The 54,474-nt window shown below is 62.0% G+C and carries 59 protein-coding genes and 1 tRNA gene (1 of these 60 only partly in view); 23 read left to right on the top strand and 37 right to left on the bottom strand.

Annotated elements, in window-relative coordinates:
- Positions 1–27: 27 nt before the first annotated feature.
- Positions 28–534: a Holliday junction resolvase RuvX gene (gene ruvX, locus AC1DVW_RS16135; RefSeq protein WP_477324278.1), complete on the top strand. Its 507-nt coding sequence runs from the start codon at positions 28–30 to the stop codon at positions 532–534.
- Here the strand turns inward: ruvX and AC1DVW_RS16130 are convergent.
- From AC1DVW_RS16130 to AC1DVW_RS16120, 3 genes are all read right to left on the bottom strand, one after another.
- Positions 452–793, bottom strand: coding sequence for a DUF6105 family protein (locus tag AC1DVW_RS16130; protein ID WP_477269601.1), 342 nt, complete (start codon positions 791–793; stop codon positions 452–454). The two genes, ruvX and AC1DVW_RS16130, sit on opposite strands and share 83 nt — an antisense overlap.
- Entirely contained in the window at positions 793–1,353 is a 561-nt protein-coding gene (locus AC1DVW_RS16125; RefSeq protein WP_477269599.1) for a hypothetical protein, read from the bottom strand. The genes AC1DVW_RS16130 and AC1DVW_RS16125 overlap by 1 nt, the downstream gene beginning before the upstream one ends.
- A gap of 134 nt (positions 1,354–1,487) precedes the next feature.
- On the bottom strand, positions 1,488–3,116 hold the full coding sequence (locus AC1DVW_RS16120) for a DNA alkylation response protein (protein ID WP_477324276.1): 1,629 nt from the start codon (positions 3,114–3,116) through the stop codon (positions 1,488–1,490).
- Between the two features lie 178 nt (positions 3,117–3,294).
- On the opposite strand from AC1DVW_RS16120, the gene AC1DVW_RS16115 reads away from it, so the two are divergent.
- The 4 genes from AC1DVW_RS16115 to dprA are packed head-to-tail and all read left to right on the top strand — an operon-like array spanning position 3,295 to position 7,301.
- On the top strand, positions 3,295–4,260 hold the full coding sequence (locus AC1DVW_RS16115; RefSeq protein WP_477247172.1) for an aspartate carbamoyltransferase catalytic subunit: 966 nt from the start codon (positions 3,295–3,297) through the stop codon (positions 4,258–4,260).
- Positions 4,257–5,543 (top strand): dihydroorotase, encoded by a 1,287-nt coding sequence (locus tag AC1DVW_RS16110; RefSeq protein ID WP_477324274.1) that lies wholly within the window; start codon positions 4,257–4,259, stop codon positions 5,541–5,543. Before AC1DVW_RS16115 ends, AC1DVW_RS16110 begins: the two co-directional genes overlap by 4 nt.
- A 46-nt stretch (positions 5,544–5,589) precedes the next feature.
- Entirely contained in the window at positions 5,590–6,171 is a 582-nt protein-coding gene (gene plsY / locus AC1DVW_RS16105; protein WP_477247175.1) for a glycerol-3-phosphate 1-O-acyltransferase PlsY, read from the top strand.
- Positions 6,168–7,301, top strand: a complete 1,134-nt coding sequence (gene dprA / locus AC1DVW_RS16100; protein ID WP_477324272.1) for a DNA-processing protein DprA — start codon at positions 6,168–6,170, stop codon at positions 7,299–7,301. Before plsY ends, dprA begins: the two co-directional genes overlap by 4 nt.
- Positions 7,302–7,328: 27 nt before the next feature.
- Here dprA and AC1DVW_RS16095 read toward each other — a convergent pair whose 3' ends face one another.
- The 3 genes from AC1DVW_RS16095 to AC1DVW_RS16085 form a co-directional block, all read right to left on the bottom strand.
- Positions 7,329–8,471, bottom strand: a complete 1,143-nt coding sequence (locus AC1DVW_RS16095) for a hypothetical protein (RefSeq protein ID WP_477324270.1) — start codon at positions 8,469–8,471, stop codon at positions 7,329–7,331.
- Positions 8,472–8,627: 156 nt separating this feature from the next.
- Positions 8,628–9,167, bottom strand: coding sequence for a DnaJ domain-containing protein (locus AC1DVW_RS16090; RefSeq protein WP_477247180.1), 540 nt, complete (start codon positions 9,165–9,167; stop codon positions 8,628–8,630).
- Positions 9,168–9,594: 427 nt separating this feature from the next.
- Positions 9,595–10,458 carry a LysR family transcriptional regulator gene (locus AC1DVW_RS16085; protein WP_477247182.1) on the bottom strand — a complete coding sequence of 288 codons (864 nt, stop codon included), beginning with the start codon at positions 10,456–10,458 and terminating at the stop codon, positions 9,595–9,597.
- A 108-nt stretch (positions 10,459–10,566) separates the two neighbouring features.
- Between AC1DVW_RS16085 and AC1DVW_RS16080 the strand changes: the two genes are divergently transcribed.
- Together AC1DVW_RS16080 and AC1DVW_RS16075 are read left to right on the top strand one after the other, a co-directional pair.
- Positions 10,567–10,794, top strand: a complete 228-nt coding sequence (locus tag AC1DVW_RS16080) for a hypothetical protein (protein WP_477247184.1) — start codon at positions 10,567–10,569, stop codon at positions 10,792–10,794.
- A gap of 94 nt (positions 10,795–10,888) precedes the next feature.
- Entirely contained in the window at positions 10,889–11,302 is a 414-nt protein-coding gene (locus AC1DVW_RS16075) for a hypothetical protein (RefSeq protein ID WP_477247186.1), read from the top strand.
- 1,059 nt (positions 11,303–12,361) lie between these two features.
- On the opposite strand, the gene AC1DVW_RS16070 is transcribed toward AC1DVW_RS16075, so the two are convergent.
- Positions 12,362–12,667: a hypothetical protein gene (locus AC1DVW_RS16070; RefSeq protein WP_477243080.1), complete on the bottom strand. Its 306-nt coding sequence runs from the start codon at positions 12,665–12,667 to the stop codon at positions 12,362–12,364.
- A 511-nt stretch (positions 12,668–13,178) separates the two neighbouring features.
- On the opposite strand from AC1DVW_RS16070, the gene AC1DVW_RS16065 reads away from it, so the two are divergent.
- Positions 13,179–13,895 (top strand): pentapeptide repeat-containing protein, encoded by a 717-nt coding sequence (locus tag AC1DVW_RS16065; RefSeq protein ID WP_477243078.1) that lies wholly within the window; start codon positions 13,179–13,181, stop codon positions 13,893–13,895.
- A 450-nt stretch (positions 13,896–14,345) separates the two neighbouring features.
- On the opposite strand, the gene AC1DVW_RS16060 is transcribed toward AC1DVW_RS16065, so the two are convergent.
- Positions 14,346–14,618 (bottom strand): hypothetical protein, encoded by a 273-nt coding sequence (locus AC1DVW_RS16060; protein ID WP_477324268.1) that lies wholly within the window; start codon positions 14,616–14,618, stop codon positions 14,346–14,348.
- A gap of 110 nt (positions 14,619–14,728) precedes the next feature.
- Positions 14,729–14,804: transfer RNA gene (locus tag AC1DVW_RS16055), tRNA-Lys, on the bottom strand.
- Between the two features lie 300 nt (positions 14,805–15,104).
- Here AC1DVW_RS16055 and AC1DVW_RS16050 point away from each other — a divergent pair.
- Positions 15,105–15,566, top strand: a complete 462-nt coding sequence (locus AC1DVW_RS16050) for a BA14K family protein (protein ID WP_477243126.1) — start codon at positions 15,105–15,107, stop codon at positions 15,564–15,566.
- A gap of 109 nt (positions 15,567–15,675) precedes the next feature.
- Here the strand turns inward: AC1DVW_RS16050 and AC1DVW_RS16045 are convergent, their stop codons facing one another.
- From AC1DVW_RS16045 to AC1DVW_RS15965, 17 genes are all read right to left on the bottom strand, one after another.
- Positions 15,676–16,152, bottom strand: a complete 477-nt coding sequence (locus AC1DVW_RS16045) for a DUF6882 domain-containing protein (protein ID WP_477324266.1) — start codon at positions 16,150–16,152, stop codon at positions 15,676–15,678.
- A gap of 43 nt (positions 16,153–16,195) precedes the next feature.
- Positions 16,196–17,689 (bottom strand): glycerol kinase GlpK, encoded by a 1,494-nt coding sequence (glpK, locus tag AC1DVW_RS16040; RefSeq protein ID WP_477324264.1) that lies wholly within the window; start codon positions 17,687–17,689, stop codon positions 16,196–16,198.
- Between the two features lie 203 nt (positions 17,690–17,892).
- On the bottom strand, positions 17,893–19,620 hold the full coding sequence (locus AC1DVW_RS16035; RefSeq protein ID WP_477269568.1) for an ABC transporter substrate-binding protein: 1,728 nt from the start codon (positions 19,618–19,620) through the stop codon (positions 17,893–17,895).
- 79 nt (positions 19,621–19,699) lie between these two features.
- On the bottom strand, positions 19,700–19,987 hold the full coding sequence (locus AC1DVW_RS16030; protein WP_477243072.1) for a DUF2160 domain-containing protein: 288 nt from the start codon (positions 19,985–19,987) through the stop codon (positions 19,700–19,702).
- Positions 19,988–19,989: 2 nt separating this feature from the next.
- Positions 19,990–20,913: a carbohydrate ABC transporter permease gene (locus tag AC1DVW_RS16025; protein WP_477243071.1), complete on the bottom strand. Its 924-nt coding sequence runs from the start codon at positions 20,911–20,913 to the stop codon at positions 19,990–19,992.
- A 1-nt stretch (position 20,914) separates the two neighbouring features.
- A complete protein-coding gene (locus AC1DVW_RS16020; protein WP_477243070.1) occupies positions 20,915–21,781 on the bottom strand; it encodes a carbohydrate ABC transporter permease in 867 nt (288 codons plus the stop codon).
- The gene (locus AC1DVW_RS16015; RefSeq protein ID WP_477243069.1) at positions 21,782–22,864 is read right to left on the bottom strand and encodes an ABC transporter ATP-binding protein; all 1,083 of its coding nucleotides are present in this window, start codon (positions 22,862–22,864) and stop codon (positions 21,782–21,784) included. It lies immediately after the preceding gene.
- 9 nt (positions 22,865–22,873) lie between these two features.
- Positions 22,874–23,953, bottom strand: a complete 1,080-nt coding sequence (locus AC1DVW_RS16010) for an ABC transporter ATP-binding protein (protein WP_477324262.1) — start codon at positions 23,951–23,953, stop codon at positions 22,874–22,876.
- Positions 23,954–23,989: 36 nt separating this feature from the next.
- Positions 23,990–25,516: a glycerol-3-phosphate dehydrogenase gene (gene glpD / locus AC1DVW_RS16005; RefSeq protein ID WP_477324260.1), complete on the bottom strand. Its 1,527-nt coding sequence runs from the start codon at positions 25,514–25,516 to the stop codon at positions 23,990–23,992.
- Between the two features lie 127 nt (positions 25,517–25,643).
- Positions 25,644–26,411, bottom strand: coding sequence for a DeoR/GlpR family DNA-binding transcription regulator (locus AC1DVW_RS16000; RefSeq protein ID WP_477243066.1), 768 nt, complete (start codon positions 26,409–26,411; stop codon positions 25,644–25,646).
- Between the two features lie 128 nt (positions 26,412–26,539).
- The gene (locus tag AC1DVW_RS15995) at positions 26,540–27,952 is read right to left on the bottom strand and encodes a pyridoxal phosphate-dependent decarboxylase family protein (RefSeq protein ID WP_477243065.1); all 1,413 of its coding nucleotides are present in this window, start codon (positions 27,950–27,952) and stop codon (positions 26,540–26,542) included.
- Between the two features lie 111 nt (positions 27,953–28,063).
- Positions 28,064–28,795 carry a proteasome-type protease gene (locus tag AC1DVW_RS15990; protein WP_477243064.1) on the bottom strand — a complete coding sequence of 244 codons (732 nt, stop codon included), beginning with the start codon at positions 28,793–28,795 and terminating at the stop codon, positions 28,064–28,066.
- Positions 28,796–28,827: 32 nt separating this feature from the next.
- Positions 28,828–29,622 (bottom strand): transglutaminase family protein, encoded by a 795-nt coding sequence (locus AC1DVW_RS15985; protein ID WP_477243063.1) that lies wholly within the window; start codon positions 29,620–29,622, stop codon positions 28,828–28,830.
- 64 nt (positions 29,623–29,686) lie between these two features.
- Positions 29,687–30,628, bottom strand: a complete 942-nt coding sequence (locus AC1DVW_RS15980; protein WP_477243062.1) for an alpha-E domain-containing protein — start codon at positions 30,626–30,628, stop codon at positions 29,687–29,689.
- Between the two features lie 21 nt (positions 30,629–30,649).
- Positions 30,650–32,062, bottom strand: coding sequence for a circularly permuted type 2 ATP-grasp protein (locus AC1DVW_RS15975; RefSeq protein WP_477243061.1), 1,413 nt, complete (start codon positions 32,060–32,062; stop codon positions 30,650–30,652).
- 172 nt (positions 32,063–32,234) lie between these two features.
- Positions 32,235–32,471 carry an Lrp/AsnC ligand binding domain-containing protein gene (locus AC1DVW_RS15970; protein WP_023674883.1) on the bottom strand — a complete coding sequence of 79 codons (237 nt, stop codon included), beginning with the start codon at positions 32,469–32,471 and terminating at the stop codon, positions 32,235–32,237.
- 102 nt (positions 32,472–32,573) lie between these two features.
- Complete coding sequence (locus tag AC1DVW_RS15965; protein WP_477243060.1) at positions 32,574–33,185, bottom strand: DsbA family protein; 612 nt, start codon at positions 33,183–33,185, stop codon at positions 32,574–32,576.
- 209 nt (positions 33,186–33,394) lie between these two features.
- Between AC1DVW_RS15965 and AC1DVW_RS15960 the strand changes: the two genes are divergently transcribed.
- Positions 33,395–33,829 carry a DUF4864 domain-containing protein gene (locus AC1DVW_RS15960; RefSeq protein ID WP_477243059.1) on the top strand — a complete coding sequence of 145 codons (435 nt, stop codon included), beginning with the start codon at positions 33,395–33,397 and terminating at the stop codon, positions 33,827–33,829.
- A gap of 3 nt (positions 33,830–33,832) precedes the next feature.
- Here AC1DVW_RS15960 and tgt read toward each other — a convergent pair whose 3' ends face one another.
- From tgt to coaD, 7 genes are all read right to left on the bottom strand, one after another.
- Entirely contained in the window at positions 33,833–34,963 is a 1,131-nt protein-coding gene (tgt, locus tag AC1DVW_RS15955; protein ID WP_477324258.1) for a tRNA guanosine(34) transglycosylase Tgt, read from the bottom strand.
- Positions 34,956–35,225: a hypothetical protein gene (locus AC1DVW_RS15950; RefSeq protein ID WP_477269552.1), complete on the bottom strand. Its 270-nt coding sequence runs from the start codon at positions 35,223–35,225 to the stop codon at positions 34,956–34,958. The genes tgt and AC1DVW_RS15950 overlap by 8 nt, the downstream gene beginning before the upstream one ends.
- Positions 35,215–36,300: a tRNA preQ1(34) S-adenosylmethionine ribosyltransferase-isomerase QueA gene (queA, locus tag AC1DVW_RS15945; RefSeq protein ID WP_477324256.1), complete on the bottom strand. Its 1,086-nt coding sequence runs from the start codon at positions 36,298–36,300 to the stop codon at positions 35,215–35,217. Before queA ends, AC1DVW_RS15950 begins: the two co-directional genes overlap by 11 nt.
- Positions 36,300–36,749: a DMT family transporter gene (locus AC1DVW_RS15940; protein WP_477243055.1), complete on the bottom strand. Its 450-nt coding sequence runs from the start codon at positions 36,747–36,749 to the stop codon at positions 36,300–36,302. Before AC1DVW_RS15940 ends, queA begins: the two co-directional genes overlap by 1 nt.
- 12 nt (positions 36,750–36,761) lie before the next feature.
- The gene (locus AC1DVW_RS15935) at positions 36,762–37,274 is read right to left on the bottom strand and encodes a peptidylprolyl isomerase (protein ID WP_477243054.1); all 513 of its coding nucleotides are present in this window, start codon (positions 37,272–37,274) and stop codon (positions 36,762–36,764) included.
- A 27-nt stretch (positions 37,275–37,301) separates the two neighbouring features.
- Positions 37,302–37,796, bottom strand: a complete 495-nt coding sequence (locus tag AC1DVW_RS15930) for a peptidylprolyl isomerase (RefSeq protein WP_477243124.1) — start codon at positions 37,794–37,796, stop codon at positions 37,302–37,304.
- Positions 37,797–37,905: 109 nt separating this feature from the next.
- Complete coding sequence (gene coaD, locus AC1DVW_RS15925) at positions 37,906–38,406, bottom strand: pantetheine-phosphate adenylyltransferase (protein WP_477243053.1); 501 nt, start codon at positions 38,404–38,406, stop codon at positions 37,906–37,908.
- 180 nt (positions 38,407–38,586) lie between these two features.
- Here coaD and AC1DVW_RS15920 point away from each other — a divergent pair, with 180 nt between their 5' ends.
- Entirely contained in the window at positions 38,587–38,733 is a 147-nt protein-coding gene (locus AC1DVW_RS15920) for a hypothetical protein (RefSeq protein WP_477243052.1), read from the top strand.
- Positions 38,734–38,790: 57 nt separating this feature from the next.
- On the opposite strand, the gene gyrA is transcribed toward AC1DVW_RS15920, so the two are convergent.
- Complete coding sequence (gene gyrA, locus AC1DVW_RS15915) at positions 38,791–41,595, bottom strand: DNA gyrase subunit A (protein WP_477243051.1); 2,805 nt, start codon at positions 41,593–41,595, stop codon at positions 38,791–38,793.
- Between the two features lie 212 nt (positions 41,596–41,807).
- Here gyrA and AC1DVW_RS15910 point away from each other — a divergent pair, with 212 nt between their 5' ends.
- Positions 41,808–43,487 carry a SulP family inorganic anion transporter gene (locus AC1DVW_RS15910; RefSeq protein WP_477243050.1) on the top strand — a complete coding sequence of 560 codons (1,680 nt, stop codon included), beginning with the start codon at positions 41,808–41,810 and terminating at the stop codon, positions 43,485–43,487.
- A 21-nt stretch (positions 43,488–43,508) separates the two neighbouring features.
- On the opposite strand, the gene AC1DVW_RS15905 is transcribed toward AC1DVW_RS15910, so the two are convergent.
- A complete protein-coding gene (locus AC1DVW_RS15905) occupies positions 43,509–44,336 on the bottom strand; it encodes a helix-turn-helix transcriptional regulator (protein ID WP_477243049.1) in 828 nt (275 codons plus the stop codon).
- Between the two features lie 87 nt (positions 44,337–44,423).
- On the opposite strand from AC1DVW_RS15905, the gene AC1DVW_RS15900 reads away from it, so the two are divergent.
- The 3 genes from AC1DVW_RS15900 to AC1DVW_RS15890 all read left to right on the top strand — a co-directional run bounded on the left by AC1DVW_RS15900 (position 44,424) and on the right by AC1DVW_RS15890 (position 46,094).
- Positions 44,424–44,954, top strand: a complete 531-nt coding sequence (locus AC1DVW_RS15900; RefSeq protein ID WP_477243048.1) for a hypothetical protein — start codon at positions 44,424–44,426, stop codon at positions 44,952–44,954.
- A gap of 38 nt (positions 44,955–44,992) precedes the next feature.
- Positions 44,993–45,370 carry a VOC family protein gene (locus AC1DVW_RS15895; protein WP_477243047.1) on the top strand — a complete coding sequence of 126 codons (378 nt, stop codon included), beginning with the start codon at positions 44,993–44,995 and terminating at the stop codon, positions 45,368–45,370.
- A gap of 94 nt (positions 45,371–45,464) precedes the next feature.
- Positions 45,465–46,094, top strand: coding sequence for a MarC family protein (locus AC1DVW_RS15890; protein WP_477269532.1), 630 nt, complete (start codon positions 45,465–45,467; stop codon positions 46,092–46,094).
- 25 nt (positions 46,095–46,119) lie between these two features.
- Here the strand turns inward: AC1DVW_RS15890 and AC1DVW_RS15885 are convergent, their stop codons facing one another.
- Entirely contained in the window at positions 46,120–46,545 is a 426-nt protein-coding gene (locus AC1DVW_RS15885; RefSeq protein WP_477324254.1) for an OsmC family protein, read from the bottom strand.
- Positions 46,546–46,688: 143 nt separating this feature from the next.
- A complete protein-coding gene (locus tag AC1DVW_RS15880) occupies positions 46,689–47,213 on the bottom strand; it encodes a single-stranded DNA-binding protein (protein ID WP_477324252.1) in 525 nt (174 codons plus the stop codon).
- A 267-nt stretch (positions 47,214–47,480) separates the two neighbouring features.
- Between AC1DVW_RS15880 and AC1DVW_RS15875 the strand changes: the two genes are divergently transcribed.
- The 8 genes from AC1DVW_RS15875 to AC1DVW_RS15840 all read left to right on the top strand — a co-directional run.
- Positions 47,481–47,807 carry a cupin domain-containing protein gene (locus tag AC1DVW_RS15875; protein ID WP_477324250.1) on the top strand — a complete coding sequence of 109 codons (327 nt, stop codon included), beginning with the start codon at positions 47,481–47,483 and terminating at the stop codon, positions 47,805–47,807.
- Positions 47,808–47,852: 45 nt separating this feature from the next.
- Complete coding sequence (locus tag AC1DVW_RS15870; protein ID WP_477324248.1) at positions 47,853–48,167, top strand: ArsR/SmtB family transcription factor; 315 nt, start codon at positions 47,853–47,855, stop codon at positions 48,165–48,167.
- Complete coding sequence (locus AC1DVW_RS15865) at positions 48,164–48,649, top strand: SRPBCC family protein (protein ID WP_477324246.1); 486 nt, start codon at positions 48,164–48,166, stop codon at positions 48,647–48,649. Before AC1DVW_RS15870 ends, AC1DVW_RS15865 begins: the two co-directional genes overlap by 4 nt.
- Before the next feature lie 28 nt (positions 48,650–48,677).
- A complete protein-coding gene (locus tag AC1DVW_RS15860) occupies positions 48,678–49,283 on the top strand; it encodes an ATP-dependent Clp protease proteolytic subunit (RefSeq protein WP_477243040.1) in 606 nt (201 codons plus the stop codon).
- A gap of 102 nt (positions 49,284–49,385) precedes the next feature.
- Complete coding sequence (locus tag AC1DVW_RS15855; RefSeq protein ID WP_477269520.1) at positions 49,386–49,667, top strand: hypothetical protein; 282 nt, start codon at positions 49,386–49,388, stop codon at positions 49,665–49,667.
- A gap of 790 nt (positions 49,668–50,457) precedes the next feature.
- The gene (gene uvrA, locus AC1DVW_RS15850; protein ID WP_477324244.1) at positions 50,458–53,379 is read left to right on the top strand and encodes an excinuclease ABC subunit UvrA; all 2,922 of its coding nucleotides are present in this window, start codon (positions 50,458–50,460) and stop codon (positions 53,377–53,379) included.
- 34 nt (positions 53,380–53,413) lie between these two features.
- Positions 53,414–53,872 (top strand): GNAT family N-acetyltransferase, encoded by a 459-nt coding sequence (locus AC1DVW_RS15845; RefSeq protein WP_477324242.1) that lies wholly within the window; start codon positions 53,414–53,416, stop codon positions 53,870–53,872.
- Between the two features lie 27 nt (positions 53,873–53,899).
- A protein-coding gene (locus tag AC1DVW_RS15840; RefSeq protein WP_477324240.1) for a DUF72 domain-containing protein crosses the window boundary here: on the top strand, positions 53,900–54,474 show its 5' portion. 229 nt of this gene lie beyond the right edge of the window; the window shows 575 of its 804 coding nt (coding positions 1–575); its start codon is at positions 53,900–53,902; its stop codon lies beyond the right edge, outside the window.

Genomic DNA, 54,474 nt, shown 5'->3' with positions numbered 1-54,474 from the left:
GTGGTGGTGAAGGGCGAAGGAAGACCGTTGGGCATCATCAGCATCGAGGAATTGCCAACCCGGCTCGCTGGCGGCAAGACGCTGGCCGGGCTCGACCTCGGCGACAAGACGATCGGCGTCGCCGTTTCCGACCGCGGCTTTTCCTTCGCTCACCCGCGCCCGGTCATCATGCGCAAGAAGTTCTCGCTGGATGCAGCGGCGCTGCTTGCCCTGCTGCAGAAGGACAATGTCGGCGCTTTCGTGCTCGGCCTGCCGGTCAACATGGATGGGTCGGAAGGTCCGCGGGCGCAGAAATCGCGCGCCTTCGTGCGCAACATGGCAGGCATAACCGACTTGCCCTTCGTGCTTTGGGACGAGAGGCTGTCGACGGTCGCGGCCGAGCGGACGCTGATCGAAATGGATTTCTCGCGCAAGAAGCGCGCCGGCAAGATCGATTCGGCGGCAGCCGCCTTTATTCTGCAGGGAGTCCTTGACCGTCTTCAGTCGCTCGCGGCAAGCGCTCGGACGCAACCGGATCCATCCACTGGGTCCTGATCCAGGCGGCAATATTGCGGCGGCGGCGGAACGCCCACAGGGCCATCAGCAAGAACCCGTCGAAAACACAAGCTCTTGCGACCATGCCGGGAATGATTGCCGGATCGATGCCCAGCATCTGACCATAGAGCTGAAACACGAGGTCATGCAGTTGCCGGCTGAGCATGACATAACCGAAATTGATGTCATTGAGCGAAAGGTAGAACCAGCCCCAGAACAAAGCCATGGGGGCCGCCCAGAGCGCGAACAAAGTGCGCATCAGCGGCCATCCTCCAAGTTGGTGTTCGATCGACTGGAAATGCGCGACAGCAACGAGCCGTGCGCCGCGCCCCTGGCCATGACATGTGCCGCGGCACGGATTTCGCCGTCGGCAGCAACCGCGGTCGCAAATGCCGCGCGCCGCTCGGCAAGCATGGCGACATAGGACGCCAGAAGGGCTGCCAATTGCACGGCGACAACCATGAACAGCCCTTTGATGCCTTGCGCGGCGCCGCCGATCAGGATCAGCGACAGCACGCCTGAGGCGGAAATGAAGGCGATGCGCACCACGCTGTCGGCGGCATCTGGATTGGCCGCGACGTTAACCAAGGTCTCGACAAAGGCCCAGCAGAACAGCACCGCCACGACCAGCAGCGCGACGGCCAGCGGCGCCACGACGGCAGCGTTTTCGAGATCAGCGAAACGTGTGTCCTGGACGGCGACGCCCAGCACGCCGAGAGCAGCCGCAACACCGCGGTTTCCATCGATGCAGATGAACGCCAGCAGGGCGAAAACGGCTGCCCAGTGCAATGCCAGAAAGGAGGTCAGAATATGCCGCATGGAGTCCCTGCCTTGGTAGCAAAGACAGTGGGCTTTGCCGCTCGCCGCCGCAATGGAAACCATTTGTTAAGGTTAACGGCCGTCCACAGGTGCGCGAACTTTTTTGGCGTCTTCGTGCGCCCCTTGGGTCCTGCCTAGTTCACCGGCGGATAGAGCGTGTCGATGATCATGCGCGCATCGTGGCGTGAATCGAGCATGCCGTAGGTGTTGCGCCACTGGCCTGCGAGCCGCGTTTCGACGAAGGCATCGGCGATCCGCCCTGCCCCCAGCCTGCGAAGCTCAGCAGCCGCAGCCGACAGCGCCAGTTGCTCGGTCAAAAGACGGGCCGAACCTTCATCGGTCGCGGCGACCTGGATTGCCGCCTTGAGCACGCTGATTGTGCCGCGTCCACCGGCGCCGAGATCGCGGTCGATGCCGGCCAGCACGTCCTCGAACAGGCCCGGCGCGCGGCCAAGCACGCGCAGCACGTCAAGCGCCATGACATTGCCGGAGCCTTCCCAGATGGCGTTGACCGGGGCTTCGCGATAGTAGCGGGCGAGTGGCGCTTCCTCGACGTAGCCATTGCCGCCGAGGCATTCCATCGCCTCGTAGAGCAGCGGCGGCGCGATCTTGCAGACCCAGTATTTGACGACCGGCGTCATGGCGCGGGCAAACGCCGCCTCGCCGCGATCGCTGGCCGCCTCGTCGAAAGAGCGCGCCAGCCGGAACGACAGCGCCGTGGCGGCGGCGACATCGAGCGCCATGTCGGCCAGCACGCGCTGCATCAGCGGCTGCTCGATCAGCGGCGAACCGAACACCTGGCGATGACGGGCGTGATGGACAGCCTCGGCCAGCCCTGCCCGCATGATCGCCGACGAGGCGACGGCGCAGTCGAGCCTGGTCAGTGTGACCATGTCCATGATCGTCTTCACGCCGGCGCCGGGCTCGCCGACCATCTCGCCGATGGCGTTGACGAATTCCACTTCCGAAGAGGCGTTGGAGCGGTTGCCGAGCTTGTCCTTCAGTCGCTGCAAGCGAAAACCGTTGCCCGATCCGTCGCCCAGTATGCGCGGGACGAGAAAACACGAAAGACCTTCCGGCGCTTGCCCAAGCACGAGGAACGCGTCCGACATCGGCGCCGACATGAACCATTTGTGGCCGGTCAGGCGATAAAAGCCGCTGCCGGCGCGCTCAGCCCTGGTGATGTTGGCGCGCACATCGGTGCCGCCTTGCTTTTCGGTCATGCCCATGCCGAGCGTCAGCCCGGTCTTTTCCACCGGCGGCTTCTGGCTCTGGTCGTATTTGCGCGTCGTCACGCGCGGCGCCCATTCGCGAAACAGCTTTGGGCTGGCCATCAATGCGGCGAGCGAAGCGCTGGTCATTGTGATCGGGCACAGATGCCCGGTCTCGAGCCCGGCGGTCAGGTAGAAGCGGGCGGCGCGCACCTGATGGCGGCGGCCGATCTCGGCGTCGCCATTTTCCCAGATCGAGGAATGCAGGCCGTTGGCGACCGAGCGGCGCATCAGCGCATGATAGGCGGGATGGAACTCGACCTGGTCGATCCGGCGGCCCTGGCGGTCATGGGTCCTGAGCTTCGGCGTCTCGGCGTTGGCGAGGCGGGCGAGCTCCTGCGCCTCATGCGTCAGCACGAAACGGCCGAGGCCGTCGAGATCCTTGCGTACCGGATCGGAAAAGCGCTCGGCGAGCTGGATCAGCAACGGATCGCCGCGCCAGGCGTTGCCGCCTGCCAGCGGCGGCGGCTGGTTGGTCACGTCGTCGGTCACGCCCAATCCTTCTATCGGCAGAAAGGCCCTTATCGTCAGAAGGCCACGAATCCGAAGCCATCTGCTAGATATAGCCGAAGCCAGGCGGCGCGCGCGACGAAAATACCGGGGAGAAAGGCTTCAATCCAAAGCTGGTGCTTGCAGCCGGGAAATCTCCACCCTATAGCAGCGCCTTGAGATGACCGACGCTTCGTCCCTGCCACTCTATCCCCACCGCCATCTTCTGGGCATCCGCGATCTTTCCCCCGCCGACATCGAGCTGTTGCTCGACCGCGCAGACCGGGCGGTCGCGATCTCTCGGCAGTCCGAGAAGAAGACCTCGACGCTGCGCGGGCGCACGCAGATCAACCTCTTCTATGAAGCCTCGACCCGCACGCAGTCGTCGTTCGAGTTGGCAGGAAAGCGGCTCGGCGCCGATGTCATGAACATGTCGGTGGCGAGCTCTTCGGTGAAGAAGGGCGAGACGCTGATCGACACGGCGATGACGCTGAACGCCATGCGCCCCGACATATTGATCATCCGCCACCAGTCGGCGGGTGCTGCCGCCCTGCTGGCGCAAAAGGTCGGCTGTTCGGTGGTCAATGCCGGCGACGGCGCGCATGAACACCCGACACAGGCGCTACTCGACGCGCTGACCATCCGCCGCGCCAAAGGACCGCTGTCGAAGCTAATCGTGGCGATCTGCGGCGACATCCTGCATTCGCGCGTGGCGCGCTCCAACATCATGCTGCTCAACGCGCTTGGCGCACAAGTGCGTGTCGTCGCGCCTTCGACGCTGCTGCCCACCGGCATCGAAAAAATGGGCGTCATCGTCACCCGCTCGATGGCCGAAGGCCTCAAGGGCGCCGATGTGGTGATGATGCTGCGCCTGCAGCGCGAGCGCATGGAAGGCGCCTTCGTGCCATCGGTGCGGGAGTATTTCCGCTATTTCGGCCTCGATGCCGAGAAACTGAAGGCGGCCAAGGATGGCGCGCTGGTCATGCATCCCGGCCCGATGAACCGCGGCGTCGAGATCGCCTCGGAAATCGCCGACGGCCCGCAGAGCGTCATCCAGGAACAGGTCGAGATGGGCGTTGCCGTGCGCATGGCGGTGATGGAGGCGCTGCTCGATCCGCGCCGCAACCATGAGGGCCGCGGCGCATGAGCACAACGGTCTTCAGCCGCGCCCGCATCATCGACCCGTCGCGCGGCGTCGACGAGACAGGCACGGTCATTGTCGACGGGAAAAAAATCCTTGCCGCCGGCAAGGCCGCCCTGAACCAGGGCGCACCGGAAGGCGCAATCGTCATCGACTGTACGGGCAAGGCAATCATTCCCGGCCTGATCGACGCTCGCGTCTTCATCGGCGAACCCGGCGGCGAGCACCGCGAGACCATCGCTTCGGCCAGCGTCGCGGCCGCCGCCGGCGGCGTCACCTCGATCGTCATGATGCCCGACACCGATCCGGTGATCGACAATGTCGCCCTGGTCGAATTCGTGCTGCGCACCGCCAAGGACACGGCCATCGTCAACATTTTTCCGGCGGCGGCGATCACCAAGGGTCTCGCCGGCCGCGAGATGACCGAGTTCGGCCTGTTGCGCGAGGCCGGTGCCGTCGCTTTCACCGACGGACGCCACACCATATCCAGCGCGCTGGTGATGCGCCGGGCGCTGACCTATGCGCGCGATTTCGGCGGCGTGATCGCGCATGAGACCCAGGACGCCGATCTCGCCTCATCAGGGGTGATGAACGAAGGTCTCTATGCCAGCTGGCTCGGCCTTGCCGGCATTCCCCGTGAGGCCGAATCGATCCCGCTGGAGCGCGATCTGGCGCTGGCGCGGTTGACACGCGGCGCTTACCACGCGGCCAAGATTTCGACGGCGATGGCGGCGCAAGCGGTGACGCGGGCGAAAGCCGACGGCGCCACTGTCACGTCGGGGGTGGCCATTCACAATCTGTCGCTCAACGAGAACGACGTCGGGGAATACCGCACCTTCTTCCGGCTGACACCGCCGCTGCGCGCCGAAGAGGACCGGCTGGCGATGATCGAAGCGGTCAGGGACGGCACGATCGACATCATCGTCTCCTCGCATGATCCACAGGACGTCGACACCAAGCGCCTGCCCTTCGCCGACGCGGCAGCCGGCGCCATCGGTCTGGAAACGCTGCTGGGGGCGGCGCTGCGGCTCTATCACAATGACGACGTAACGCTGCTCAGGCTGATCGAGACCCTGTCCACTGCGCCGGCAAAACTGTTTGGCCTGCCCGGCGGCACGCTGAAGCCGGGGGCGGCCGCGGATCTGGCGCTTGTCGATCTCGACGAGCCGTGGATCGTTAGCGAAAGCGGCATTCGCTCGCGCTCGAAAAACACCTGTTTCGAAGGCGCGCGCCTGCAAGGCAAGGTCTTGCAAACGCTGGTTGCGGGACGCACAGTGTTTTCGGCATAGGTCGGCTGCGCCGATCCGCAGGACCACGAAATACGGGGGGGAAACAATGGGTTACGTCCTGGCGCTGGTGTTCGGCTATCTGCTCGGCTCGATCCCGTTCGGGCTGTTGATCACCCGTGCTGCCGGCCTCGGCGATGTGCGCAAGATCGGCTCCGGCAATATCGGCGCCACTAACGTGCTGAGAACGGGCAGCAAGGGGCTGGCCGCCGCGACGCTGCTGCTCGATGCGCTGAAAGGCACGGCGGCCGTGCTGATCGCAGGTCATTTTGCGCCTGAGCTTGGGCTCTGGGCCGGTCTCGGCGCCTTTTTCGGCCATCTCTTTCCGGTCTGGCTCGGCTTCAAGGGCGGCAAGGGCGTGGCCACCTATCTCGGCGTGCTGATCGGCCTTGCCTGGCAGGTGGCGCTGATCTTCGCCGTCGTCTGGCTGGCGATGGCCTTCCTGCTCCGCTACTCGTCGCTGGCAGCGCTGACGGCGGCGGTCGTCGTGCCCATCGCGCTTTACTTCCTGAGCACGCCGCAGACTGCAGGGCTGTTCCTGGTGATGAGCCTGATCGTCATCTTCAAACACCGGGAAAACATCTCACGGCTTCTGGCTGGCAGCGAGGGCAAGATCGGAGCCAAGGGGTGAGCAAGCCTGCCGGGCCGCGCCTCAGCGACCGGCAGCGGCTGAGCTGGCTGCGGCTGATCCGCACGCAAAATGTCGGCCCGGCCTCCTTTCGCGGCCTGATCAACCGTTTTGGCTCGGCTGAGGCGGCACTGGAGATGCTGCCCGAGCTGATGATTTCCGGCGGCGCCAAAAAGATCGTTCGCATTCCTTCCCTTGCCGAGGCCGAGGCGGAGCTGGAGGCGGCCGGCCAGGCCGGCGCCCGCTTCGTCGGCATCGGCGAGGCCGACTATCCGCCGCTCTTGAAAAACATGGACAATCCGCCGCCGCTGCTGGCGGTCAAGGGCGAAGGCGCGGTGTTCCGGCTGCCGGCGATCGCCATTGTCGGCGCCCGCAACGCCTCGCTGGCCGGCATCAAGATGGCGCGGATGCTGGCGGCCGATCTCGGCCGCGACGGCTACAGCATCGTCTCGGGCCTCGCACGCGGCATCGACACGGCTGCCCATCAAGGCAGTCTTTCGACCGGCACCGTCGGCGTGCTGGCCGGCGGCCTCGATCTCCCCTACCCGCCCGAGAACATCGGACTGTGCCATGAGATCGCCGAGCGCGGCGGCGCCATCGTTTCCGAAATGCCGTTCGGCTGGCAGCCGCGGGCGCAGGATTTCCCGCGGCGCAACCGCCTCGTCGCAGGCATGGCACTGGGGCTGGTCGTGGTCGAGGCGGCACAGCGCTCCGGCTCGCTGATCAGCGCCAGGCTGGCCGGCGAGATGGGCCGGCTGGTCTTTGCCGTCCCCGGCTCGCCGCTCGATCCACGCTGCGCCGGCACCAATGGCCTGCTCAAGGACGGCGCCACGCTGGTCACCGAGGCATCCGATGTTTCCGGCGCCATCGCGCCACTGGCCGGTTCGCGGGCGCCAAGGACAGCGCCGCTGGAAGAGCCGCCCGACTTCTCGGCAACGCCACCGCCGGGCGAGGACGAGCGAACCGGTGTGCTCGAAGTGCTCGGGCCGACGCCGGTGGCGGTGGACGAGATCATCCGCCATACCGGCCTCCACGCCGCCCAGGTTTCCATGGTGCTTCTGGAACTCGACCTTGCCGGCCGACTCGAGCGCCACGCCGGCGGGAATGTCTCGCTGGTTTTCCAAGGCTCTTGATATCCGTCAGCCGATCGCCAGGCAGCCTTAGCGGAACAGATACTTCGACACTTCCGGATTGCCACGACGCCACATGACGTTGTCGAGGAAGTAGTGGTGCACATTGATGAATATCAACACGATGAAGAAGAACAGCGATGAGCCGAGGACTTGCCTGTCGTAGGGGACCAGATTGGTCAGCGTCAGCGGGATCAACCAGAAACCGAGATATCCAAGTGCTGCGCCCGCGACGATGAATCCCAGGACCCGAAACCTGTAGAGAGGGCCAAGGAAGGACAGGATTTTCAGCGGCGGATCTGCGACAGCGTCCGGACCATCGCGCTCAAAATTGGTCTGGTAGCGCCAGACCACCGCCAGGTACTGCAGCGAGTGGAGCGCGGGCACCACAAGCAGCCAGAGCGGGTTTATTCTCACGATCAGGATCCACAGGTAGAGCGACGCGACATAGGCCACGACGCCGTTGTACGGCAGCTTGCCGCCGTTCTTCCGCCAGCGATTGGCCAGCATCAAAACCGTAACCGCCGTGGACGCTATGGCCGCCAGCAGGGCAATGTTGGAGATCCAGGAAGGGGCAGCGAATGTGTAGTAGTCCAGGTCGTAGTATTTCCCCTGGGTGACGGCCGTGTTCGTCTGGAGCCATGCGAAAATCCATACGGCATAGCTGTTGAAGAGCAGCACCTTCTTGTCCCGGTCGTCGAAGAATTTGCGCTTCAGGACGGCATCCACCATCAGCATGCCGTAGCCTTGCTTGACGTAGTGCCAGCCGACAAAAAAGAACATCGCGTTGGCTGCATATCCGAGCAGGCGCGTGTTCGCCGCCGCAGCGCTGTAGGCGAAGAAACCGGCCATGATCAGGGGAACAAGGATGCCCGCGAATATGTAGCGGATCTGCAGGCTCCTGTCGTAGCCGTCGCCGCTCACCTTGCGCCCGAAATTGCGGTAGAAAAGTTGGTAGGAGTGGGCGAAGTGAGGGTAGTTCACGAGATAGGCCACAAACACCATCGTTGCGGCCAAGGCACCTTCGTACTCGAGCGGCACCAGAAACAGAACCGGCAGAATGAGAAACGCGCTGCCGCCAAGCATGAGGAAATCGGCGACCGGACCGAAGAGATATTTGTCGGGTGCCGCCGCCGTAGGAGCAACAGCATCCGCCGAAAGCTGAAGTGCCATGTTCGAACCCTCCCCTGGGAAGGTTGAGTTTAGCCAGCGACCAGTCTGGCGACAAGGTGAGGATTGGCGCTGTGCACCCAATGCAGGCCGTCTTCAAGCGCCGGCCAGACGGCTGGTTCGTGGGGCGCGGGCAAGCCAAAGCGGGCTAGCCCTTCACTAGTGAGGATGGTCCAGCAGCCTGGTAACGGTGACATCACGCCGATATTCGGAGTTCGCGCGATCTATGCCTTCAATAGTGATCGCAATGGTTCCGTTTTCGATCCTCGAAATCCAACCTTTTGCCTTCATATACCAGATATGAAACTCCAGATGTTCACGAGGGCAGCCTGACAATCGTTCGATCTCCACGTCGCCAATGCCCGGATCGTTGACATCCTTTCGACGTTTTACATAAAGCAACGTGAGAACTTTAGCCTGAATGACGCTATCTCGTTCGATGCCTTTAGTGTCGGTGGCTTCCTGGGTCAGCTCGCGATGTATATTCATCTGCTCATTGTAGTGAATGTCGTATTGCGCGCGCTTGACGGGATCTTTGAGCGTATCATGCGCCTCCACGATTTCGCTGAAGCGCGCTTCGTCCCCGGTATTCTGGTTGTCGGGGTGATAGCGCATGGCAAAATAGCGAAACACGCGTTCTATCGTTTCTGAGTTAGCGTTTCGGCTGACTTCCAAAAGCTCGTAGTAGTCAACGAACATAATCGGCTCCCTCTCGGCGCAATTGTATATGCGAATTCGCTGAAAAAGGAACGGGCAATGGATACCTATGGTCGTGAGGTGCTACGCCCCCAGTTGCCTGGTGGGGCGCTGCTCAAGACGGTGAAGGGATCACCGGCAAGGATGCACCTTTCATCAGGTGGAACGGGACGGGGACGGTGCATGCCCAATGCTTGAAGGCAGGGAGAAGACGGCCGGCGCCGCAGGGCGTGTTGGGGTGCCTATGGGGAAGGCGCCGGCCAGGCGGGAAATGGGGTCCGCCGCCGACATAAGCTAGCAGACGGGCCGCAGTTGCATATGGTGTGATCGCGGTAGCAATCGCACTCGCAGCTAAGCCGAGAAACATCTGGCAAAATTTGTCGAGCCGAGCCGTTGATCCCGACCCTAGTGCGCGGCGCAGTCCCATCGGTTAGGCAATCGCCGACCGCGCAAACGCATTGCGAATTGCTCGCGCCATGGACTCGACGGCCTCTCCACCCGAACGCATGTTTTGGTGCATCACCACCCTTGCGGCATCGGTATCGCCGAAGCCGTCCGCCAGGGTGAGTTCCCGGCAGCCGATGGGAATGTTGCTGCGCGAGAACGGCGCGATTGCCAGCCCGGACTGGACGGCGACCCCGAGGTTTCCGATGGTGGAGCACCGAACCGCCACCCGGTAAGGCAGGCCCCGGACGTCGAGCAGCCGCATGGCGAAATCGGAACATTCCGGGTCGTCGGAGATAGCAATCGGGATAGGTCTTTGTTCGTGCAGGGCATGAGCATCGGACGTGATCCAGACCGTGGGATCGGTCATCAGAACCTCGCAGTCAGTGAACTCCTGCCACTCGAAGACGACCGCTAGGTCGAGCTCGTCAGCCGCCAAGGCCTGCTTGTTTTGCTTGGATCTGCCGTAGCGTAACGAGACCTCGACCTCGGGATGGACCTTTGCGAACGCTTCAAGCGCGGGGGGCAACACGGAAACACCATACTCCTCCGGAATCCCGAGGCGAACCCGGCCGATGAGCGGCGGTGCGCCCATAGATGCGGTCGTCTCGTCGATGAGCGAGACGATGCGCCGGGCATTCGAAAGCAACTGATCGCCTTTCAGCGTCAGCGCGACGCCACGCGGACCACGCACGAAGAGCGGCGCGCCGATCTCCTCCTCAAGCCGCTTGATCTGCATGCTGACTGCGGACTGCGTTCGATGCACGGTCTCCGCTGCCCTGGTGAGGGTGCCGGTGTCGGCGACGGCGAGGAAGGTGCGCAGCAACTCGGGGTCCAGCGGGTGTAGCATTGCCTGCCTTGGGTATCACAGTTGCTGATAGCTGCAATAATCACAATTCACTTCTCGAATGTCAAACCGGCTTGTTATCTTCCGCCCATCGATCTTGTGGCGGCTACAATGACCAGTGCAGTGGCACCCCTCTTGAATGTCCAACCCCCGTCTCGCCCCGCTGACGAGACGGACCGGTCGACGTCCCAGAACGACCCGGAGGTCTATATTGACATTCTCGCTAAGCATGACGACCACCTGATCCGCGATATCGGCCGGACGCGGGAAGACCTGCTGGGATTGGCGAAAGCCTTCTGGTCGGAGTGGCTGAAACAGAAAACGCCCTGGCAGCTTTAGTCCGGCGGCTGCGTTACCCCTTGGCATTGGTGCCAATTTCAGGAATATAATCCTCCCGTTGCGGCGATCCCCTCAAACGGAGTTCGCCATTCCCATGACCATGAAATACCCCTTCGTCGAGGACACGCTCGGCAAAAAGCTGCAGGCCGGATCGGGACTTTCGGTCGACTGCATGACCTGCCATCGAAACGTGAAGCTCGACGTCAAAGCGCTCGTCGATCGCCTGGGTGAAGATCACGGCTGCATGCATTGGGATCTGATCAAGGTGCTGTTCTGCCAGCCCTGCCGCGAGGCCGGACGCGGCGATCGGAACCTCGCCTTCATGACCACCGCAGAGCGCAGACGCCGCGATAATCAGGCGCTCGCGAAGGAAATCGCCAAAAATGCTCCAGAAGTTCCATTGCCATTTGGAGGACGCGTAGGCCTCCACCTGAACAAGTATTCGACGATCTACACGATTGCGGGTGTCATAGTGACCATTGTCTCGATCGCGATGGCCTTTATCTGAGACAAGCCCTCCGACGTTGAGCGCATAATCCCTAGTTGATTTCACCAGCGGGAGAGCGGATTCCCGTTAGCTGGAGACCATTGAAATTCGTCAGGGTGTTTAGCCATTTCGACCCATACATGGTCAGGTACTACATGCGGCCAAGCGAGCACGCTATGAGTGCCGGATTTCGACAACACCAGCTCCTTTTCAATGAGGCCTACAAACCGCGCCTCACCAAGCGGATAAGGGCGCCTAAAAAGAAGCCCGGTCGGGCCGGGCAATTGGGAGGTCTTGGGAACCCCGAAGGTAGGACGTAGAACTCCTTCGGCGCCAACAACCTTGCATTACATTATGACGCCTGCATGAAACCCACGGGTGGATAGCGGTGGCAGGAACGCGCGCTGGCGAGGCGCTTGAGACTCTTTAGCAAGCGCCGAAACAAAAGCCGGGTGGGATCGTTTTCAATCTGCCAGAAGACCCTAACTCTGGCCTGTCCAACTCCCGCTGGCTTCGGCCGGCGGGCTTTTTGCTCGCCGTCATGGTTCGACAAGGTGTTGCTAATATGCAGCACCGACAGCATCTCTGACCGCCGCGCCTGGAACCGCTTCCAACGGCTGCCCGTTGACGTCAAAATGAGAACGAACAATGCGAGGCGGCGAAGATGGACAAGCGACAAAATACTAGGATCGTTGAGATGTGTTGTCTCATAGCCATTCCGGCATCAATGATTCTCACGATTGTACTAGCTCAAATGATCCTTGGCTGAGCCAACGCGTGGCTAAGGACCATGTCCGTTTTGCATATGCGTGGATGTACGGCGTCCAAGCTCGCAAGGACGGCAAGGCGCGAGACGTGCCCCAGTACTGGGACGAATATGCGGACGCGTGGCTGAAGGGCTTCGACGGTGAACCGACACGCCCAAGTCTGTCAGCGGTCAGCTGGAAGCGGAACTTGACGAAGCTGCGGTCAGCAAGCCGCCTCCGGGCGCTCGGCTTGGTTGACTGACCGACTCGGCGATTACGAGAAGCGGAAAGGCTGGACGCCGTGCCCGTGACAGGCAGGCGCCTTTGTGGCCGCTCAGTATTTGATTTTCCGTGACTCCCTCGGGCCTAGCCCATCCGACACATGTCTCGCGACGTCTTTGACCAAATGATGGATCGCGCTCGGCTCGTACTTTGCATATTCCATGAAGAATTCCATCGAGTGTGAGACCTGATAAATGGTGGCGACGTGCTTGACGAGCCGCACGATCGGGAGGAAGGCGAGCCATCGCTCGGCTGGACGAACCATGTCGACCAGCGTCTCGCTGGGAGAGTCGATGACACGGTATGGTTTGAGGACGGCGAGCTGGATGCCGGGGAGATGGCAGAGCAGCCGGACCACTACTGATCAACCGGCAAACTTGCCGCTTGCTTGATAGCCCGCTGCTTCGGTGGCGGGCTTTTTCATTGCTCAGCCCCTACGTCTCGACGCCGAGTTGCGGAACGCAAACGTCGTGATGTCGTCACGGGAAATCCCAATGTCGCTGAGCATGTCGTCTGGTGACACGCTCAACTCGTCCGTTGCCTTCAACAGCGCCTTCTGCTCGGCTCGATGACGGAGCCAATCGGCAAGGGGAACAATTGCGACAAGAGGGAGGTTCACAAGCATAGGAAGGTTCACAAGCATCGGAGTACTCCTTTCACCGCTGCAGGAAACTACACCCCGCTGCAAGCTTAGGTCCGATGCGTCGATGCGTCTGTGACAGAACTCACACACGGCCCGCTGCCTCACGGTGGCGGGCTTTTCATTTGGCGGTGGGGACTAGCGGGATTAGCGGCAAAACGCCGTCGCTTTCGAGTGTCAGCAGATGTGGTAAGGTTGATTGTCGGCGAGTAGCAGAGGCCCAGCAACAATGACTTTGAGGCGAACCAGAGCTTACGGCGCATCCGGCTTGGTTCTAGCGGTTTGCACTGTATTTGCTTGGCAGAACGCCACTGCCGCTCAAAATTGCGACGCAGCCGCGACGCCTGGCGTCAATTGGCAGGACTGTGACAAAAAGCTTCTCATCCTAAAAGGACAGGACCTGAGCGGAGCGAACCTGTTCGGTGTTGATTTCACTTCGACCGACCTCAGGAACAGCAATCTCCTTGCGGCAAATTTTGAGAAGGCAACGCTTGTGCGTGCTTCCCTGGCCGACTCGACCGCCAAAGGTGCCCGGTTCGACAAAATCGAGGCCTACAGGACCGACTTCAGCCGTATGGACGCGCAGGGCGCTGTGTTTGCGAGCGCGGAAGTGCAGCGCTCGAATTTCCAGGACGCCAATCTGACCAATGTTGATTTCACAAAGGCGGAATTGGGACGAGCGCAGTTCCATGACGCCGATATCAGCGGCAGCCGCTTTTCGTTTGCCAATCTCGCGCGGGCGGACTTCCGAGGAGCGACGTTCACCGCGCCGATAGACTTTGACCGCGCTTTTTTCTTTCTGACCCGTATCGAGGGCCTCGATCTTTCCAATTCGGCGGGTCTGTCCCAGTGGCAGCTCAACATGGCTTGCGGAGACGCCCGGACCGAGTTGCCTTCTGGCTTGACGAGGCCTGAAGATTGGCCCTGTCAATTCCAGCAGGAATAGTTGTCGGCGAGCCGCCTATGATGGCAAGGACGCCGAGGAAGACGAAGACAGCGAGCCGCAAGCTAGGCGCTTCATCATCGGAAGTTCCAAGCCCGATGCCTTACGGTGGCGGGCTTTTTCATTGCTCAGCCCCTACGTCTCGACGCCGAGCTGCGGAACCCAAACGTCGTGATGTCGTCACGGGAAATCCCGATGTCGCTGAGCATGTCGTCTGGTGACACGCTCAACTCGTCCGTTGCCTTCAACAGCGCCTTCTGCTCGGCTCGATGACGGAGCCAATCGGCAAGGGGAACAACTGCGACAAGAGAAAGGTTCACAAGCATAGGAAGGTTCACAAGCATCGGAGTAATCCTTTCACCGCTGCAGGAAACTACACCCCGCTGCAAGCTTAGGTCCGATGCGTCGATGCGTCTGTGACAAAACTCAAAGACGCGTTGGTGGCGGGCTTTTTTAATGCGTGATCCAGCCTGCGGCGCGTCCACCTTCGATCAAGGCCATGGCCACCGTCGCCGCAGTCACCAGCGCAGCCATCCAGCGTTCAAARTTGGCGAGCCGCCGCGCCGTGACGACCTGCTGCCCGTCCCAGTACAGTTCTCCGCTCTTTTCATGTATCCCCAGCAAGGTAAGGCCGCTGCTGCTGATGGCCTGTACTCCTGCCGGCCATTCTGCAGGTGACCGGTCTTTTGCGTGGCGGTCTTTTCGAATCTGCGCCCAATCGATCATTTGTCCGCCCTCGCCTGTTTTTGTTAGCCGTCTGTTAGCCCTGCAGAAATCCCGCAGCCTACTTGTTTTGGTAGCGAAACTTTAACGTATTGTTTTTCTTGGGGTATTTTTGGTGAGCGCGATGGGATTCGAACCCATGACCTACTGATTAAAAGTCAGTTGCTCTACCGGCTGAGCTACGCGCTCCCGCGGGCTCGAAAAGCTGCCCTCGAAATTGCGCGGAACATAGGGAGAGTGCCGCGACCGGTCAACCGGAAAAAGATGGCTCGCAAGCCGGGCTTTGTTGCCGTTGCCTGAGATCTTGCGACCCGCTTCGGCGAGGGTGGCCAAACGACCAGTCCACCAGCAGTCGAAGGATGGCTTCCGTCCGAGATCGGATTGGAGAAACATTACAAATCAGTAACTTACCGTTTGCGCGGAACCATAGCATCGCCGAGCCGTTTCCTCCTCACAAGGGACGTCAACTACCCTTTCAAGGAGAAGATCATGAACAAGACCCTGTCGGGCTTGCTGGCGGCCACATTGTCAGTTTCGTTCGCGGCGACGGCTGTCATGCCTGCCGGCGCCGCCCAGATGTTCACGCCGCAGGCGCCTTCGGCGTCGTCCGATGTGCAGGCGGTCGATTACAAGCCGTGGATGAAGCATCGCAACTTCAACGGCAATCGAAATTTCTCTCGCAACAACAGTGACGTTTATTGGAACGGCCATCGCGGCTCGCGTGAATATCATCGCGGCTATCGTCGCCACGGCGATTTCTGGTTCCCGGCTGGAGCGTTCATCGCCGGCGCGCTGATCACCGGCGCGATCATCAACAACAACCAGAACCGCGTCCATCGAGGCGATGCGCATGTGGAGTGGTGCTATGACCACTACCGCTCCTACCGCGCATCCGACAACACCTTCCAGCCGAACTACGGTCCTCGGCAGGAGTGCAATTCGCCTTATTGAATCTGGGCAGAGTTGAGCAGACGTTGATGAAGCCCGCGTCGGCAACGGCGCGGGCTTTCATTGAGGCCGCGCGGCGCATGTCTCGATTGGTTTGGAAACAATATCTCGGTTAGCTTGCCCAACTGATGCTCTTGAAAATCAGATATAGCGCTCCGCCTTCCCCTCGCGGGGAACGGTAGGCTCCAAGGGCGTTGCAGATTCGAACCATTGCCCCGGTCAATTCCCAGCCGAGCGCTTCCAGGTCATTGTCCATATCCGTCACATAAGCCTGAGCCAGTTCGTCAATGCCGTTCTCCTCGCCATAGGATCGAACCAGCTTTGCGTCGCTAAGGAACTCGCCAGGCAAGTTTGAGTTTGCCCAGGCCCATAGCCAATTGCTGGCCTTGGCGCTGGTTGAGCCTGCAATCTGGATCTCGGCGACGACCTTGACTACACCTTCCTCTGAGAACAGGAGTTTTCCAGCCGTCAGGTCGTAGTCATAGCGGGGCCAACTGCCGAGGCGGAAATCCTTCTCAAGGCGCGCATTCTTGGTAGTCAGCTGTTCGACAGCCTCGTCCAGCCAATCAGGATACCAATCTGGCTTCATTCCCCTCACCCTAGCAATCACCTGATGGGTATTTGATAGCTATCTATTGCGTGCTCAGCGTTCTGCGCACCGCATCGCGCCAGCCTGCGAGCTTGGTGGACCGGACAGCAGCATCCATCTCCGGCTTGAACCGCCGCTCGAGCGCCCAGCTCCTGGCGAAGTCCTTTGCTTTTGGCCAGACACCCGCCTTCGAGCCAGCGAGCCACGCGGCACCGAGCGCGGTCGTCTCCAAAATGGTCGGACGGTCGACCGGCGCATCGAGGATGTCGGCCAGCCGCTGCATCGTCCAGTCCGAGGCCACCATGCCGCCATCGACCCTGAGCACAGTTTTCGCCGACGCGCCCTTCCAGTCCTTGCGCATGGCATCGAGCAGATCGCGGGTCTGATAGGCGACGGATTCGAGTGCGGCGCGGGCGAACTCCGCCGGGCCTGAATTGCGGGTCAGGCCGAAGATGGCGCCCCGCGCCTCGGCGTCCCAGTGCGGTGCACCGAGCCCGACGAAGGCCGGCACCAGATAGACTGCTTGAGTCGGGTCGGCGGTCGCCGCCAGCACGCCGCTCTGCTCGGCCTTGCCGATCACCTTGATGCCGTCGCGCAGCCACTGCACGGCAGCGCCGGCGATGAAGATCGAGCCTTCCAGCGCATAGGTGGTCTTGCCGTTCAGCCGGTAGGCGATGGTGGTCAGCAGCCGGTTCTTCGAACGCACCAGATCGCTGCCGGTGTTGAGCAGGGCGAAGCAGCCGGTACCATAGGTCGATTTCATCATGCCCGGCTCAAAGCAGGCCTGGCCGATGGTCGCGGCATGCTGGTCGCCGGCGACGCCCAGAATCCTGATCTCGGCGCCGAACAGGCCTTTCTCCGTCACGCCATAGTCGTCGGCGCAGTCCTTCACCTCAGGCAGCATCTTTGCCGGGATGTTGAGGATAGCCAAAAGCTCGTCGTCCCAGACATTCCTTTCGATGTTGTAGACCAGCGTGCGCGAGGCGTTGGTGGCGTCGGTGGCGTGAACCTTACCGCCGGTCAGCCGCCAGATCAGAAAACTGTCGATGGTGCCGGCCAAAAGCTCGCCCTTCTCGGCGCGTCTTCTCGCACCCTTCACCTTGTCGAGCACCCAGGCGATCTTGGTGCCGGAGAAATAGGGATCGAGCAGCAGCCCGGTCTTTTTGGTGAATGTCTTTTCCAGCCCTTGCTTCTTCAGCTTCTGGCACAGCAGCGCGGTGCGCCGGTCTTGCCAGACGATGGCGTTGTGGATTGGCTTGCCGGTCGCCTTGTCCCAGATGACGACGGTTTCGCGCTGATTGGTGATGCCGATCGCCGCGACGTCCGAGGCTTCACAGCCGGCATTCTTCAGGGCGGCCTTGACCGTCGTCACGACGCTCGACCAGATCTCTTCCGGGTCATGCTCGACCCAGCCGGAGGCCGGATAGTGCTGGGTGAATTCCTTCTGCCCGCTGCCGACGACCTTCATCTTGTCGTCGAACAGGATCGCTCGGCTCGATGTCGTGCCCTGGTCGATGGCTAGGATGTATCCGGTCATTTTGCCTCCCACTTAAAGCGCGTCGCGTTGAAGCGGCAACGCGAGGCTCTTTAAGTCTTTGTTTTTGTGCATGTCGTTGTCCCAAAACCGCTGCGCACTTTTGGGCGACATGCATTCGTCTTTTACACAAACAGGGGAGACGGCAAGATGCCGCCTCCCCCCGGTTGTTGCGATGCGGGCGCGAACGCCCGCATCAAATGGTCTTACTTCTGCCAGCTCTTCACCAGTTCGTCGTAGTTGATGGTGATCGGCTTTTCCTTCTCGTTCTCGATCTTGAGCTGAGGAGCGAGATTGCCCTTGGCGACCGCGTCGGCGTTCCAGAAAGCAAGATCATGCTCTTCGGCCATCTTCGGGCCGATATCGCCCTGGACGCCCGACTTCTCGATACGGCTCATGACCTTTTCCTGTTCGCCGCAAAGCGAGTCCATCGCCTCCTGCGCCGTCTTGGCACCCGAGGATGCGTCACCAATCGCCTGCCACCAAAGCTGTGCCAGCTTCGGATAGTCAGGCACGTTGGTGCCGGTCGGCGACCACTGGATACGGGCCGGCGAGCGGTAGAACTCGATCAGGCCGCCGAGCTTCGGTGCACGCTCGGTGAAGCTCTTGTCGTCGATCGTGCTCTGCCGGATGAAGGTCAAGCCGACATGGCTCTTCTTCACGTCGACGGTCTTCGACGTGACGAACTGCGCGTAGAGCCAGGCGGCCTTGGCGCGGTCGGTCGGCGTCGACTTCATCAGCGTCCAGGAACCCACGTCCTGATAGCCGAGCTTCATGCCGTCCTTCCAGTAGACGCCATGCGGTGACGGGGCCATGCGCCATTTCGGCGTGCCGTCGTCGTTCAGCACTGCCTTGGCGCCGGCATCGACCATCGACGCGGTGAAGGCGGTGTACCAGAAGATCTGCTGGGCAACCGCGCCCTGAGCCGGAACCGGTCCCGATTCAGAGAAGGTCATGCCCTGTGCCTCGGCCGGGGCGTAGGCCTTCAGCCAGTCGAGATATTTCTGGATCGAGTAGACGGCGGCCGGGCCATTGGTGTCGCCGCCGCGTGCGGTGCACGAACCGACCGGGCGCGAATTCTCGTCGACCTTGATGCCCCATTCGTCGACAGGCAGACCGTTCGGCAGGCCCTTGTCGCCATTGCCGGCCATGGACAGCCAGGCGTCGGTGAACCGCCAGCCGAGCGACGGATCCTTCTTGCCGTAGTCCATGTGGCCATAGACCTTCTTGCCGTCGATCTCACGGCCGGTGAAGAATTCGGCGATGTCCTCATAGGCCGACCAGTTGACCGGCACGCCGAGGTCGTAGCCGTACTTGGCCTTGAAGTCCGCCTTGTTCTTCTCGTCGTTGAACCAATCGTAGCGGAACCAGTAGAGGTTGGCGAACTGCTGGTCGGGAAGCTGATAGAGCTTCTTGTCGGGCGCCGTCGTGAACGAGGTGCCGATGAAGTCCTTCAGGTCGAGGTTCGGGTTGGTGACGTCCTTGCCCTCGCCCGCCATCCAGTCGGTCAGGTTGCGCACCTGCTGGTAGCGCCAGTGGGTGCCGATCAGGTCGGAATCGTTGACCCAGCCGTCATAGAGGTTCTGGCCAGTCTGCATCTGGGTCTGGATCTTCTCGACGACGTCGCCTTCCTGGATGACGTCATGCGTGACCTTGATGCCGGTGATGGCGGTAAAGGCCGGCGCCAGCACCTGCGATTCATACTGGTGGGTGGCGATGGTTTCGGACACGACCTTGATATCCATGCCGGCGAAGGGTTTCGCGGCATCGATGAACCATTGCATTTCGGCTTCCTGGCCGGCGCGGTCGAGCGTCGACAGCGGGCCGATCTCCTTGTCCAGGAAGGCTTTGGCCTCGTCCATTCCGGCGTAGGCATTGCCTACCCCGAGCAACAGGACAAGGGCAGTCGTTGATGTTAAAAATTGCCGTCGCATTTCGTTTCCTCCACTTTACAGGTTTCAAGTGCGATCTGGAGCGGTCGCCGGCACGCGGTCGCTCCAACAGTTTCCCCCTCTATACGTAGCGGAACACGCCAATTGCGTAGACCACGGAGAGAGCGAGAGCCCACCACAGGTTGGATCCGACAAGACCCAACCAAGCGAGATGGATAAAGGCGCTGCCAAGCAGCGAAAGGAAAAGGCGGTCGCCGCGCGTCGTTTCAAAGCGCAGCACGCCAACGCGTGGATTGCCGCCCGGCGAGGCATATTCCCAGACCGCCATGCCGCACAGCAGCAGAAAGATGGTGCCGAAAAAGGCCGCCGTCGGCCACGTCCATGCCATCCAGGAGAGGTCGAAGTTCATGGTCACACCCTCCCCAGGGCAAAGCCCTTGGCGATATAGTTGCGGACAAACCAGATGACGAGCGCGCCGGGGATCAGCGTCAGCACACCGGCGGCGGCGAGCAGGCCCCAATCCATGCCGGCGGCCGAAACCGTGCGGGTCATGGTGGCGGCGATCGGCTTGGCGTCGGTGGTGGTCAGCGTGCGGGCGATCAAAAGTTCGACCCATGAGAACATGAAGCAGAAGAAGCAGGCGACGCCGATGCCGCTGGCGATCAGCGGCATGAAGATCCTGACGAAGAAGCGCGGGAACGAATAGCCGTCGATATAGGCGGTCTCGTCGATTTCCTTCGGCACGCCCGACATGAAGCCTTCGAGGATCCACACCGCCAGCGGCACGTTGAACAGGCAATGCGCCAGTGCCACCGCAATGTGCGTGTCGATCAGGCCGAAGGCCGAGTAGAGCTGGAAGAACGGCAGCGCAAACACCGCCGGCGGCGCCATGCGGTTGGTCAAGAGCCAGAAGAACAAATGCTTGTCGCCGAGGAAGCGATAGCGTGAGAACGCGTAGGCCGCCGGCAGTGCTGCGGCCACCGAAATCACCATGTTCATCACCACATAGGTGATCGAGTTGATGTAGCCCGAATACCAGGACGCATCGGTGAAGATGGTGACGTAGTTGGCGATCGTCGGTGCGTGCGGATAGAGCGTCAGCGAGGAAACGATCTCGCCATTGGTCTTGAAGCTCATGTTGATGAGCCAGTAGATCGGCAGCAAGAGCACGATGATGTAGACCGTCGGCACGATCCACCACCAGCGCGATTCCTCGCCGCGCCGGCGCATCAGCCGCGCGATCTGGTCCTGCGACATGGCGCTGGCCAGTGCTTCCGAAGCCGTCGTTTCGCTCACTCTGTCCTGCCTCGTGGTTCTTTCATTGGCGCCGCTCATCTCAGCGCTCCGCGTCGTAGTTGGTCATCACTGTGTAAAACACCCATGACAGCAGAAGGACGATGAGGAAGTAGACCAGCGACATGGCGGCCGCCGGGCCGAGGTCGAACTGGCCGAGCGCCGTCTTGACGAGGTCGATCGACAGGAAGGTCGTCGAATTGCCGGGACCGCCGCCGGTGACGACGAAGGGCTCGGTGTAGATCATGAAACTGTCCATGAAGCGCAGCAGCACGGCGATCAAAAGCACGCGGTTCATCTTCGGCAGCTGGATGTAGCGGAACACCGCCCAGCGCGAGGCGCCGTCGATCTTGGCGGCCTGGTAGAAGGCATCCGGAATGGAAACCAGGCCGGCGTAGCAGAGCAGCACGACAAGGCTGGTCCAGTGCCAGACATCCATGACGATGACGGTGACCCAGGCGTCGAACGGATCCTGCACGTAGTTGTAGTCGATGCCGAGCGCATTGACGTAGTAGCCGAGCAGGCCGATGTCGTTGCGCCCGAACACCTGCCAGATGGTGCCGACGACATTCCACGGGATCAGCAGCGGCAGCGCCATCAGCACCAGGCAGACCGGCACGCCCCAGCCCTTTTTCGGCATGTTGAGCGCGATGAAGATGCCGAGCGGCACTTCGATGGCCAGGATGATGAAGGAGAAGATCAGGTTGCGGACCATCGCTTCCCAGAAGCGGCTGGACGAGAGCAGTTCCTCGAACCACTCGGTGCCGGCCCAGAAGAAGACGTTGTTGCCGAACGTGTCCTGCACCGAATAGTTGACGACCGTCATCAGCGGGATGACCGCCGAGAATGCCACCAGCACCAGCACCGGCAGCACAAGGAACCAAGCCTTGTTGTTCCAGGTCTTGTCCATCTATGCCCCCATCTCGACGCGCCAGGAATCGGCATAGATGTTGATGCCGGCCGGGTCGAAGCGCACTTTTGGATCGGCAGGCACGGTCTCGTCCTCGCCGATCACCGCCGCGATCTCGCGGCCTTCCAGATTGGCGCGGACCACCTTGTGGCGGCCGAGATCCTCGACCTTGCTGATCGAGACAGCCATGCCCTGGCTACCCAGCCGCACATATTCGGGGCGGATGCCGAGCTCGATGGCGCCGCTGCCGGTGCTCCCAGTAGAAGTCTTGGGCGCGCCCGGCAGGTCGATGCGCTGCGAGCCGAGTTTCGCCGTCTTGCCGTCGATGGCCACCGGCATGACGTTCATGCCCGGCGAGCCGATGAAATAGCCGACGAAGGTGTGGCGCGGGCGCTCGAACAATTCGGCTGGCGTACCGATCTGCACGATCTCGCCGTCATACATGACGACGACCCGGTCGGCGAAGGTCAGCGCCTCGGTCTGGTCGTGCGTGACATAGACCATGGTGTAACCGAAGCGGCGGTGCAGCTGCTTCAGCTGCGAGCGCAGCACCCACTTCATATGCGGATCGATGACGGTCAGCGGCTCATCGAACAGGATTGCGTTGACGTCCGCGCGCACCAGCCCGCGGCCGAGCGAAATCTTCTGCTTCTGGTCGGCGGTCAGACCGCGCGCCTTCTTCTTCGCCCATGAGGCGAGATCGATCATCTCCAGCGTCTCGCGCACCTTGCGGTCGACGTCGGCTTCCGGCACGCCGCGGTTGCGCAGCGGGAAGGCCAGATTGTCGTAGACGGTCATGGTGTCGTAGATGACCGGAAACTGGAACACCTGCGCGATGTTGCGTTCCTGCGTCGACAGGTTGGTCACATCCTTGCCGTTGAACAGCAACTGGCCGTGCGAGGGATGCAGCAATCCCGAGATGATGTTGAGAAGCGTGGTCTTGCCGCAGCCCGAGGGGCCGAGCAGCGCATAGGCGCCACCGTCCTCGAAAGTGTGATGCACTTCCTTGAGCGCAAAATCGGCATCCTTCTGCGGGTTCGGCAGGTAGGAATGACGGATGTGGTTGACGTCGATGCGCGCCATCGTTTCCTCCTAAGCCGCCAGCTTCGACGCGGTCACGGCGCGGCCGTGCTCGTCGAAAACCATGATGTGGCGCGGATCGATGAACACCTCGACCACCTCGTCGGGCTCGAAATGCCTGATGCCATGGGTCAGCATGACCCAGCGCGCATCGGCAAAGTCGAGATGGATGAAGCTTTCCGAACCGGTGATCTCGGTGATCGTGACCTTCGCCCGCACCGGCACGGCAGCCGCATTGGGCCGCTCGAGCGACAAATGATGCGGCTGAAAGCCGATCGTGTAGATGGCATCGGCAATGCCGGCGAGTTCGGCGGGCACCGGCAGGTTGACGCCACCCTCGAGCAGGAAATCGCGGCCCTTCTTGGCCAGCACGATGGTGTTGAGCGGCGGATCGGAAAAGGTCCTCGCCGTCACCAGATCGGCGGGCTTGCGGAACACTTCGATGGTCGGGCCGAACTGGGTGATCTTGCCCTGCGAAAGCGTCGCCGTGTTGCCGCCGAGCAGCAAGGCTTCATGTGGCTCGGTCGTGGCATAGACGAAGATGGTGCCGGCGGCGGCAAAAATCTTCGGCAGTTCGGCGCGCAGTTCCTCGCGCAGCTTGTAATCGAGATTGGCGAGCGGCTCGTCGAGCAGCACCAGGCTGGCGTTCTTGACGATGGCGCGGGCGAGCGCGGTGCGCTGCTGCTGGCCACCGGACAGGCTGAGCGGCGTGCGGTCGAGATAGGGCGTCAGCTTGAGCAGGTTTGCGGCATTGCGGACTTCCTTGTCGATCTTTGCCTGATCGGTGCCGGCCACGCGCAGCGGCGAGGCGATGTTCTCGTAGACCGTCATCGCCGGATAATTGATGAACTGCTGGTAGACCATGGCGATCTTGCGCTTCTGCACCGGCACGCCAGTGACATCCTGGCCATCGAACCAGATCGAGCCGGAGGTCGGCACGTCGAGGCCGGCCATCAGCCGCATCAGGCTGGTCTTGCCGGAAAGCGTCGGTCCCAGAAGAACGTTGAGCGAGCCGTGCCGAAGCGTCAGCGACACATCGCGGATATGCTCCGACGCGCCGACCGTCTTCGTCACGTTTCTCAGTTCCAGCATGATGCCTCCTCCCAGGCTTTCATCAGTCGGCCATCCCTATTCGGCAGCGGCGACATGGCGTCGGCTTATTCCACGCATGAATTCGTCAAGAGCTGCAGCCTGCTCACGGCTGAGATGCAGGCCGCGCTTGGTGCGGCGCCACAATACATCTTCGGCGATGACCGCCCATTCGTTTTGAACGAGGTAGCGCACCTCGGCTTCGTAAAGATCAGCGCCAAAGTTGCGGCCAAGATCGGCATTCGACTTGGCGAGGCCCAGCAGCATCCTGGCGCGGGTGCCGTAGAGCCTGGTCAGCCGGCGCGCGAGCCGCGCGTCAAGGAACGGATAGGCTGACTTCAGTTTGGCCACTTCGGCGTCGAAACCGGTGGCCGGAAAATCGCCGCCCGGCAGCGGAGCGTTGGCCGTCCAGGGCTTGCCGCGCTTGCCGAGAAACCCTTCGATCCTTTCCAGCATCGATTCCGACAGCCGGCGATAGGTGGTGATCTTGCCGCCAAAGGCGTTGACGATGGGGGCGGCGCCCTCGCCGCCATCGGCCTTCAGCACGTAGTCGCGGGTCGCCTCCTGCGCTTTCGAGGCGCCGTCATCATAGAGCGGGCGCACGGCGGAGTAGGTCCAGACGATGTCCGAACGCTTGACGGGTTGCGCGAAATATTCGCTCGCCGCAGCGCACAAATAGTCGATTTCGGTGTCGCTGATTTTTACGTCGTGCGGGTCGCCGGGATAGTCCCGGTCGGTGGTGCCGATCAGGGTGAACTCTTCCTCGTAAGGAATGGCGAAGATGATGCGCCCATCCTTGTTCTGGAAGAAATAGGCGCGCGGGTCGTCGAACTTCTTGGCGATGACGATGTGGCTGCCCTGGACGAGGCGAACATTGTGCACGTCGTTCAAACCGACGGTGGCGGACAGGACATGGTCGACCCACGGACCGGCGGCATTGACCAGCAACCGGGCCTTGACCTCTTCGGCCTCGCCAGTCTGGACGTTCTCAAGCTTGATCGCCCACAGGTCACCCTCGCGGCGAGCGCCAACGACTTTCGTTCGGGTTCGGATTGTTGCGCCACGATCGGCGGCATCGCGGGCGTTCAACGCCACCAGCCGTGCGTCGTTGACCCAGCCATCCGAATATTCGAAAGCCTTTGTGAACAAGGGCTTCAACGGCTTGCCGGCCGGATCCTTGGCCATGTCCAGCGTCCTGGTCGCCGGCAGCAATTTGCGACCGCCAATGTGGTCGTAGAGGAAAAGACCGAGCCGGATCAGCCAGGCCGGACGCAAACCCTTGGCATAAGGAAGCACGAAGCGCATCGGCCAGATGATGTGCGGCGCGTTCCGCCACAGAACCTCGCGCTCCATCAGCGCCTCGCGCACCAGACGGAACTCGTAGAATTCGAGATAGCGCAGGCCGCCATGGATCAATTTGGTGGAGCCGGAGGAGGTTCCGCTGGCCAGATCGTTCATTTCGGCAAGGAAGACCGAAAAGCCGCGCCCGACGGCGTCGCGGGCAATGCCGCAGCCGTTGATACCGCCACCGATGACGAAAATGTCATGGATCGGGGATGCGTCCACAAAATCCTCCCGCGATTTCGCATTGCAGCATTTTTAGGTTTTTACGAAACCGTATCGGGATTATTTCGAAATGAGAACGAATGTCAAACGAAAAGTCACAGGCCCGTGATCGGAATTCTCGGGGCCTCTAGCCAAGCGACGTCTCGATCAGCTGAACCTCCGCCTCCTCGCAGATTTTGCGCACCGACGGGATGTCGCAACGGTCGGTGATGAAGGTGTTGACCTGTGACAAATGGCCGATGCGAACCGGCGCCGTGCGTTCGAACTTGGTCTGGTCGGAAACCAGGATGACATGCCTGGCATTGGCGATGATGGCTTGCGCCACCTTGACCTCGCGAAAATCGAAATCGAGCAGCGCACCGTCATGATCGATCGCCGAGGCTCCGATCACTGCGTAATCGACCTTGAACTGCCGGATGAAATCGACCGCCGCCTCGCCGACCACACCGCCGTCGGAGCCACGGACGACACCGCCGGCGATCACCACTTCGATCGAAGGATATATGCGCATCCTGTTGGCAACATTGATGTTATTGGTGATGACCATCAGGCCGCTGTGATCAAGCAGCGCCTTGCTGACTGACTCCGTCGTGGTGCCGATGTTGATGAACAGAGAGGCGTTGTCGGGGATCAGCCTGGCCGCCGCGCGGCCGATCGCCTCCTTCTCCTCGGCGGCGATCTTGCGTCTTGCCTCATACTCCATGTTCTCGATGCCGGACGGGAACAGCGCCCCGCCATGGATGCGCGAAAGCAGCCGCTGGTCGCACAGATCGTTGAGATCCTTGCGGATGGTCTGCGGCGTCACGTTGAAATGCGTGGCCAGATCATCGACCAGCACGCGGCCATGGTCCTTGGCCATCTGGATGATTTCGGCATGCCGCGGCGACAGATACATTGAAGAGCCTCCCGTTTTCGTTTTTCTTGTCTATAGCTTAAAACGAAAGCGATGAAAAGGCATGAGCCGGCTAATGAAAACCACATGATTGCAAATGCAAACCCCGGCGCAACTCAAAAAGGGTAGGATCAGGCCAGACCGCGCGCAATTTCGGTGACGACTTCGAAAGCCGCATCGACATCCGCCGCGGTCGTCTCGAATTGTCCGACCTGAAAGCGGATCGCCACCCGCCCCTCCACCCTAGTCTGGGTCAGGTAGATGCGGCCATCGTCATTGATCGCGTTGACCAGGCGAAGGTTGTGTTCGTCGGGATCGACGCCCGTGGCGGCCCTGTGGCGGAACGAAAAGAGGGACAGCATCGGCTCGGATACGATCTCGAAATCCGCCTCCTTTGCCAGCCGCGCGGCAAGCCCTTCGCTCCAGGCGACATGGTTGCGGATCATCAGGCGCAGGCCTTCCAGCCCATGGGCGCGCAGCAGGAACCACAGTTTCAGGGCGCGGAAGCGCCGGCCGAGCGGCACCGTCCATTCGGAATAATTGATGATGCCGTCATGGCCGTGGGTTTTCAGATAGTCCGGCTTGATGGCCAGCGTCCTGACGTGGCTCTCGGGATCGCGCAGGAACTGGATCGAGCAGTCGAACTGCGCCCCCAGCCATTTGTGCGGGTTGAAGACGATCGAATCAGCGTTTTCGACGCCGGTCCAGAAATGCCGGTATTCCGGGCAGATCATCGCCGACCCGGCCCAGGCGGCATCGACATGCAGATAGAGTCCATGCCGCTTCGCCACGTCGGCGACGGTAGCGATATCATCTGTGCCGCCGGTGCTGGTGCCGCCGACACAGGCGATGATACCGGCCGGCAGCATGCCGGCCTCCCGGTCGGCGACGATTGCCGCCTCGAGCGCTGCGGTATCCATGGCGCGGAAGCGGCCGGCAACCGGAATGCGGACGAGGTTCTCCTCGCCGATGCCGGACACCCAGATCGCCCGGTCGATCGAGGTGTGAACCTGGTCGGAGGAATAGATGCGCAGCCTCGCCTGCCCGCTCAGGCCCCTTTTATTGCCCTGCCAGTCGAGCGCGCGCTCGCGCATGGTCAGCACGGCGGCCAGTGTCGCCGAAGACGCCGAATCCTGGATGACGCCGGAGAATCCATCCGGCAGACCGAGCGCCTGGCGCATCCAATCAACAGTGCGTGTCTCGAGTTCTGTCGCCGCAGGCGAGGTCTGCCACAGCATGCATTGCGCGGCCATCGCCGAGACCAGATATTCGGCCACCACCGAGACGGGTGCGGCATTGGCCGGGAAATAGGCGAAGAAGCGCGGATGCTGCCAGTGCGTCATTCCTGGCACAATTTTCTCCTCGAAATCGGCGAAGATCCGCTCCATCGGCTCGGCCGCCTCAGGCGGCGAAACCTCTATGCTTCTGAAGATGTCTCCCGGGTTGACGAATGGCCGCACCGGCCGTTCGCGCAGCGTGTTGCGGTACTCGGCGCCCCAATCGGCGGCGCGCCGCGACCATTGCCGGAAATCATCATTGTTCATGGCATCCTCCCGGAATCCGACCGGACACAGCCGACCAAGGCGCAAGCGCCATCATTCATTTGCTTAGCATGAAATATGTTCGGGCCATCGGCTGTCGAACCGGGAAGCGGCCTATCCCGGAAAATCGGGCAGGCTGGCAAAGGCAGCTTTCAGCGCGCTCGACCAGCCATCCGAGATGGTCCGATAGTACTGATCGTCCTGGCCGATCCGCTTCTTCAGGCTGACCTTGAAGGCGTCCTTCTCGTAGAACAAAAGATCGAGCGGCAGGCCGACCGACAGGTTCGACTTCAGCGTCGAGTCGAACGACACCAGCAGCAGCTTAACCGTTTCGGCCAGGCTCATCGTCTTTTCATAGGCGCGGATGATGATCGGCTTGCCGTATTTGGTCTCGCCGATCTGGAAGAACGGCGTGTCGTCGGTCGATTCGATGAAATTGCCTTCGGGGTAGATCATGAACAGGCGCGGCGCGCTGCCCTTGATCTGGCCGCCAAGAATGAACGAGGCATTGAAGTAGGAATCCGCCTTCTCGCCCGCCGGCGACGAACTGGCGATGACTTCCTTGACGGTATCGCCGACCAACCGCACCGTCTGGTACATTGAGGGCGTTTCCAACAGCGTGGCATGGCGATCCGCCACTGCCTTGGTGCGCTCGTCAAGCAGGCTAACCACGGCTTGCGTCGTCGCCAGGTTGCCGGCCGACATCAGCACGATGACGCGCTCGCCCGGTTCCTCCCAGATATGCATCTTCTTGAAGGTGGAGATCGAATCCATGCCGGCATTGGTGCGCGTGTCCGACATGAACACGAGCCCGCGATCGATCTTCAGGCCGACACAATAGGTCATGGAATCTCTTTTGGCAGCAATCTTGCCGGAAACTACTGCTCTACCGTGACCGTGACCGCAAGCTGTTCTTCCGCCTGTCCCAGTCGAATTCCCGATACGGGCGTGGCATCTCGGTAATCGCGGCCCGTTGCCACCTTTACATAGCGTTCGTCAGGCGAGATGCCATTGGCGACATCGAAGGCGACCCAGCCGAGGCCGGAAACATGCGCCTCGCTCCAGGCATGGCTGGCCGCCTGCTGGACCGTCGCATCCATCATCAGATAGCCGCTGACATAGCGGGCCGGGAAACCCATGGCGCGCGCGGCGGCGGCAAAGATATGGCTGTGGTCCTGGCAGACGCCGGTCTTCAGCGCCAGGGCCTCCTCGGCCGGCGTCGCCGCATTGGTGGTGCCCGGCGTGTAGGCGACGCGCTCGGAGATGATGGCCATCAGCCGGTGCAGTCTTTCGATATCGGTGCCCTTGCCGACCGATGCGGCAAGTTCGCGAATGCCGCTGCCGATCACCGTCAACGGTGTTTCATGACCATACAGCCAGAGCGGCGTAAAACCCTGATGCGGCCCGGAGACGCCTGCCGTGTCGCGCGTCACCACCTCGCCCGATGCTTCGACGGTGATGAAGTCGCGCTCGCCTTCGACGCTCAACAGCCTTGTGTCATTGCCGAAATGATCGACGAAGCGCACCTCTTCGCGCGCACCTTCGGTCTTCAATGCCCAGGACAAAACCGTCTGCGTCGAGCCGCTGACCGGCAACAGCCGCAGCCGCTGCAGCAGATATTGCACCGGCGCATCGTAGCGGTATTCGGTCCGGTGGGTGATCTTCAGCCGCATAGCTTATCTTCCGTTTTGAGCATGACCTTGTCCGAAAACCGGTTCCCACTTTTAGGGGTCATGCTCAATTAAACCGGTAATCCTGTGCGATCTCGTCGCCGAGCCTGGTGTTTTCTTGAATGAACCTGGCCAGGAATTCGTGCAGCCCGGTGTCGAATATGTCCTTGATCGACCCTGCCCTCAGCATGGCCTGGGTCTTCTCCGCCGTCGTGTGGCAGGCATGGCGCTCGCCATAGTCGTCGCCGAGGAATTTTAGGTGCTCGGCCAGAAAACGATAGCAGAACATCAGCGAGCGCGGCATGCGCACATTGAGGATCAGATAGTCGGCGATGTTGGTCGGCTTGTAGTCCGCCTCGTAGACCCAGCGGTAGGACCGGTGCGCCGACACCGAACGCAGGATCGATTCCCACTGATAATTGTCGAGCGTCGAACCGACCCAGGAAATTGACGGCAACAGCACGTAGTATTTGACGTCGAGGATGCGCGCCGTGTTGTCGGCGCGCTCGACATAGGTGCCGAGCTGCGAGAAATCGAAGATCTCGTTGCGAAGCATGGTGCCGTAGAACGAGCCGCGGATCAGCGCCGTCTCGCGCTTGATGGCGTCGAGTACGGTGGGCAGGTCGCGTTCGTCGATCGGCTTGGCCAGCATCCGCTTCAGCGACATCCAGGCCTCGTTGATGCTTTCCCAGGTCTCGCGGGTCAGCGCTGTGCGCACCATGCGGGCATTGTTGCGGGCCGTCTCGATCGCCGCCATCGTGCTCGACGGGTTCGAGGTGTCGCGCAAAAGGAAATCGGCGACGTTGGCGGCGGTATAATCCTGGTATTTCTGGGTGAAGGCGACGTCCGAGCCGGCACTGAGCAGCACCGAATTCCACTCTTCCGAGGCGCTTTGCGTACGGGTCAAAGCCATGCGCAAGCCGGCATCGACAAGCCGAGCCATGTTTTCGGCCCGCTCGATGTAGCGGTTCATCCAGTAAAGCCCGTTGGCGGTACGGCCTAAAAGCATCAAAAATCCTTCAGGTGAAAATCAGTCATCGAGCACCCACGTATCCTTCGTCCCGCCGCCCTGCGAGGAATTCACCACGAGCGAACCTTCCTTGAGGGCGACACGGGTCAGCCCGCCGGGCACGATCTGGATGCGGTCGGAAACCAGCACATAGGGCCTGAGATCGACGTGGCGCGGCGCCAGGCCCTTGTCGGTCAGGATCGGACAGGTAGACAGCGCCAGCGTCGGCTGGGCGATGTAGTTGGACGGTTTTGCCGCGAGTTTCTTGGAGAAATCCTCGCATTCCTTCTTGGTCGCTGCCGGCCCGACCAGCATGCCGTAGCCGCCGGAGCCGTGGACTTCCTTGATCACCAGCTCGTCGATGTGCTCGAGCACGTATTTCAGGCTGTCCGGTTCCGAACAGCGCCAGGTCGGGATGTTGCCGAGGATCGCCTTGCGGCCGGTGTAGAATTCGACGATCTCGGGCATGTAGGAATAGATCGCCTTGTCGTCGGCAATGCCGGTGCCCGGCGCGTTGGCGATGGTGATGTTGCCGGCGCGGTAGACGTCCATGATGCCGGGAACACCAAGAGCGGAGTCGGGGCGGAAGGTCAGCGGATCGAGGAACGAATCGTCGACGCGGCGGTAAAGCACGTCGATCTGCTTGTAGCCTTCGGTCGTGCGCATCGCGACATGGCCGTCGACGACGCGCAGATCCTGCCCTTCGACCAATTGCACGCCCATCTGGTCGGCAAGGAAGGCGTGCTCGAAATAGGCGGAGTTGAAGCTGCCCGGGGTCAACACGGCAATCGTCGGCGTGCCCTTGGTGCTTTGTGGCCTGACCGCCGCCAGCGACTGGCGCAGCAGCTGCGGATAGTTCTCCACCGGGCGAACCTTGATCTGCTGGAACAGCTCGGGGAAAAGCTGCATCATCGTCTCGCGGTTCTCCAGCATGTAGGAGACGCCCGACGGTGTGCGCGCATTGTCCTCCAGCACGTAGAATTCGTTCTCCGAGATGCGGACGATGTCGACGCCGATGATGTGGGTGTAGACGCCGGCGGGCGGGCGCACGCCGATCATCTCGGGCAGGAACGCCTCGTTCTTGGCGATCAGTTCCTTCGGCACGCGGCCGGCGCGCAGGATTTCCTGGCGATGGTAGATGTCGTCGAGAAAGGCGTTCAGCGCCTGCACGCGTTGCTCGATGCCTTGCGTCAGCCGCCGCCATTCGTTGCCTGAGATGATGCGGGGAACGATGTCGAAGGGAATCAGCCGCTCGGAGGCTTCCTGTTCGCCATAGACGGCAAAGGTAATGCCGGTCTTGCGGAAGACGCGCTCGGCATCCTGCATTTTTTCGGTAAGCCTGGCCGGATCCTGCTCCTTCAGCCAGCGGTCATATGCCGTATACGGTTTTCTCAATCCGGAAACTTCCGGAAGCATTTCATCGAACGCTGCCAATCGCATACTCCCCTGTGACGCCATTTCACTGGCGTCGCCGGAGAAAATCAAGCGCAATCGGTAATTTGGAAGATGCCGGCGACCAGTATGTCACAACTGCCTAGAATTAAGGCAGCCGCAATATGCCTCTAGTCAGGCTTTGCCTCGTGCCCGGGCACGTGCTGGATGGGGGTTAGAACGCTCGGAAGGTGACGACGGTAAACGTGTCCTTGATCCCGGGTAGAATCTGCACCTTCTCGTTGACGAAGTGGCCGATGTCCTCTTCGTCGTCGACGTAGAATTTGGCGAGCAGATCGTAATTGCCGGCGGTCGAGTAGATTTCCGACGCGATCTCGGCGTCGGCCAAAGCGCTGGCAACGTCATAGGCTTTGCCCAGATCGCACTTTATCTGCACAAAAAACGCCTTCATTGACCGGCCCTGCTCAAGCTTCCACGTACAAGCGGCCCTTGTGGCAGACTGCCGCCCGGCTTTCAAGCATCAGGCCCGGCTTTCAAGCATCAGGGCTAGAGCTCAGGCGGCCCGCGCCCTGGCGACGGCCTGTTTCATTTCAGCCACCGGCATGCCGCGCCGGAACAGCCTGCCGCCGATGACCAGCGCCGGAGTGCCTTGCAACTTGAAGGCGCTCGCCTGGGCATCGGTGCGCGAGAGAGCCGCGTCGATGTCGGGTTCGCGGGCAGCGAGACCGGCGCGGATCATAGCGACATCGACGCCGACAGAAGCCAGGATGTCATTGGTGCGGCGTTCGGAAAGGCCGCGCTCATTGGTCATCAGAGCTTCCACCGCCGCGGCATAGCGGTCACCGGTCAAAAGCGCCATGCGCGCCGCGTCACGCGAGGTGTCGCCGAAGATCGGCCAATCCTTCATCACCAGCCTGATGCCGCTGTCCTGCTCCATCAATTTCTTCAGTTCGACAAAGGCGAGTTTGCAGATCGGGCACTGATAGTCGACGAATTCGGCGATGGTGACATCGCCATCGGGATTGCCAAGGGCTGGAATGATCGGATCGAACGCCACTTCGGTGACAGTCGGCGCCGCGCTTGCCCAGGCCGGCAAGGGGGCCACAACGGCCAGGCTGGCGACGCCCGTCAGCAAAAGACGCCGGTCGATCGGCTGTCCAAACATTGTTCGTCCCTTGATTGCGCGAACAGGCCCCACCCGACTGACGATGCGCGCCTCGCCTTAAAGGGGGGTTAAGCGCAATTGTGTGGCATCTGCGTGGCGAATGTTGGCGCTCGCTGAAACCGTGAAGCACTGCCAAGCGTATGGTATGATGTGTCTTCGGACAGCGATTTTCTTGCAGCGATTCCTCTAGGGGACAACGGAGGCTGGCCATGCGCCGCGCGCTATTTGCATTCGCAGTCGTTCCATTGCTTTTCCTGTCGTCCCTTTTGGTGTCCGGGGCATTTGCCGGCGATGCCGAAATCAAGGCGGCGCAGACGGTCATCGACGGCCAGCTGAAGGCCTTCATCGCCAACGACGGGGCTGCGGCCTACAGCTTTGCCGCACCGAATGTGAAGCGCATCTTTCCGACCGTAGAAACGTTCATGAGCATGGTGACCAACGGCTATCCGCCGGTGCGCAAGCCGCAAAACTATTCCTTCGGCAAGGTGCAGCAGACCGGCCCGACCTCAATTGTCCAGCAGGTGCTGATCGTCGGTCCGGACGGCAAGGACTATGAGGCCGTCTACACGCTCGAGCAGCAGCCCGACGGCAGTTTTCAGATCACCGGCTGCAGCCTGCGCGCGTCGAATTCGTTGAGCACCTGAGAGCTATACAACCGGAATATCGCCCCTCGCCCAACCCTCGGAAATCTCGGCTGTACGGGCTTCGAACGCGCCGGCTTCAATCGCGGCGCGAATGTCCTGCATCAGCTTCTGATAGTAGGACAGATTGTTCCAGGTCAGGAGCATCGCCCCCAGCGCCTCTTGCGAGCGCACCAGATGGTGCAGGTAAGCGCGCGAATAGTCCCGCGCCGCAGGGCAGTCGCTTTCCTCGTCCAGCGGACGCGGATCGTCAGCATGGCGGGCGTTGCGCAGATTGACCTTGCCACGCCTGGTGTAGGCAAGGCCGTGGCGGCCGGCGCGGGTCGGCATGACGCAGTCGAACATGTCGATGCCGCGCGCCACCGACTTCACGATATCGTCCGGCGTGCCGACGCCCATGAGGTAGCGCGGCTTGTTATCAGGCAGTTCCGGGCAGGTGATTTCAAGCATGTCCAGCATCACCGCTTGCGGCTCGCCGACGGCCAGCCCGCCGACCGCATAGCCTTTCAGCTCCATCGCCTTCAGCGCCTGCGCCGAGCGCAGCCGTAGGTCCGGCACATCGCCGCCCTGGACGATGCCGAACATTGCTTTGCCGGGCTGGTCGCCGAAGGCCGTCTTGCAGCGCTCGGCCCAGCGCAGCGACAATTCCGTGGCGCGCTCGATTTCCTTGCGTTCGGCCGGCAGCGCCGTGCACTCGTCGAGCTGCATCTGGATGTCGGAATCGAGCAGCCCCTGAATCTCGATCGAGCGCTCCGGCGACATCTCATAGGCGGCGCCGTCTATATGCGAACGGAAGGTGACGCCTTTTTCCGTGAGCTTCCGCAGCTTCGACAGCGACATCACCTGAAAGCCACCGCTGTCGGTGAGGATCGGGTGCGGCCAGCGGGCGAATTCGTGCAGGCCGCCGAGCCGCGCCACACGCTCGGCGCCGGGCCGCAGCATCAAATGATAGGTGTTGCCCAGGATGATGTCGGCGCCGACGCCGCGCACCTGGTCCATATACATTGTCTTGACCGTGCCGCCGGTGCCAACGGGCATGAAGGCCGGCGTGCGGATTTCGCCGCGCGGCATGGTGATCGCGCCGCGCCGCGCCTTGCCGTCGGTTGCCAGAACGTTGAAGGTGAACGCCTCAGCCATTGAATTCCTTGTCGAATATCGGCGCCCCCGGTGCCTGCTCGTCGAGCGACTGCCGGTAGCGGATGCAGCCGCGCATGAACTTTTCCCAGGGCGGCACGGCGATCGCCGGCTCGGTCTTTTCCGGCAACAGGTTCCACAGATCGGGATGATGCCAGCACAGATCGTGACCTGACGTGTCGCGGTGGCCGCGAATGCCGGCGCGCAGTCTCTTCACCTCCGCGATCAAGGCCTCGCGGTCCAGATTTTCGAGATCATCGTCCATCGTTCACCTCCCTGAACAGAAGACTGGCGTCGCCGTAGGAGTAGAATCTGTAGCTTTTGTCGATGGCATGCGCATAGGCCGCGCGCATCGTTTCCAGGCCGCAAAAAGCCGAAACCAGCATGAACAGCGTCGAGCGCGGCAGATGGAAGTTGGTCATCAGCATGTCGGCTGTCTTGAAGCGGTAGCCGGGCGTGATGAAAATGTCGGTCGGGCCGGACCATGCGGCGAGCCGGCCATCGGCGCGCGCCGCACTCTCCAGCAGGCGCAGCGAGGTTGTGCCGACGGCGATGATGCGCCCGCCCCTTGCCTTTGCTGCGTTGAGCGCATCAGCGGTTTCCTGGGCGACCGAGCCGGTCTCGGCATGCATCTTGTGGTCGGCAGTGTCGTCGACCTTCACCGGCAGAAAGGTGCCGGCGCCGACATGCAAGGTGACGAAGCGGCGCTCGACGCCTTTGGCGTCAAGCGCAGCAAACAGCTCAGGCGTGAAATGCAGGCCGGCGGTCGGAGCGGCAACGGCGCCCTCTTCGCGGGCATAGATGGTCTGGTAGTCGCTGCGGTCGCGTTCGTCGTCGTCGCGTTTCGAGGCGATGTAGGGCGGCAGCGGGATGTGGCCGACGGCGTGCAGCGCTTCATCGAGGAAGGCGCCGGACAGATCGAAGCCGAGCAGCGCCTCGCCGCCCTCGCCTTTCTCTATCACCGTGGCATCGAGCTGGCCGAGGAAACAGGAATTGCCGTCATGGCCGAAATGGATGCGGTCGCCGGCGGCGATACGCTTGCCCGGCCGCATGAAGGCCAGCCAGCGGTCGGGCGCGATCCGCATATGCAGCGTGGCTTCGACCTGCGCTGCCGCTTCGCCGCGCCGCCTGATGCCTTTCAATTGCGCCGGAATAACCTTGGTGTCGTTGAAGACCAGCACGTCTCCGGCCCGCAGCAAGGACGGCAACTCGCGCACCGTGCGGTCCTCAAGCCCCTCGCCCGGCCTGACCACCAGCATCTTGGCGCTGTCGCGCGGCTCCGCCGGGCGCAACGCGATGCGATCGTCGGGCAAGTCGAAGTCGAAGAGGTCGACGCGCATCAGTAGAGCCGGACGAGCAGCGCTCCGGCCAAGAGCAGCACCGCGCCGGCGACGCGGCCGAGCGAAATTTCGCGCACCGCGACGCCGAGGAAGCCGACGCGGTCGATCAGCATGCCGGCCAAGAGCTGGCCGGCAACCAGGAACGCCATCAGCGCGGCAGCACCGATGCGCGGCGTGAGGATTGTCGACAGCGTGACGTAGAAGCCGCCGAGCATGCCGCCGGCGACGAACAGCCAGGGCGCCGGCGCCTTCCAGTCGAGCGAAATCCCTTGCAGCTTGACCGCCGCGACGGAGATGATGCCGAGCACGATGGCGCCCGACAGGAAGGAGAACGCCGCGGCGGCGACCGGGAGCCCCAGGCCGCGCGCCAGCTGCGAGTTGATCGGCGCCTGAATGGCGATGAAGGCGCCGGACAGGATGCCGAGCAGCGACCAGACTGCGCCCATCATCGTCGTTTCGCCTTACTTGACGTCGGCCGCGACCTTCAGCGACACGATCTTGTCGGGATCCTGCACTGGCTCGCCGCGCTTGATCTTGTCGACATTGTCCATGCCTTCGATGACCTGGCCCCAGACCGTGTACTGGCGGTTGAGGAAGGCGGCATCGTCGAAGCAGATGAAGAATTGCGAATTGGCGGAGTTCGGGTTCTGCGAGCGTGCCATCGAGCAGGTGCCGCGGCCATGATTGGCGTTGGAGAACTCGGCCTTCAGGTCCGGCTTGTCGGAACCACCCATGCCCGCGCGGGAAGGCGCAAACGAAGGCTTCGAGGAATTGCCGAACTTCACGTCGCCCGTCTGCGCCATGAAACCTTCGATGACGCGGTGGAAGACCACGCCGTCATAAGCGCCTTCGCGCGCCAGTTCCTTGATGCGGGCAACGTGGCCGGGGGCCAAATCGGGGAAAAGTTCGATGACGACCTTGCCCTTGGTCGTTTCCAGGATGAGCGCGTTCTCGCGGTCCTTGATCTCAGCCATGTCAGATATCCTTTTGATAATAGAGATTTATTTGTCGGCGGCGATGCGCACCTTGATCATCCGGTCGGGGTTGGCGACCGTCCCGTTGTCCGCCTCGTCGCCCTTCTGGATGTGATCCACCAGCGGCATGCCGCTGACGACGTTGCCGACAATGGTGTACTGGCCATCGAGCGGCGGCGCCGGCGCGAACATGATGAAAAACTGCGAATTGGCGGAATCTGGATCCTGCGAGCGGGCCATGCCGACCACACCGCGCTTGTAGTGCTCGGTCTGCGAAAACTCGGCCGGCAGGTCGGGAAGATCGGAGCCGCCGGTGCCGACAGCCTGGGGATTGAAGCCCTTTTCCATGTTGCCGAACTTCACGTCGCCGGTCTGCGCCATGAAACCGTCGATGACGCGGTGGAAGGCGACATTGTTGTAGGCGCCCTGGCGCACCAGCTTCTTGATCTGCGCGACATGCTTTGGCGCGAGGTCCGGCCTCAACGCGATGGTCACATCGCCGTCTTTCAGCGTGATGATCATCGTGTTCTCAGGATCGGCGGCGAAGGCCGAAACCGAAGCGGTCACAAGACCGGCAAGCACAATGAGGAACGAGGCGAGCTTCTTCAGCTGCATAACTATCTCCGGGATCTTATTTCGCGAATTTGGCTGTGAGCGCACCGGCCACGGCCGCCGGCACGAAGGGGCGGATGTCGCCTCCCATCGAGGCTATCTGGCGGACAAGTGTGGCGGTAATGGTTCGCACCGAGGGGCTGGCGGGCAGGAAAACCGTCTGCAATTCCGGCGCCATGGTCTCGTTCATGCCGGCCATCTGCATCTCGTAGTCGAGGTCGGTGCCGTCGCGCAGGCCGCGGATCATGATCGAGGCGCCCTCTCTCCTGGCGGCGTCGATGACAAGCCCGTCGAAGGCGACAACCCTGATGCGGGCGCCGTCGCTACCGAATTCGGCCTTGGTCGCGATTTCGATCAACTTCACCCGTTCCTCGAAGGAAAACAACGGCTTCTTACCGGGATGAATGCCGATCGCCGCATAGACGACGTCGGCCACGGCCAGCGACGCCTTGAGCACATCGAGATGGCCGTTGGTCAGCGGATCGAAGGAGCCGGCATAAAGAGCGATACGTTCGGTCATGGCAGGTGCTTCTAGCGAGCCTCTCGGGCAAACGCAAATGCGCAGGTGAACCTTTTGGCCGCCATGAACGACAGATGAACGGGCCGCTCACGAAGAATTCAACGGCGACCATGTAAGTGGTTTCACAGACGGTGAAACCAAATCGGACCAAAATCGTTGTTGAAGCAGGAGAACACGCACATGCTGATCTACATGCTCGCCGCCGCAATGACCGTCGTAATGCTGATTGCCACCGCCTTCGGGCTGCATCAGGAAGCCGAGCGCGTCCGCGTCAAGACCAAGCGCTTCGAAGGCTCCGGCGTCCGCAAGCCCTTTCGCCACTACTGAATTCACTGGAATATTTGACCACGCCGGCCCATCGGGCCGGCGTTTCCATGTCAAAACCTATTCGGCGTTGTCCGGAGCGGCGTCGCCAGCACCCACATCCGGGCCGGCCCCAATGTCGCCCTCGGCCTCTTCTTCATCCGATTGCGGTTCTGAAATCCGCTCCACCGAAACGACCTTCTCGCCCTCGGCCGTATTGAAGATGGTGACGCCCTTGGTGGCGCGGCTGGCGAAACGGATGCCGTTGACCGGCACGCGAATGACGGTGCCGCCATCGGAGACCAGCATGATCTGGTCGTCATTGCCGACCGGGAAGGTCGCCACCAGCCTACCGATCTCGGCCACCTTCGACACGTCGGTGGCACGGATGCCTTTGCCGCCGCGCCCGGTCACCCGGAAATCGTAGGAAGACGACCGCTTGCCGTAGCCATATTCGGTCACCGTCAGGACGTACTGCTCGTGTGCCTTGAGCTTCTCGTAGTCCGCGTCGGAAAGCTCCGCCTCCTCGCCCACCTCTTCATTGGTCAGTGCGATCTCTTCCTCTTCGCCGGCGGCGATGCCGGCGGCAAGCCGCCGTTCGGCCGCCGCGCGCTTGAGATAGGCGGCGCGCACGGCCGGCGATGCATCGACGCTCTCGATCACCGCCATGGAAATCACCCTGTCGGTGTCGGCCATGGCTATACCGCGCACACCGACCGAATTGCGGCTCTGGAAGACGCGCACGTCGCCTACGGAGAAGCGGATGCACTGGCCCGAACTTGCGGTCAAAAGCACGTCGTCATTGTCGGTGCAGGTCTCGACGCCGAGGATTTCGTCGCCTTCCTCCTCCAGCTTCATGGCGATCTTGCCGTTGCGGTTGACCTGGACGAAGTCGGACAGCTTGTTGCGGCGCACGGTGCCGCGCGTGGTGGCGAACATCACGTCGAGCTCGCCCCAGCTGGTCTCATCCTCGGGCAGCGGCATGATCGTGGTGATGCGCTCGCCCTGCTCCAGCGGCAGCATGTTGATCAGCGCCTTGCCGCGTGACTGCGGATTGCCGATCGGCAGCCGCCAGACCTTTTCCTTGTAGACGATGCCGCGCGAGGAGAAGAACAGCACCGGCGTGTGCGTGTTGGCGACGAACAGCCGGGTGACGAAATCCTCTTCCTTGGTCGACATGCCGGAGCGGCCCTTGCCGCCGCGGCGCTGCGCCCGGTAGAGCGACAGCGGCACGCGCTTGATGTAGCCGGAATGGCTCACCGTCACGACCATGTCCTCGCGCTGGATCAGGTCCTCGTCTTCCATGTCGGCGCCGCCGTCGGTGAGCTCGGTGCGGCGTGGCGTGCCGAACTCGTCGCGCACCGCGGTCAGCTCGTCCTTGACGATCTGCTGGATGCGGGCGCGGGACGACAAAATGTCGAGATAATCAATGATTTCCGCGCCGATCGTGTTCAATTCGTCGGCGATTTCATCGCGGCCAAGCGCGGTCAGGCGCTGCAGGCGCAGTTCGAGGATGGCGCGGGCCTGTTCCTCGGACAGGTTGTAGGTGCCGTCCTCGTTGATGCGATGACGCGGATCGTCGATCAACAGGATCAGCGACTCGACGTCGCCGGAGGGCCAGCGCCGCTCCATCAACTGTTCGCGCGCCGTCTGCGGATCGGACGCGGTGCGGATCAGCTTGATCACTTCGTCGATGTTGGCGACGGCGATGGCCAGACCGACCAGCACATGGGCGCGGTCGCGTGCCTTGCGCAACAGGAATTTGGTGCGCCGGCTGATCACCTCTTCGCGGAAGCCGACGAACGCCTTCAGCATGTCGGTCAGCGTCATCACTTCCGGCTTGCCGCCGTTCAGCGCCACCATGTTGGCGCCAAAGGAGGTCTGCAGCGGCGTGAAGCGGTAGAGCTGGTTGAGGATGACGTCGGCTACGGCGTCGCGCTTCAGTTCGATGACGACGCGGTAGCCCTGGCGATCGCTCTCGTCGCGGATGTCGGAAATGCCCTCGATGCGCTTGTCGCGCACCAACTCGGCCATTTTCTCGATCATCGACGACTTGTTCACCTGGTAGGGAACCTCGGTGATGATGATCGATTCACGGTCGTTGCCGCGCTGTTCGACATTGACCTTGCCGCGCATGACGATGGAACCGCGGCCGGTCGAATAGGCGCTGTAGATGCCGGAGCGGCCGAGCACGATGCCGCCTGTGGGAAAATCCGGCCCCGGGATGATCTCCATCAGCGCCGGCAGGTCGATCGCCGGGTTGTCGATGATGGCGATGGCGCCGTTGCAGACTTCGGCGAGATTGTGCGGCGGAATGTTGGTGGCCATGCCGACGGCAATGCCGCCGGAACCGTTGACCAGGAGGTTCGGGAAGCGAGCCGGCAGCACCTTCGGTTCGGTGTCGGAGGCATCATAGGTGTCCTGGAAATCGACAGTTTCCTTGTCGATGTCTTCCAGCAGCTCGTGTGCGACCTTGGTCAGTCGCGATTCGGTGTAGCGCATCGCCGCCGGCGGATCGCCGTCGATGGAGCCGAAATTGCCCTGCCCGTCGATCAGCGGCACGCGCAGCGACCAGTCCTGCGCCATGCGCACCAAGGCGTCATAGATGGAGGCGTCGCCGTGCGGATGGTATTTACCCATCACGTCGGCAACCGGGCGGGCCGACTTCACATATTTGCGGTTCCAGTGGTAGCCGCTCTCATGGGCGGCGTAGAGAATGCGGCGATGCACCGGTTTCAGGCCGTCGCGCACGTCCGGCAGCGCACGGCTGACGATCACGCTCATGGCGTAATCGAGATAGGAGCGCTGCATCTCCTCGATGATGGATATCGGCTCGATGCCGGTGGGGCCGCCGTCGGCGCCGCGCGGTGTCTTCTGGTCGGTCAAATCTAGGTCACAATCTAATCAGGAATCACTTGCCGCTTATATAGGAAGCAGGATCGAAACTCCAACGTCTGCAGCACTTTTCCAGTGTCAATTTTGGTGGTAATTTCAAAAGGATACCACTGATTGCGACGATATGGCCAAAGCGCATTTCGCCGCCGCCAGGGCAAAAGCCTGCCATGGACCGTTTTCCTCGAGCGAAAGCCACGAGCGCGATGAATTGGACCCCGTGGCTGCCCTTGCGAGCGTTGAGCGGTTGGACGCCGAGAGATCTCAACGGCGATCTGGTCACGGGCATTACGCTGGCCGCAATCGCCATCCCAGAGCAGATGGCCACGGCTCGTCTCGGCGGTTTTGCACCCGAAATCGGCTTCTTCACCTTTGTCGCCGGTTCGGTGGCATTCGCGCTGTTCGGCGCCAACCGTCATTTGTCGGCCGGTGCGGATTCGACCATCACGCCTTTGTTTGCCGGCGGCCTCGCTTTGCTCGCCACATCTGGTTCCACGCATTATCTGGCGCTGGCGGCCATGCTGGCGCTGATGGTTGGGCTGATCGTAACGCTCAGCGGCATCTTTCGCCTCGGCTGGGTTGCTGATCTTTTGTCGGTGCCGGTCACCACGGGTTTTCTGGCCGGCATAGCCGTCCATATCGTCGTCTCGCAACTGCCCGGACTGCTTGGTCTGCCGCCCGAGAGCGGTGAAACCTTGCGGCGCATCGGTGCGATCGCCGGCGATCTCCATCTCACCAATCCCTGGAGCCTGGCGCTCGGCCTCGGTGTGTTCGCGATCGTGTTCTGCGCGGAACGCATCAGCGCCCGTATACCGGGCGCCTTGATCGGCATGTTGCTGGCCACTGCGGCGGTTGCCGCCTTCGACCTAAAGGATCGTGGCGTCGAGGTGCTCGGCGCCTTGCCGAACGGCCTGCCGCGGGCGAGCGTGCCGCTGGTCAGCCTTGACGATGCGCAAACGCTGTTTCCGCTGGCGTTACTGATCGCCATCGTCGTCATGGTGCAGACGGCGGCCACGTCCCGCTCCTTCGTCGGTGAAGCCCCCGACATCAACCGCGATTTTGTCGGCGTCGGCGCCGGCAGCATCGCGTCGGGCCTGTTCGGTGCCTTTGCGGTCAATGCCAGCCCGCCGCGCACGGCCATCGTCGCGCAGACCGGCGGCCGCTCGCAACTGTCAGGCCTGACTGCCGCGGCCATCGTGCTGGCGCTCGGCGCCTTTGGCGGTGGCTTGCTCGCCGATGTTCCGCAAGCAGCACTGGCCGGCGTTCTGATGTTTGTCGCCCAGCACATTCTGCGCTGGAAGGTTTTTGCTGCTGTCTACAGGCAGGCATCGATCGAATTCGCGCTGATCCTCATCACCATGGCTGCCATCGTCGTGCTGCCCATCCAGACCGGCGTCGCAATCGGCATCGGCCTGTCGCTGCTGCATGGCATCTGGAGCGCTACGCGCACGCAGCCGATCGAGCTGGAACAGGTTCCGGGTACTTCGGTGTGGTGGCCGCCGGGCACGCCAGGCGCGGGCGAGCAACTGTCCGGCGTGCTGGTCGCGGCGTTTCAGGCGCCGCTGTCCTTCGTCAACGCCGACCGCTTCAAGCGCGGCCTTAACGATCTGATCGACGCCAGAAGCGAAAGCGTGAAGCTGGTCGTGCTGGAAGCCAGTAACATCGTCGAGATCGACTACACCGCCGCCCAGTCCTTGATCGAAACCATCACCCATTGCCGCAAGACGGGCGCGATCTTTGCCATAGCGCGACTGGAATCGCTGCGCGCCCAGTCGGCGCTGGCGCGGTTCGGCATTGCCGAACTCGTCGGCCCGCAGCGGATTTTTCACAGCGTCGATGACGCCATCAGGACGCTAGGTCCAGACAAGCAGCCGCAAGCAAAATGACCACTGAGGGCCTGTGCTGCGTCAACGGGCAGCAGCCCGGGCGCGATAGGTACCGGGCGCCTCACCCATCACCTTGCGGAAACGGCGGTTGAAGGTCGAGAGATCATTGAACCCGGCATCAAAGGCGATCGCCGAGATCGCCTCATCCGAGGTACGCAACCGTACCGCTGCCCGGTGCAGCCGGGTTCTCAGCAGGAATTGATAGGGCGTCATCCCGGCCACCTGCCGGAACGTCCTCAGGAAATGATACGGGCTGGTGGCTGTTTCGTCGGCAAGCCCGGCAAGCGAAATCGGCCCATCGACATCGAGTTCGATGCGCCGCACGGCTTCAGCGACCCGTTTCTGGTCGCGGCGGCTGGGCGCCCGGCCAGCTTGTGCAGCGCCGGAAGCAGCAGCCACAGCGGCGCCGGCAATGCGCAGACCAAGCTCCTCGAACGCTTCCAGATCGGCCGTTTCGCGCGCGGCTTCCGCCTCGGCCAGCAGCGAAGCGAGCGCCGGCAGAGGCGGCAGGCGCGGCATCTCGAAGGTCAGCGTTTTCGCGCCCGGCACGTCGGCGGCGATCCGGTCCATATAGGCCGGAGAAAAATGGAAGGAGAGGCAGCGATCGCCGGCGCCATGCTCGTGGCCGCATTCGTAGCACGAGCCGGGGTTGCCGAGCAGAATGGCGCCCGGCGCCAGCATCGCGGTGCCTTGGCGCGTGCGGTAGCGAAACGTGCCGCTGTTCACCGCGGCGACACAGAAGTTCCGGTGCTCTTCCTCGAACGGCCTGTCGGCGGCGCCGGCGGTGCAGACCACGTCCGCCACGTGCCAGCCTCGTCCCGATGTCAGGGTTTGCGTGCTCGATGTCATGGCCCGAACTATAGCAATTTTTCCCAAGCCCAGAACCCTGCCCGGGCCTAACGTCTGCAGACTCCTGACAGCACGAAGGCAGCAACCATGACAGATCCAACCTCCTTTAGCGAAGCCTTGCACAACGACGGACCCAACCCCGGCCTGTCTGAAAAGCTGGACCTTTACGGGCGCTTCGTCGGCGCCTGGGTATTCGATGCCACACGCCATCTCGAGGACGGCACGGTTCTCACCGGGCGCGGCGAGGTGCATTTCGGCTGGGTTCTCGAAGGCCGGGCGATCCAGGATGTGTGGATCTTGCCCGCGTGGGATGCCGGTCCCTCGCCATCGCTCGGCAAATGGACCTTTTATGGCACGACATTGCGCGTCTACGATCCCGGCGTCGATGCCTGGCACATTTTCTGGAGCGATCCGCGCAACCAGTATTACAGCCGCCAGCTTGGCCGTGCCGAGGGCGATAGCATCGCCCAGCAAGGCGTCGACGGCCCCGGCTCTTCGGTGCGCTGGAGCTTTTCCCGGATTACCGAGAATTCCTTCCGTTGGCTGGGCGAACGGTCGCATGACGACGGCGCGACATGGCGGCTCGAAGTCGAGTTTCTGGCGCGCCGCACGGCCTGAGCCTGACGACCCAACCAATTGTAACAATGGAGAAAACGATGCTCGACCATGTCTCGATCGGTGTCCGCGACGCCAACGCCTCGAAGCGCTTCTACGACGCTGCACTAAAACCGCTTGGCTATACCTGCCTCAGCCAGTCGCCGGGCTCATTGGGCTACGGCACTGAGGCGGTGGCGCTCTGGGTGAACGAAGCCCCGCGTCCGGTTGCGGCCGATATGGAGTCCGGCCTGCATTTCTGCTTTGCCGCGTCGACGCGCAGCAGCGTCGATGCCTTCCATGCCGGCGCCTTGCGTGAAGGCGGAAGCGACAATGGCGCACCCGGCCTGCGCGCCTCCTATGGCGACAACTACTACGCCGCCTTTGTCGTCGATCCGGACGGCTACCGCATCGAGGCCTATTGCGGCGCGGCTGGCTAGTCGGCCGAATTCCCCCGGGTTCGACGGTTTCCTCTGACCCCGCTTTGCTCTACCAATGCAAGGGCTCGGGCATGGCCCGGCGAGAGGGGTAGAGATGCCGAGCTTCGACAGCCTGTTCAACGCCTTCGTCACCATACTGGTGACCATCGACCCGCCCGGCCTGGCACCGCTTTTCCTCGCGGTGACACGCGGCATGAATCGCGAGGAACGCCAGCAGGTTTCGATCCGCGCCTCGATCATGGGTTTCCTTGTCATGGCGCTGTTTGCGGTGGCCGGCGCGTCGATCCTGTCGGTGTTCGGCATCACGCTGCCGGCCTTCCGTGTTGCCGGCGGGTTCCTGCTGTTCTTCATCGCCTTCGAAATGGTGTTCGAGCGCCGGCAGGACCGCAAGGAGAAGATCGGCGACGTCGCCATCACCAAGGACATGATCCACAACATCGCCGCCTTCCCGCTGGCGATCCCGCTGATCGCCGGGCCGGGTGCGATTTCAGCGACGGTCCTGCTCTCCGGCTCGTTTCAGGGTCTTGCCGCCCAGGCAGCCTTGGTCGGCATCATCTTTGTCTGCCTTGCCATCACCTATGTGGTGTTCGTGCTGTCGGAGCGCATCGACCGTATCCTCGGCCAGACCGGCCGCTCGATCCTGACGCGGCTGCTCGGCGTCATCCTGGCGGCGCTTGCCGTGCAGTTCGTGGCGGATGGCATCAAGGCGCTGATGGCGGGGTGAACGGCAGTCCCTACTGCCTACTGCCTTACTTCACCGCCGTATCAACGACTTCGAAGTCGTGGGTGATTTCGGCGGTCTTGGCCAGCATCGCCGAGGCCGAGCAGTATTTTTCGATCGACAGGTTGATCGCCCGTTTCACCTTGTCGTGCGAGAGCGCCCGGCCCTTGACGATAAAATGCATGTGGATGCGGGTGAACACTTTTGGCTCGGTTTCCGCCCGGTCGGCATCGAGTTCGACGACGCAGTCCTCGATCGCCTCGCGGCCCTTTTCGAGGATGTGGACGACGTCATAGGCCGAGCAGCCGCCGGTGCCGATCAGCACCAGTTCCATCGGGCTCGGCCCCGGCGTGTTGCCTTGCGGTCCAAACGCAGTTCCTAGCACCAGCTTGTGGCCGCTGCCGGACTCGCCGACGAAGGTGCGCTCCTCGACCCATTTGACCCGTGCCTTCACCTGATGCGTCCTTTCCCTGCAATTCCTTGGCTGTCCTCGCAGCGGTCATGCGACAAAGCAAAGCCCCGAAAATCCATGAAAGACTTTCGGGGCACTATGTGTAGCTTCACCACATGGCGTTCGCGTTGAGGACCGTGTTGTGCTCAGAACGGGATTTCGTCGTCCAGTTCACGCGACGAACCGCCGCCACCGCCGCTCTTGGCGCCGCCACCACGGGTAAAGCTCTCGCCCGGGCCGGACTGGCCGAAATCGGAACCGCGGGCAGCGCTGCCGCCGGCGCCGGAATAACCGCCGACCTGACCGCCCTCGCCTTGCCCACGCGCGTCGAGCATCTGCAGCTCGCCACGGAATTTCTGCAGCACGACTTCCGTCGTGTACTTGTCGTTACCGGTCTGGTCCTGCCATTTGCGGGTCTGCAACTGGCCCTCGACATAGACCTTCATGCCCTTCTTCAAATATTGCTCAGCCACCTTGGCGAGTTGATCGTTGAAGATGACGACGTTGTGCCACTCGGTCTTTTCCTTGCGCTCGCCGGAATTCTTGTCGCGCCAGCTTTCCGACGTGGCGATGCGGATGTTGACGACCGGTTCGCCCGAATTCAAACGGCGGATTTCAGGGTCCGCCCCGAGGTTGCCCACCAGAATGACCTTGTTGACGCTACCCGCCATGATACTTCTCCGCGCTCATCCGAATTTTTGTCGCCGCACCTTACAGGCTGCGGACAGTCCCCGCCTGCTGTGGCTGCCTTTACCCACAAGGTTTTTGTTCTTTTTTTGTTCTATTCTTGTCGGCCCCGGCTGTCAAGAATGTCAGCAAGAGGTAGGATGTGCGCATGAAATTGCGACTATGCCGGGATCGAAAGGCGGTGGCGAATGAAAGTCATTGCGCATCTGGATCAGCCGCGAGAGCAGTGGCGAGCGGGCGTGGAGACCCGCATGCAAGTTTCCGCCGGCAACGGAGCGAGCGAGCTTTGCCTGTTCGAACAATGGGTTCAGCCAGGCGTCGGGGCTCCGACACATCGGCATCCGGCCGAGGAAGTGCTCACCGTCATCGCCGGAACCGCCGACATGTGGATCGACGAAGACCGCGTGACGCTGACTGCCGGACAGTCGCTCCTCATTCCCGCAGAGAGAAAACACGGTTTTAGAAACGTCGGAACCAAGACGCTCCACATCCATGCCGTGCTGGCGTCACCGATCTTCGAGGCGACGTTCGAGGGATCGCCTGACACGGTGAGGCGATGGCTTCCAGCGGCGCCGTAAATCACCGCTTGCCAAATCAATAAGTATCGACTTATGCTTTGGTCCATGATCGAAGCAGAGATTTTTCGCGCGCTGGCCGACCCGACGCGACGCGCCGTCTACGAACGGCTCGCCGCCGGCGAGATGAGCGTATCGGAACTGCGCAGCGGCATGAGCGTGTCGCAGCCGGCGGTCTCCCAGCATCTGGCGGTGCTGCGCGGCGCCGGCCTGGTGGTCGAGCGGCGGGCCGGCCGCAACGCCTATTATCGCGCCGACCCGCAAGGGCTTGGCCCCCTGCTCGGCTGGATCGAACGCTATCGGGCGTTCTGGCCCGAGCGCATCGAAAAGCTCAAGGCGGTTTTGAAGGACATGGACCAGTGACGGACGAACAACACGCGGAAGCAGCAGACACGATCGCGTTCGAGTGCGAGCTTGCCGAACCGCCAGAAAAGGTGTGGCGGGCGTTGACGGTGCCGGAGCTGCTCGCCGCCTGGATGATGCCCAACGACATCAAGCCTGAAATCGGCAGCCGCTTCGCCTTTGCCGGGCCGGATGCGCCGATCGACTGCGAAATCCTCGATGCCGAACCCGGGCGGCTGTTGCGCTATTCCTGGCGCGAGCGGCCACAGCCAGGCGGTGCGACTGGCGGGGATGATAGCCCGCTGGACAGCATCGTCACCTTCACGCTCGACCGTACGGTTTCCGGCGGTACGCATCTGCGCATCGTCCACGATGGGTTTGCCAGAACAGCAATGCCTGCGGTTGCCATGGCCGGCGTCAGCTGCCGGCTTTCGCTCAACACATACAAACCCAAACAACCTATCGCCGCGAACGCGACGCGCCTTCGGCTGCGCGCGGCTTGAGCTGGAAAAAATAAACGGAGACAAAGAGATGAGCGGCCTTGCCAATCTGGTGCCGATGGTGATCGAGCAATCGAGCCGCGGCGAACGCGCCTTCGACATCTTTTCACGGCTGCTGCGCGAGCGCATCATCTTCATCAACGGGCCGATCGAAGACGGCATGTCGGCACTGGTCTGCGCGCAGCTTCTGTCGCTGGAATCGGACAATCCCGACAAGGAGATTTCGCTCTACATCAACTCGCCCGGCGGCGTGGTGACCAGCGGCTTCGCCATCTACGACACGATGCAATATGTCAGTTGCCCGGTGTCGACCGTGTGCATGGGCTTTGCCGCGTCGATGGCATCGTTCCTGCTGATGGCGGGCACGCCGGGACGGCGCATCGCGCTGCCCAATGCCAGCATCCTGCTGCACCAGCCGCTGGGCGGTTTCCAGGGCCAGGCCTCCGATATCCAGCTTCATGCCGAAAACATCCTGCGAACCAAGCGGCGGATGGCCGGCCTCTACGCCAGCCATTGCGGCCGTCCCCTGGAAGAGGTCGAACGCACGCTCGACCGCGACCATTTCATGACCGCCGAGGAGGCCAAGGCATGGGGTATCGTCGACCATGTCTTTGATACCCGCAAACAGGCGGCATAGAGCGGCGGCACCTGCGAACGGAAATTCGGACCGGCCGCCCCCCAGGGCAATTTTGGCGTCGCCGGTCTGGTCTCGCCTTCATCGCAGCACTATAGTCTTGCGATGCATTTCCGCCTGAACAGACTGATCATCGCCATTGCTGTCACTGCCGCGGCCTCCAGCGCGGCTCTCGCCGGGGACAGCACGACCTCGTCGTCGAAAGGCGCCCTGCCCGGCGTGACCAGCGACTATCGCATCGCCAAGCCTGCGCCGCTGCCCGAACCCGACGACGCACTGCCCGCCAGCGGTGACGGTACGTTCAAAATCGGCGATACCGATGTCAGGATTTCCGGCAGCATCATCATCGATGTCGGCGCCGGGAGAACCGGGCTCCCGCGTCATTGACATCGCCGCGGCCGAGCGACTTCATCGGAGCACCTGAAGGCCAGGAAGAGTGCAGCCCTCACCGCCGCCCACAAAAGCAGCCCCGCCGTTGCTTCCGCAAACGGTCGGGGCTTTTTTTGGATTCCAGATCCAACCTACCGGTAGGGTTATACCGACTTTGATTTCGGATGCTTCGCGGCATTCAGCCGACGATCCGACTAGCAGTCTCTGATTTTCGTGGGGACGGCAGGTCACGGTTTGTCGGGTTGAATGAAGGCACTAGAACGACGAGTATCCGCTTACACGCACAACGTGCGTTCTAAGACTTTGAATCAACCCTGGCACTTATGCCTGCCGCGGCTCCAGCCATAAATGGAGCCTCAATGGACTATCCGGTGGCGTCATGCTCCGCTCCTGTGTCCGTTGCGATTGTCGTCAATCCGAAGCACAAATCGCAATTACCTGCGGCGTCTCGCAGGCCGCCTTGGGGCGGCGAGGCCATCGAAAGACGGCCGGCTTCGTTGACCTTTGGAGACTGCTCCCCTGATTCGGAGACGTCAACCTTGAATAGCCCGATTACCGAAAAAAGTGATCGCCGGGAGGTTACGTGCAAGTCAGGTTCCGCACAGGCTTTGTCAGGAGCGTGTTCGGTCTTTGTTCTTTCCGCTTGCCCGTGCGGGCGAAAGGCGGTTAAACGCTTTTGTCGAGAATTGTGGCGTCTCTCGACGTGGCGGCAAAAATACCTACATAGGGGATGGCCGGGAAAACCCCGCCGATCCCACTGACACCAGATCTGAGGCGGCGACCGGCAATGGCCGACCATAAATATCTTTCCATTCGCGGGGCGCGCGAACACAATCTGAAGAATGTCGATCTCGACCTGCCGCGTGACAGCCTGATCGTCATGACCGGCCTGTCTGGGTCCGGCAAGTCGTCGCTCGCCTTCGACACCATCTATGCCGAGGGCCAGCGCCGCTATGTCGAGAGCCTGTCGGCCTACGCAAGGCAATTCCTCGAAATGATGCAGAAGCCTGACGTCGACCAGATCGACGGTCTGTCGCCGGCCATCTCCATCGAGCAGAAGACGACGTCGAAGAACCCGCGCTCCACGGTCGGCACCGTCACCGAAATCTACGATTATATGCGGCTTTTGTTCGCGCGCGTCGGCATCCCCTATTCGCCGGCCACCGGCCTGCCGATCGAGAGCCAGACGGTGTCGCAGATGGTCGACCGCGTGCTGGCGGTCGAGGAAGGCACGCGCCTGTTCATCCTGGCGCCGATGGTGCGCGGCCGCAAAGGCGAATACCGCAAGGAACTGCTGGAGCTGCAGAAGAAGGGCTTTCAGCGCGTCAAGGTCGACGGCGTCTTCTACGAGATATCAGATGTGCCGGCGCTCGATAAGAAATACAAGCACGACCTCGATGTCGTCGTCGACCGCATCGTCGTGCGTGGCGACCTGGCGACGCGGCTTGCCGATTCCATCGAAACCGCACTGAAGCTGGCCGAAGGGCTGGCCGTGGCCGAATTCGCCGACCGGCCGCTCGACGCCAGCCAGACCGGCGAGGATTCAGTCAACAAGTCGAAGAACGAGACGCATGAGCGCATCCTGTTCTCGGAAAAATTCGCCTGCCCGGTGTCCGGCTTCACCATTCCGGAGATCGAGCCCAGGTTGTTCTCCTTCAACAACCCGTTCGGCGCCTGCCCGACCTGCGACGGTCTCGGCAGCCAGCGCGCCATCGACGCCAGCCTGATCGTGCCCGACGAGAACGTCTCGCTGCGCGACGGCGCCGTCAGCCCGTGGGCGAAGTCGACCTCACCCTATTATTCACAGACGCTGGAAGCGCTAGGCAAGGCGTACGGCTTCAAGCTCGGCGACAAGTTCAAAGACATAAGCGAAGAGGCCAAGGAAGCCATCCTGCGCGGCACCGGCGAGCGCGAGGTCACCTTCCAGTATGATGACGGCCTGCGCTCCTACAAGACGACCAAGACCTTTGAGGGTGTCATTCCCAACCTCGAGCGGCGTTGGAAGGAGACCGAATCCGCCTGGATGCGCGAGGAGATCGAGCGCTTCATGTCGGCCACGCCCTGCCCGGTCTGCAAGGGTTATCGGCTGAAGCCGGAATCGCTGGCGGTGAAGATCGCGGGAAAACACATTGGCGAGGTCACCGAGCTTTCGATCCGCAGCGCCGACCGCTGGTTCACCGAATTGCCGGCGTCGCTCAACGACAAGCAGAACGAGATCGCGGTGCGCGTGCTCAAGGAGATCCGCGAGCGGCTGCGCTTCCTCAACGATGTCGGGCTGGACTATCTGACGCTGTCGCGCAATTCCGGCACGCTGTCGGGCGGCGAGAGCCAGCGCATTCGGCTGGCCTCGCAGATCGGCTCCGGCCTGACCGGCGTGCTCTATGTGCTGGACGAGCCGTCGATCGGCCTGCACCAGCGCGATAATGCGCGCCTGCTCGACACGCTGAAGCATCTGCGCGACATCGGCAACACGGTGATCGTCGTCGAGCATGACGAGGACGCCATCCTGCATGCCGACTATGTCGTCGACATGGGTCCGGCCGCCGGCATCCATGGCGGCGAGATCATCGCCCAGGGCACGCCGCAGCAGGTGATGGCCAATCCCAATTCGATCACCGGTAAATATCTGTCGGGCGCGCTCGAAGTGGCGACGCCCGGCGTGCGGCGCGAGCCGAAGAAGAACCGGCGCCTGAAGATCGTCGGCGCGCGCGGCAACAATCTGAAGAACGTGACGGCCGAAATCCCGCTCGGCACCTTTACCGCCGTTACCGGCGTGTCGGGTGGCGGCAAGTCGACCTTCCTGATCGAGACGCTGTTCAAAGCGGCGTCGCGCCGCATCATGGGTTCGCGCGAACATCCGGCCGAGCATGACCGCATCGAGGGTCTCGAATTCCTGGACAAGGTCATCGACATCGACCAGTCGCCGATCGGGCGCACGCCACGCTCCAACCCGGCCACCTATACCGGGGCTTTCACGCCGATCCGCGACTGGTTCGCCGGCCTGCCGGAAGCCAAGGCGCGCGGCTATCAGCCGGGGCGTTTTTCGTTCAACGTCAAGGGCGGCCGCTGCGAGGCCTGCCAGGGCGACGGTGTCATCAAGATCGAGATGCACTTTTTGCCCGACGTCTACGTCACCTGCGACGTCTGCCATGGCAAGCGCTACAACCGCGAGACGCTCGATGTCGTGTTCAAGGGCAAGTCGATCGCCGACGTGCTCGACATGACGGTCGAGGAAGGTGTCGATTTCTTCGCCGCCGTGCCCGGCGTGCGCGACAAGCTGGAGACGCTGAAGCAGGTCGGCCTCGGCTATATCCATATCGGCCAACAGGCGACGACGCTTTCGGGCGGTGAAGCGCAGCGCATCAAGCTGGCCAAGGAACTGTCGCGCAAAGCGACCGGCAAGACGCTCTACATCCTCGACGAGCCGACCACCGGCCTGCATTTCCACGACGTCGCCAAGCTTTTGGAAGTGCTGCACGAACTGGTCGACCAGGGCAACACGGTGGTGGTTATCGAGCACAATCTCGAAGTGATAAAAACCGCCGACTGGGTCCTCGACCTCGGCCCCGAGGGCGGCGACGGCGGGGGCGAACTGGTTGCCCAAGGCACGCCGGAAGCGATCGTACGCGAAAAGCGCAGCTACACCGGCCAGTTCCTCAAGGAACTGCTGGAGCGGCGCCCCGGAGGCAAACGCGAAGCGGCGGAGTGATGGTCCGACCGTTCGGCGCCTGGAGAGCTTTTGAATGACACTCCGAAGAGCGCTTGCCGGTGATCTCCAAGCTATCGTCTCGCTGACCGAAGCGGCCTATGCGCCCTATACCGCCTTGTTCGGCGCGCCGCCGATGCCGGTCACCGAGGACTATGCGCCACGCATCGAGCGCGGCGAAGTCTGGCTGCTGGAGAGTGGCTCCGAGTTGGCCGGGCTGATCGTCATCGAACGGCATCCTGATCATGCGATGATCTTCAGCCTCGCCGTCTCCCCTGCCTTCCAGGGCAAGAAACTCGGCACAGCGCTGCTCAACTTCGCCGAAGAGCAAACGCGGCTGTGGGGCTTGCCGGAGGTGCGGCTCTATACCAATTCGCGGATGGAGCGGAACATCGCGCGCTACACCGCTTATGGCTTTCACGAAACGGGTCGCCGGTCGAATCCGTACCGGCCAGGATGGACGCTGGTCGACATGGCGAAGGCCTTGGACGCCTGATCTTTTTCAGCATTTGGGAGGACGACAATGAGCAGTCAGGGAAAAATCCGCGCCGGCATGGGCGGCTGGACCTTTGAGCCTTGGGATACGTCCTTCTATCCCGACAAGCTCTCCAAGGCCAAGCAGCTGAACTACGCCAGCCGGCAGGTGCCGAGCATCGAGGTCAACGGCACCTATTATTCCAGCTTCAAGGAACCGACCTTCGTCAAATGGGCCAGCGAGGCGCCGGACGGTTTCGTCTATTCCCTGAAGGGCAACCGCTTCGTCACCAACCGTCGCGTGCTCGGCGAGGCCGGTGAATCGATGATGCGCTTTCTGGGATCGGGCGTGGCGGCGCTTGGCGAAAAGCTCGGACCGATCCTGTGGCAGTTCGCGCCGACGAAAAAATTCGATCCGGATGATTTCGAAGCCTTCCTCAAGCTGTTGCCGGAAAAGCAGGACGGCGTGGCGCTGCGCCATGCGGTCGAGGTGCGCAACGACAGCTTCATCGTGCCGGAATTCGCCGCCCTGGTGCGCAAGTACAAGGCGGCGATCGTCTATGCCGACCATGCCAAATATCCCGCCATCGCCGACCTCACCGGCGATTTCGTCTATGCGCGGCT

Source organism: Mesorhizobium sp. P3_B5 (assembly GCF_056402815.1).
The sequence above is the reverse complement of the archived record's forward strand: the minus strand, read 5'-3'. Positions and strand labels throughout refer to the sequence as shown.

Bases quoted from the DNA above. Each gene is read 5' to 3' on its own strand.
- AC1DVW_RS15870 (WP_477324248.1), top strand. From the start codon at position 47,853: ATGATCGAAGCAGAGATTTTTCGCGCGCTGGCCGACCCGACGCGACGC.
- AC1DVW_RS15995 (WP_477243065.1), bottom strand. From the start codon at position 27,952: ATGAACAATGATGATTTCCGGCAATGGTCGCGGCGCGCCGCCGATTGG.
- AC1DVW_RS15920 (WP_477243052.1), top strand. From the start codon at position 38,587: ATGCTGATCTACATGCTCGCCGCCGCAATGACCGTCGTAATGCTGATT.
- uvrA (WP_477324244.1), top strand. From the start codon at position 50,458: ATGGCCGACCATAAATATCTTTCCATTCGCGGGGCGCGCGAACACAAT.
- AC1DVW_RS16080 (WP_477247184.1), top strand. From the start codon at position 10,567: ATGACCAGTGCAGTGGCACCCCTCTTGAATGTCCAACCCCCGTCTCGC.
- AC1DVW_RS15890 (WP_477269532.1), top strand. From the start codon at position 45,465: ATGCCGAGCTTCGACAGCCTGTTCAACGCCTTCGTCACCATACTGGTG.
- AC1DVW_RS15940 (WP_477243055.1), bottom strand. From the start codon at position 36,749: ATGATGGGCGCAGTCTGGTCGCTGCTCGGCATCCTGTCCGGCGCCTTC.
- AC1DVW_RS15905 (WP_477243049.1), bottom strand. From the start codon at position 44,336: ATGACATCGAGCACGCAAACCCTGACATCGGGACGAGGCTGGCACGTG.
- AC1DVW_RS15875 (WP_477324250.1), top strand. From the start codon at position 47,481: ATGCAAGTTTCCGCCGGCAACGGAGCGAGCGAGCTTTGCCTGTTCGAA.
- AC1DVW_RS16065 (WP_477243078.1), top strand. From the start codon at position 13,179: ATGACTTTGAGGCGAACCAGAGCTTACGGCGCATCCGGCTTGGTTCTA.
- AC1DVW_RS16125 (WP_477269599.1), bottom strand. From the start codon at position 1,353: ATGCGGCATATTCTGACCTCCTTTCTGGCATTGCACTGGGCAGCCGTT.
- AC1DVW_RS15980 (WP_477243062.1), bottom strand. From the start codon at position 30,628: ATGCTTTTAGGCCGTACCGCCAACGGGCTTTACTGGATGAACCGCTAC.
- plsY (WP_477247175.1), top strand. From the start codon at position 5,590: ATGGGTTACGTCCTGGCGCTGGTGTTCGGCTATCTGCTCGGCTCGATC.
- AC1DVW_RS15900 (WP_477243048.1), top strand. From the start codon at position 44,424: ATGACAGATCCAACCTCCTTTAGCGAAGCCTTGCACAACGACGGACCC.
- AC1DVW_RS15970 (WP_023674883.1), bottom strand. From the start codon at position 32,471: ATGAAGGCGTTTTTTGTGCAGATAAAGTGCGATCTGGGCAAAGCCTAT.
- AC1DVW_RS16075 (WP_477247186.1), top strand. From the start codon at position 10,889: ATGACCATGAAATACCCCTTCGTCGAGGACACGCTCGGCAAAAAGCTG.
- AC1DVW_RS15880 (WP_477324252.1), bottom strand. From the start codon at position 47,213: ATGGCGGGTAGCGTCAACAAGGTCATTCTGGTGGGCAACCTCGGGGCG.
- AC1DVW_RS16085 (WP_477247182.1), bottom strand. From the start codon at position 10,458: ATGCTACACCCGCTGGACCCCGAGTTGCTGCGCACCTTCCTCGCCGTC.
- AC1DVW_RS15960 (WP_477243059.1), top strand. From the start codon at position 33,395: ATGCGCCGCGCGCTATTTGCATTCGCAGTCGTTCCATTGCTTTTCCTG.
- AC1DVW_RS16025 (WP_477243071.1), bottom strand. From the start codon at position 20,913: ATGAGCGGCGCCAATGAAAGAACCACGAGGCAGGACAGAGTGAGCGAA.
- AC1DVW_RS15985 (WP_477243063.1), bottom strand. From the start codon at position 29,622: ATGCGGCTGAAGATCACCCACCGGACCGAATACCGCTACGATGCGCCG.
- tgt (WP_477324258.1), bottom strand. From the start codon at position 34,963: ATGGCTGAGGCGTTCACCTTCAACGTTCTGGCAACCGACGGCAAGGCG.
- AC1DVW_RS16115 (WP_477247172.1), top strand. From the start codon at position 3,295: ATGACCGACGCTTCGTCCCTGCCACTCTATCCCCACCGCCATCTTCTG.
- AC1DVW_RS16045 (WP_477324266.1), bottom strand. From the start codon at position 16,152: ATGAAGCCAGATTGGTATCCTGATTGGCTGGACGAGGCTGTCGAACAG.
- AC1DVW_RS16035 (WP_477269568.1), bottom strand. From the start codon at position 19,620: ATGCGACGGCAATTTTTAACATCAACGACTGCCCTTGTCCTGTTGCTC.
- AC1DVW_RS15845 (WP_477324242.1), top strand. From the start codon at position 53,414: ATGACACTCCGAAGAGCGCTTGCCGGTGATCTCCAAGCTATCGTCTCG.
- queA (WP_477324256.1), bottom strand. From the start codon at position 36,300: ATGCGCGTCGACCTCTTCGACTTCGACTTGCCCGACGATCGCATCGCG.
- AC1DVW_RS15910 (WP_477243050.1), top strand. From the start codon at position 41,808: ATGAATTGGACCCCGTGGCTGCCCTTGCGAGCGTTGAGCGGTTGGACG.
- AC1DVW_RS15855 (WP_477269520.1), top strand. From the start codon at position 49,386: ATGCATTTCCGCCTGAACAGACTGATCATCGCCATTGCTGTCACTGCC.
- AC1DVW_RS16010 (WP_477324262.1), bottom strand. From the start codon at position 23,953: ATGCTGGAACTGAGAAACGTGACGAAGACGGTCGGCGCGTCGGAGCAT.
- AC1DVW_RS15860 (WP_477243040.1), top strand. From the start codon at position 48,678: ATGAGCGGCCTTGCCAATCTGGTGCCGATGGTGATCGAGCAATCGAGC.
- AC1DVW_RS16095 (WP_477324270.1), bottom strand. From the start codon at position 8,471: ATGGCACTTCAGCTTTCGGCGGATGCTGTTGCTCCTACGGCGGCGGCA.
- coaD (WP_477243053.1), bottom strand. From the start codon at position 38,406: ATGACCGAACGTATCGCTCTTTATGCCGGCTCCTTCGATCCGCTGACC.
- AC1DVW_RS16110 (WP_477324274.1), top strand. From the start codon at position 4,257: ATGAGCACAACGGTCTTCAGCCGCGCCCGCATCATCGACCCGTCGCGC.
- AC1DVW_RS16000 (WP_477243066.1), bottom strand. From the start codon at position 26,411: ATGTATCTGTCGCCGCGGCATGCCGAAATCATCCAGATGGCCAAGGAC.
- AC1DVW_RS16020 (WP_477243070.1), bottom strand. From the start codon at position 21,781: ATGGACAAGACCTGGAACAACAAGGCTTGGTTCCTTGTGCTGCCGGTG.
- AC1DVW_RS15950 (WP_477269552.1), bottom strand. From the start codon at position 35,225: ATGGACGATGATCTCGAAAATCTGGACCGCGAGGCCTTGATCGCGGAG.
- glpK (WP_477324264.1), bottom strand. From the start codon at position 17,689: ATGACCGGATACATCCTAGCCATCGACCAGGGCACGACATCGAGCCGA.
- AC1DVW_RS15930 (WP_477243124.1), bottom strand. From the start codon at position 37,796: ATGATCATCACGCTGAAAGACGGCGATGTGACCATCGCGTTGAGGCCG.
- AC1DVW_RS15965 (WP_477243060.1), bottom strand. From the start codon at position 33,185: ATGTTTGGACAGCCGATCGACCGGCGTCTTTTGCTGACGGGCGTCGCC.
- AC1DVW_RS15990 (WP_477243064.1), bottom strand. From the start codon at position 28,795: ATGACCTATTGTGTCGGCCTGAAGATCGATCGCGGGCTCGTGTTCATG.
- AC1DVW_RS15935 (WP_477243054.1), bottom strand. From the start codon at position 37,274: ATGGCTGAGATCAAGGACCGCGAGAACGCGCTCATCCTGGAAACGACC.
- AC1DVW_RS16030 (WP_477243072.1), bottom strand. From the start codon at position 19,987: ATGAACTTCGACCTCTCCTGGATGGCATGGACGTGGCCGACGGCGGCC.
- AC1DVW_RS16090 (WP_477247180.1), bottom strand. From the start codon at position 9,167: ATGTTCGTTGACTACTACGAGCTTTTGGAAGTCAGCCGAAACGCTAAC.
- AC1DVW_RS15895 (WP_477243047.1), top strand. From the start codon at position 44,993: ATGCTCGACCATGTCTCGATCGGTGTCCGCGACGCCAACGCCTCGAAG.
- AC1DVW_RS16050 (WP_477243126.1), top strand. From the start codon at position 15,105: ATGAACAAGACCCTGTCGGGCTTGCTGGCGGCCACATTGTCAGTTTCG.
- AC1DVW_RS16130 (WP_477269601.1), bottom strand. From the start codon at position 793: ATGCGCACTTTGTTCGCGCTCTGGGCGGCCCCCATGGCTTTGTTCTGG.
- AC1DVW_RS16015 (WP_477243069.1), bottom strand. From the start codon at position 22,864: ATGGCGCGCATCGACGTCAACCACATCCGTCATTCCTACCTGCCGAAC.